General features: G+C 48.9%; 46 protein-coding genes (1 of these 46 running past the window's edge). 21 read left to right on the top strand and 25 right to left on the bottom strand.

Features of this window, described 5'->3' with window-relative positions; genetic code table 11:
* Together QZT80_RS06940 and QZT80_RS06935 are read right to left on the bottom strand one after the other, a co-directional pair.
* Positions 1-714, bottom strand: the 5' portion of a protein-coding gene (locus QZT80_RS06940) for a metallophosphoesterase (RefSeq protein WP_295119647.1). Its footprint begins 357 nt before the window's first position; only the first 714 of its 1,071 coding nucleotides appear in the window; its start codon is at positions 712-714; its stop codon lies beyond the left edge, outside the window.
* Between the two features lie 106 nt (positions 715-820).
* Complete coding sequence (locus tag QZT80_RS06935) at positions 821-1,513, bottom strand: DUF6348 family protein (RefSeq protein ID WP_295119644.1); 693 nt, start codon at positions 1,511-1,513, stop codon at positions 821-823.
* A gap of 183 nt (positions 1,514-1,696) precedes the next feature.
* On the opposite strand from QZT80_RS06935, the gene nudK reads away from it, so the two are divergent.
* Positions 1,697-2,281 carry a GDP-mannose pyrophosphatase NudK gene (nudK, locus tag QZT80_RS06930; protein ID WP_295119641.1) on the top strand — a complete coding sequence of 195 codons (585 nt, stop codon included), beginning with the start codon at positions 1,697-1,699 and terminating at the stop codon, positions 2,279-2,281.
* Between the two features lie 3 nt (positions 2,282-2,284).
* Here the strand turns inward: nudK and QZT80_RS06925 are convergent, their stop codons facing one another.
* The gene (locus tag QZT80_RS06925; protein WP_295119638.1) at positions 2,285-2,695 is read right to left on the bottom strand and encodes a DUF6157 family protein; all 411 of its coding nucleotides are present in this window, start codon (positions 2,693-2,695) and stop codon (positions 2,285-2,287) included.
* Positions 2,696-2,790: 95 nt separating this feature from the next.
* On the opposite strand from QZT80_RS06925, the gene QZT80_RS06920 reads away from it, so the two are divergent.
* The 3 genes from QZT80_RS06920 to QZT80_RS06910 all read left to right on the top strand — a co-directional run bounded on the left by QZT80_RS06920 (position 2,791) and on the right by QZT80_RS06910 (position 9,089).
* Entirely contained in the window at positions 2,791-7,062 is a 4,272-nt protein-coding gene (locus QZT80_RS06920) for an AAA domain-containing protein (protein ID WP_295119635.1), read from the top strand.
* Positions 7,063-7,150: 88 nt separating this feature from the next.
* On the top strand, positions 7,151-8,446 hold the full coding sequence (locus tag QZT80_RS06915) for an NADPH cytochrome P450 oxidoreductase family protein (protein ID WP_295119633.1): 1,296 nt from the start codon (positions 7,151-7,153) through the stop codon (positions 8,444-8,446).
* A gap of 85 nt (positions 8,447-8,531) precedes the next feature.
* The gene (locus tag QZT80_RS06910) at positions 8,532-9,089 is read left to right on the top strand and encodes an HD domain-containing protein (protein WP_295119630.1); all 558 of its coding nucleotides are present in this window, start codon (positions 8,532-8,534) and stop codon (positions 9,087-9,089) included.
* A gap of 78 nt (positions 9,090-9,167) precedes the next feature.
* Here QZT80_RS06910 and QZT80_RS06905 read toward each other — a convergent pair whose 3' ends face one another.
* Together QZT80_RS06905 and QZT80_RS06900 are read right to left on the bottom strand one after the other, a co-directional pair.
* Complete coding sequence (locus tag QZT80_RS06905; protein WP_295119627.1) at positions 9,168-11,843, bottom strand: PQQ-dependent sugar dehydrogenase; 2,676 nt, start codon at positions 11,841-11,843, stop codon at positions 9,168-9,170.
* 308 nt (positions 11,844-12,151) lie between these two features.
* Positions 12,152-13,426 carry a Na+/H+ antiporter gene (locus tag QZT80_RS06900; RefSeq protein ID WP_295119624.1) on the bottom strand — a complete coding sequence of 425 codons (1,275 nt, stop codon included), beginning with the start codon at positions 13,424-13,426 and terminating at the stop codon, positions 12,152-12,154.
* Between the two features lie 165 nt (positions 13,427-13,591).
* On the opposite strand from QZT80_RS06900, the gene QZT80_RS06895 reads away from it, so the two are divergent.
* Positions 13,592-14,788 carry a metallophosphoesterase gene (locus QZT80_RS06895; protein WP_295119621.1) on the top strand — a complete coding sequence of 399 codons (1,197 nt, stop codon included), beginning with the start codon at positions 13,592-13,594 and terminating at the stop codon, positions 14,786-14,788.
* A 60-nt stretch (positions 14,789-14,848) separates the two neighbouring features.
* Here QZT80_RS06895 and QZT80_RS06890 read toward each other — a convergent pair whose 3' ends face one another.
* The 5 genes from QZT80_RS06890 to QZT80_RS06870 form a co-directional block, all read right to left on the bottom strand.
* The gene (locus tag QZT80_RS06890; RefSeq protein WP_295119618.1) at positions 14,849-15,172 is read right to left on the bottom strand and encodes a TfoX/Sxy family protein; all 324 of its coding nucleotides are present in this window, start codon (positions 15,170-15,172) and stop codon (positions 14,849-14,851) included.
* A gap of 78 nt (positions 15,173-15,250) precedes the next feature.
* The gene (locus QZT80_RS06885) at positions 15,251-16,054 is read right to left on the bottom strand and encodes an AraC family transcriptional regulator (RefSeq protein WP_295119616.1); all 804 of its coding nucleotides are present in this window, start codon (positions 16,052-16,054) and stop codon (positions 15,251-15,253) included.
* Between the two features lie 27 nt (positions 16,055-16,081).
* Positions 16,082-17,053 (bottom strand): aldo/keto reductase, encoded by a 972-nt coding sequence (locus QZT80_RS06880; protein ID WP_295119613.1) that lies wholly within the window; start codon positions 17,051-17,053, stop codon positions 16,082-16,084.
* 139 nt (positions 17,054-17,192) lie between these two features.
* Entirely contained in the window at positions 17,193-18,083 is an 891-nt protein-coding gene (locus QZT80_RS06875; protein ID WP_295119610.1) for a pentapeptide repeat-containing protein, read from the bottom strand.
* Positions 18,084-18,287: 204 nt separating this feature from the next.
* Positions 18,288-18,602, bottom strand: coding sequence for a helix-turn-helix domain-containing protein (locus tag QZT80_RS06870; RefSeq protein WP_295119607.1), 315 nt, complete (start codon positions 18,600-18,602; stop codon positions 18,288-18,290).
* Positions 18,603-18,799: 197 nt separating this feature from the next.
* Here QZT80_RS06870 and QZT80_RS06865 point away from each other — a divergent pair, with 197 nt between their 5' ends.
* Together QZT80_RS06865 and QZT80_RS06860 are read left to right on the top strand one after the other, a co-directional pair.
* The gene (locus tag QZT80_RS06865; RefSeq protein WP_295119604.1) at positions 18,800-19,717 is read left to right on the top strand and encodes a DsbA family protein; all 918 of its coding nucleotides are present in this window, start codon (positions 18,800-18,802) and stop codon (positions 19,715-19,717) included.
* A gap of 256 nt (positions 19,718-19,973) precedes the next feature.
* A complete protein-coding gene (locus QZT80_RS06860) occupies positions 19,974-20,423 on the top strand; it encodes an SRPBCC family protein (protein WP_295119601.1) in 450 nt (149 codons plus the stop codon).
* 47 nt (positions 20,424-20,470) lie between these two features.
* Here the strand turns inward: QZT80_RS06860 and QZT80_RS06855 are convergent, their stop codons facing one another.
* A complete protein-coding gene (locus QZT80_RS06855; protein ID WP_295119598.1) occupies positions 20,471-20,683 on the bottom strand; it encodes a hypothetical protein in 213 nt (70 codons plus the stop codon).
* A 205-nt stretch (positions 20,684-20,888) separates the two neighbouring features.
* Between QZT80_RS06855 and QZT80_RS06850 the strand changes: the two genes are divergently transcribed.
* A complete protein-coding gene (locus tag QZT80_RS06850) occupies positions 20,889-22,844 on the top strand; it encodes an ATP-binding protein (protein ID WP_295119595.1) in 1,956 nt (651 codons plus the stop codon).
* Positions 22,841-23,455: a response regulator transcription factor gene (locus QZT80_RS06845; RefSeq protein WP_295119592.1), complete on the top strand. Its 615-nt coding sequence runs from the start codon at positions 22,841-22,843 to the stop codon at positions 23,453-23,455. The genes QZT80_RS06850 and QZT80_RS06845 overlap by 4 nt, the downstream gene beginning before the upstream one ends.
* Before the next feature lie 68 nt (positions 23,456-23,523).
* On the opposite strand, the gene QZT80_RS06840 is transcribed toward QZT80_RS06845, so the two are convergent.
* Both QZT80_RS06840 and QZT80_RS06835 read right to left on the bottom strand, forming a co-directional pair.
* Positions 23,524-24,279: a LytTR family DNA-binding domain-containing protein gene (locus QZT80_RS06840; RefSeq protein ID WP_295119590.1), complete on the bottom strand. Its 756-nt coding sequence runs from the start codon at positions 24,277-24,279 to the stop codon at positions 23,524-23,526.
* Positions 24,242-26,053 (bottom strand): histidine kinase, encoded by a 1,812-nt coding sequence (locus QZT80_RS06835; RefSeq protein WP_295119587.1) that lies wholly within the window; start codon positions 26,051-26,053, stop codon positions 24,242-24,244. The genes QZT80_RS06840 and QZT80_RS06835 overlap by 38 nt, the downstream gene beginning before the upstream one ends.
* A gap of 174 nt (positions 26,054-26,227) precedes the next feature.
* Between QZT80_RS06835 and QZT80_RS06830 the strand changes: the two genes are divergently transcribed.
* Together QZT80_RS06830 and QZT80_RS06825 are read left to right on the top strand one after the other, a co-directional pair.
* Positions 26,228-27,442 (top strand): vWA domain-containing protein, encoded by a 1,215-nt coding sequence (locus tag QZT80_RS06830; RefSeq protein WP_295119584.1) that lies wholly within the window; start codon positions 26,228-26,230, stop codon positions 27,440-27,442.
* Positions 27,443-27,507: 65 nt separating this feature from the next.
* On the top strand, positions 27,508-27,666 hold the full coding sequence (locus QZT80_RS06825; protein WP_295119581.1) for a hypothetical protein: 159 nt from the start codon (positions 27,508-27,510) through the stop codon (positions 27,664-27,666).
* 45 nt (positions 27,667-27,711) lie between these two features.
* Here QZT80_RS06825 and QZT80_RS06820 read toward each other — a convergent pair whose 3' ends face one another.
* On the bottom strand, positions 27,712-29,880 hold the full coding sequence (locus QZT80_RS06820) for a TonB-dependent receptor (RefSeq protein ID WP_295119577.1): 2,169 nt from the start codon (positions 29,878-29,880) through the stop codon (positions 27,712-27,714).
* A 47-nt stretch (positions 29,881-29,927) separates the two neighbouring features.
* Complete coding sequence (locus QZT80_RS06815; protein WP_295119575.1) at positions 29,928-30,254, bottom strand: hypothetical protein; 327 nt, start codon at positions 30,252-30,254, stop codon at positions 29,928-29,930.
* A gap of 214 nt (positions 30,255-30,468) precedes the next feature.
* Here QZT80_RS06815 and QZT80_RS06810 point away from each other — a divergent pair, with 214 nt between their 5' ends.
* The 5 genes from QZT80_RS06810 to QZT80_RS06790 all read left to right on the top strand — a co-directional run bounded on the left by QZT80_RS06810 (position 30,469) and on the right by QZT80_RS06790 (position 38,627).
* A complete protein-coding gene (locus tag QZT80_RS06810; RefSeq protein WP_295119572.1) occupies positions 30,469-36,315 on the top strand; it encodes a PKD domain-containing protein in 5,847 nt (1,948 codons plus the stop codon).
* 10 nt (positions 36,316-36,325) lie between these two features.
* Positions 36,326-37,381, top strand: a complete 1,056-nt coding sequence (locus tag QZT80_RS06805; RefSeq protein WP_295119569.1) for a PorP/SprF family type IX secretion system membrane protein — start codon at positions 36,326-36,328, stop codon at positions 37,379-37,381.
* An 86-nt stretch (positions 37,382-37,467) separates the two neighbouring features.
* A complete protein-coding gene (locus QZT80_RS06800) occupies positions 37,468-38,019 on the top strand; it encodes a DUF2975 domain-containing protein (RefSeq protein ID WP_295119566.1) in 552 nt (183 codons plus the stop codon).
* A gap of 3 nt (positions 38,020-38,022) precedes the next feature.
* Positions 38,023-38,226 carry a helix-turn-helix transcriptional regulator gene (locus QZT80_RS06795; protein ID WP_295119565.1) on the top strand — a complete coding sequence of 68 codons (204 nt, stop codon included), beginning with the start codon at positions 38,023-38,025 and terminating at the stop codon, positions 38,224-38,226.
* Between the two features lie 11 nt (positions 38,227-38,237).
* The gene (locus tag QZT80_RS06790; RefSeq protein ID WP_295119563.1) at positions 38,238-38,627 is read left to right on the top strand and encodes a putative quinol monooxygenase; all 390 of its coding nucleotides are present in this window, start codon (positions 38,238-38,240) and stop codon (positions 38,625-38,627) included.
* A 2-nt stretch (positions 38,628-38,629) separates the two neighbouring features.
* Here the strand turns inward: QZT80_RS06790 and QZT80_RS06785 are convergent, their stop codons facing one another.
* A complete protein-coding gene (locus tag QZT80_RS06785) occupies positions 38,630-38,992 on the bottom strand; it encodes a DUF4260 domain-containing protein (protein WP_295119561.1) in 363 nt (120 codons plus the stop codon).
* An 81-nt stretch (positions 38,993-39,073) separates the two neighbouring features.
* On the bottom strand, positions 39,074-39,667 hold the full coding sequence (locus QZT80_RS06780) for a Crp/Fnr family transcriptional regulator (RefSeq protein WP_295119558.1): 594 nt from the start codon (positions 39,665-39,667) through the stop codon (positions 39,074-39,076).
* 136 nt (positions 39,668-39,803) lie between these two features.
* Between QZT80_RS06780 and QZT80_RS06775 the strand changes: the two genes are divergently transcribed.
* Positions 39,804-40,307, top strand: coding sequence for a hypothetical protein (locus tag QZT80_RS06775; RefSeq protein ID WP_295119556.1), 504 nt, complete (start codon positions 39,804-39,806; stop codon positions 40,305-40,307).
* A 4-nt stretch (positions 40,308-40,311) separates the two neighbouring features.
* On the opposite strand, the gene QZT80_RS06770 is transcribed toward QZT80_RS06775, so the two are convergent.
* From QZT80_RS06770 to QZT80_RS06760, 3 genes are all read right to left on the bottom strand, one after another.
* Positions 40,312-41,127 (bottom strand): class I SAM-dependent methyltransferase, encoded by an 816-nt coding sequence (locus tag QZT80_RS06770; RefSeq protein ID WP_295119553.1) that lies wholly within the window; start codon positions 41,125-41,127, stop codon positions 40,312-40,314.
* 346 nt (positions 41,128-41,473) lie between these two features.
* A complete protein-coding gene (locus QZT80_RS06765; protein WP_295119550.1) occupies positions 41,474-41,722 on the bottom strand; it encodes a hypothetical protein in 249 nt (82 codons plus the stop codon).
* Positions 41,723-42,106 (bottom strand): helix-turn-helix domain-containing protein, encoded by a 384-nt coding sequence (locus tag QZT80_RS06760; protein WP_295119548.1) that lies wholly within the window; start codon positions 42,104-42,106, stop codon positions 41,723-41,725.
* Between the two features lie 129 nt (positions 42,107-42,235).
* Here QZT80_RS06760 and QZT80_RS06755 point away from each other — a divergent pair, with 129 nt between their 5' ends.
* Positions 42,236-42,838: an NAD(P)H-dependent oxidoreductase gene (locus tag QZT80_RS06755; protein WP_295119545.1), complete on the top strand. Its 603-nt coding sequence runs from the start codon at positions 42,236-42,238 to the stop codon at positions 42,836-42,838.
* 355 nt (positions 42,839-43,193) lie between these two features.
* Here QZT80_RS06755 and QZT80_RS06750 read toward each other — a convergent pair whose 3' ends face one another.
* The 3 genes from QZT80_RS06750 to QZT80_RS06740 form a co-directional block, all read right to left on the bottom strand.
* Positions 43,194-46,454: a S41 family peptidase gene (locus QZT80_RS06750; RefSeq protein ID WP_295119542.1), complete on the bottom strand. Its 3,261-nt coding sequence runs from the start codon at positions 46,452-46,454 to the stop codon at positions 43,194-43,196.
* 201 nt (positions 46,455-46,655) lie between these two features.
* Positions 46,656-47,213, bottom strand: coding sequence for an AraC family transcriptional regulator (locus QZT80_RS06745; protein ID WP_295119540.1), 558 nt, complete (start codon positions 47,211-47,213; stop codon positions 46,656-46,658).
* Positions 47,214-47,244: 31 nt separating this feature from the next.
* Positions 47,245-47,565 (bottom strand): carboxymuconolactone decarboxylase family protein, encoded by a 321-nt coding sequence (locus tag QZT80_RS06740; RefSeq protein WP_295119537.1) that lies wholly within the window; start codon positions 47,563-47,565, stop codon positions 47,245-47,247.
* A 390-nt stretch (positions 47,566-47,955) separates the two neighbouring features.
* Here QZT80_RS06740 and QZT80_RS06735 point away from each other — a divergent pair, with 390 nt between their 5' ends.
* The 3 genes from QZT80_RS06735 to QZT80_RS06725 are packed head-to-tail and all read left to right on the top strand — an operon-like array spanning position 47,956 to position 54,700.
* Entirely contained in the window at positions 47,956-49,206 is a 1,251-nt protein-coding gene (locus QZT80_RS06735; RefSeq protein WP_295119534.1) for a CHASE2 domain-containing protein, read from the top strand.
* 17 nt (positions 49,207-49,223) lie between these two features.
* Entirely contained in the window at positions 49,224-50,057 is an 834-nt protein-coding gene (locus QZT80_RS06730) for a hypothetical protein (RefSeq protein WP_295119531.1), read from the top strand.
* A gap of 11 nt (positions 50,058-50,068) precedes the next feature.
* On the top strand, positions 50,069-54,700 hold the full coding sequence (locus tag QZT80_RS06725) for a caspase family protein (protein WP_295119528.1): 4,632 nt from the start codon (positions 50,069-50,071) through the stop codon (positions 54,698-54,700).
* 213 nt (positions 54,701-54,913) lie between these two features.
* Here QZT80_RS06725 and QZT80_RS06720 read toward each other — a convergent pair whose 3' ends face one another.
* Both QZT80_RS06720 and QZT80_RS06715 read right to left on the bottom strand, forming a co-directional pair.
* Entirely contained in the window at positions 54,914-56,716 is a 1,803-nt protein-coding gene (locus QZT80_RS06720; RefSeq protein ID WP_295119525.1) for a glycoside hydrolase family 2 protein, read from the bottom strand.
* A gap of 233 nt (positions 56,717-56,949) precedes the next feature.
* Positions 56,950-57,671 (bottom strand): glycoside hydrolase family 97 catalytic domain-containing protein (locus tag QZT80_RS06715; protein WP_295119522.1); only part of this gene is annotated, 722 nt, incomplete at its 5' end.

The raw sequence follows: 57,671 nt of genomic DNA, 5'->3' as shown, positions 1-57,671 counted from the left end.
TTTTACGCCGTAACCTTCTTTAACAATATGCTCATTGGCGGCGCTCAGGTAAGAATGAGTAAGCATGATCACCGTATGCTGTTTATACTTTTCCATGTCTACTACTCTTTTTGCCCAGGCCAGTACTGTGTCCCTGGGGGCGAACTCCAGGTTCAACACCAGAAATTTGCGGCCTTTGGCAGATTTGATCTCGAACGCAGCGTTTTCCAGGGTAGGAATGCCGCCTTCGTTGGTGGTTACTTCGCGAAGCGCCTGCTGGTTCAGGGGATTTTTATCGACCGGGAACCAGGTGTTGAAGTTAGACATCCTGTTTTCAGCCTTCACATAGCCATAATCGTGGTTGCCCGCAGCCGTAACGTAGGGCACCCTGTTATTGAGTCTGTTAAAAGCGCCTGACACGGCAGCCCACTGGGCTTTGCTGGGCTGATTACTGGCCGCGCCGTCAGGATTTATCAGTTCGTTTTGTTCTACGAGGTCGCCGGTGCAAACCACCAGTTTGATATTTAGTTTCTCTATGTTCTCGCTGATCCAGGCGGTCATGAGTTCGAACAACGGCTGATTGCGCGCGTACTTCACGTATGTCTGCGGATCGGGCAGCATGATCATGGTCCAGGAGGTAGAATCGCTGAGCGCGGGGGCGGTATACCTGCCCTGGGCTTGCGACTGCTGGTGGAGGAAAAGCGTAACGAATAGAATAAAAACGACCTGTTTCATGCATGTTTTTTTATTAAGACAAATTCCGGACGGTGTTTAACCATCGGCAGGGTACAATATTACATAGAAAGATACGCGACATTACCACCGGGCAGTTACGAAATTATCAATTCTGCGGCCCCTGTTTGTTATCAAACTGATCGCAACGGCGGAAGGCCATGAACTGTTTTTGGCCGAGGAAAGTGCCCTGCTGCGGCCATGACGCTGCATACTGGCGTACTAAGTGTGTTCCTTCTGCCCAAACCTCGTTGTTGAGCAGGCATTCGGCAATGATCGCATTATCCTGGTACCTGGCCACGTATACTTTCAGCCAGTTTATTTTCCTTTCGGGGATATTGTTGGCCAGTTGTTCTTTAAGCAGTTCGAATATGGGTTCACCGGCAGGCTCCACCTCCCATTGCCCCTGTAACGAAAGTGCACCGGGGCGGGGATGCCATAGTACGCCCTCGAAATCGTTAAAATCGATCTCCGGATCGTGCCCGTCGAGGAAACTGTCGGCAATAGCAGGGAACGTTGTGGCGAGATAGTTATCCAATACTGTTTCCACTTTTTCGTCCAGCGTAGTGCCCACGCCTACGATGTTTTCGAAGATGCCTTCCGGGAAGTAGTCCTTATTTTTCGTGATGACCAGCAGGTGAATGAGGTTGGGATGATAATCGGGCGATTCGATAATGGAGGTCGCGATATCCAGCGCGCCGGACACTGTGAGCTCGTTGGCGGTAGCAGAAATGTTGATCATATATCCCTGTGCCATCAGGCGTTTGGCGAGGACTTGCAGGAGGTATTGGTCTGGGTGCATACGTAGTTGCTTTGTGGGGGCAAAGATAGGGAATGTAGGAGGTTGTTGGTTATTCGCTTTGTGGGGCGGCGTTGCCTGGGTAACACTTACATAATGAATAGTTTTTCCGCCACGAAAAGATCCAGCCATCGTACTTTTTTTGTTGGTAATACCCGCTACCTTTGCTGGTTCATACACTCTCTCATGATATCAGACGTAAAAATATTAGATGTAACCCTGCTCTCCGACAATTGGTTTAAGTTAAGAAAGTTCACTTACGAAGGCACCCAAAAAGATGGCAGTAAGATCGTTCATACGCGCGAGGCGTACGACCGGGGTAATGGCGCTGTGATACTGCTATACAACAAAGATGCGCAAACCGTGGTGCTTACCCGCCAGTTCAGGCTTCCTACGTTTGTTAACGGTAACGCTGATGGTATGTTGATAGAAGCCTGTGCCGGCCTGCTGGACCAGGACAATGCGGAGGATTGTATCAGGCGGGAAACAGAAGAAGAAACGGGGTATCGGATCACCAATATAAAGAAAGTGTTTGAGGCGTATATGTCGCCGGGCTCTGTTACGGAAATACTCTATTTCTTTATCGCGGAGTACAGCCCTGAAATGGAAATACACGAGGGTGGTGGAATAGCCGAAGAAGAGGAAAATATAGAGCGGCTGGAACTGGACTTTCAGGAAAGCTTAGCCATGATGGACGACGGGCGGATAAAAGACGGGAAAACCATTATGTTGCTGCAACACCTGGCCTTAAAGGGACTGATGAACAAATAGTTTTTACTTCGACGACCGTATCGCCTTTATCACTTTCAGCTGTTTGTCGTTCGCGAACTGATCATATTCCTTTGTTTCGCAGGCGTACATGGCCACTTTCCCGTTCCCGTCGTGATGGGTACCCCAGCCGTACCTTTTGCTTAAGGGCGACGTGCGCAGGCAGGGCTGACCTTTTGAGAAGAATTGTTCCCGGGCCTCTTTCAGATCGCTTTTAGCAATATTGTTTTTCATCGCATAACTATGAAACACAATATCGTCGGAGGTGTATTTGTACGGGTTTTCGCAGATCATATCAAACTGTATGTTCGCGATCGTTTTATCATTTTTTACCGGGGGCACCTCACCCTGCGTTGCCTTGCAGTCGTCGGCAACCAGGATAAACACAGACTGGTAATTGGTGGTATGCACTTTCATCGGTACAATATTAGGAAAATACCGGAGAACTGTGGCAGCCGGAGTTTTTGAATTTCGCTATATTTGGCGGTTCACGGGCCACCTAACCAATAAAAATGAATGTAAACGGCGTAGAGTTCTTCGGAGATCTGTTGGAAATCCACCAGGAACAAAACCACTTAGCAGAGAAATACGTCAAGTTCCGGTCACTACTTGAGCGGGCCTGTAAGGACCTGACAGCGCATGAAAGCATCCAGTTCTCCAACCTGTTTTCCCGGCTCAATTACATTTGCGATAAGTATAACCTGAACGGGTATCAAAAATACTGGATCAACGCTTTCCGTATTAATGCCAACCAGGTTTTACAGGGAGGATTACGGCCTGTGGGCGATTGTCCCTATGCGTCGGACCTGCGCGCCTTATGTGATTTTGGCAGGATATGTTTTGAACTTGATATACCGGCAGAACTGCTGGCAGCGGCAAGCCGGTACAAGGACTGCAGAACACAGGTGCCCCGTAGCCGGAAAAGTGAGAAAACAGAGCGGATACGGGTGGAAGTATCATCTGCCGATGAACATTTCATTTATGCTTTCGACGAAGAACATCCCACAGAGGAGCCCATCAGGATAAAACATCATGTACCCGGCATCAACGAGGAATTTAATGACACCGTGGCGCAACTCTGGAAAGGATGCCAGCTGAACCTGGTGGATGTTATTATCGACGAAGAGGGCATTTACATCCCCGACCTGATCATACTGGAACCCGATTACCTGCTGGACATCAGTTCACTGGCGGAGTGTATGAAAGAATATGGCAAACACCCTTTAAACTTTATCCAAAGCAGGTTTGAACCTGCTAAAAACACCAAACACATGTTGCTCGGAAACATAGCCAATATGTTTCTCGACGAATTTGTGAACGAAAAGCAGCAGTCGCCTGTGGTATACGCAAACACCATCAGGAAGGCATTTAAATCGGCCCCGTTTGAATTTGCGACCTGCGAGGGTATTGATCATACCTTTTTCCAGGACACGCAGGTGCAGTTCCAGAACATTAAAAATATCGTCAACAATACTTTCCCCGAAAAACATATTGACCGGGAGAACGCTATACTGGAGCCGAGCTTTATCTGCGAACACCTGGGCGTACAGGGGCGGCTCGATTACCTGCAACTCCAGTCCAGTGGCAGTAAGAAGTTTGTGATTGAATTAAAATCGGGGAAAGCACCTTTTCCTGACACTAACATAGAACTGATAGGGCTGAACCACCGGAGCCAGGCATTCATTTACCAGATCATGATCCAGAAAGTACTGGGCGTTCAGTTCAAAGACCTCAGCACTTTCATCCTGTACTCGAGGTACACCGATCCCACTGCCAACCTTCGTTTAACGGCCCCGTTCATGGCCGCCATTAAAGAGATCATGAACATCCGTAACCTGATCGTGGCAAATGAAAGCTGCATTGCCAGGGATGCCACCGAAACGCAGACCCGCCGTATTGTCGGCACCTTTACGCCCGAAACGCTGATTACGAACGGGCATGTTAAACAGAGCTTCCTCGAAAATTACATCATTCCGCAGATCGAACAGTTCAGCGCTGCTTTCAAAACGGGTAAGGCCATTGAGCTGGCGTATTTCCACAGCTTTTATGCCTTCGTAGCGAAAGAACACTACATCTCCAAAGCGGGCGATACCGAATATACCAGTTCCAAAGGCATTTCTTCGCTGTGGTTGTCGGCCCTGGCAGATAAGATAGAGGCAGGCGAAATACTCACCGATTTAACCATTAAAGATAATCTTACGGAAACCGACTCGCCGGCTATTACGCTTAGTATACCGGGTTATGAGCATAACTTTCTACCCAATTTCCGGCAGGGCGATATTGTGATTTTGTACGAACGAAATACAGAGAAGGATAACGTGACCAACAAGCAGGTATTCAAAGGGGCGGTCCAGTGCATCACCCCAACAGAAATTACTATCCGCGTACGGTACAAACAACGCAACCAGCACGTACTGCCTGTTGCCAGCAAATATGCCGTGGAGCATGACTTCCTGGATTCATCGTACAATGCGATGTACCGTGGCCTGTACGCATTTTTACATGCGAACCAGGACAGGAAGGACCTGTTGTTACACCAACGGCTCCCCGTTCAGGACACCAGCCGGCGGTTGAACAACCACTATATTTCACCGGAAGTAAATGAGATCATCTTAAAAGCCAAACAGGCAAATGACCTGTTCCTGCTGGTGGGACCACCGGGAACAGGCAAAACTTCCATTGCGCTGAAGTCGATGGTGGAAGAGTTTTACAGCGAGCCGGGTTGCAACATACTGCTACTCTCCTACACTAACCGCGCCGTTGATGAAATTTGCGAAGCGCTGGATACGGTGCAGGGCCAACCGCCTTACGTACGTATTGGCAGTGAATTATCCTGCGACCCCAAACACAAAACACGGTTGCTCGACAAGCTGATCAGGGATTGCGATACGAGGGAAAAGGTGAAGGCGGCTATTGAGCGATACCGGATTTATGTGGGAACGGTGGCCTCCCTCTCGGGCAAAAACGAGTTATTTAAACTGAAGCATTTCCAGGTAGCCATTATCGACGAGGCTTCGCAGATACTGGAGCCGGGGCTGCTCGGCATCCTATCTGCGAAAAACGTAAACGGGGGAAATGCGATCGAGAAGTTCATACTGGTAGGCGATCAGAAGCAGTTGCCGGCGGTGGTGCTGCAAAGGGAAGAACAGTCAAGGGTAAACGATCCGCTGTTACAACAGGCGGGCCTGATCAACAGGAACAAATCCATTTTCGAGCGGCTTTACCATCTTCATAAGTCAGATAAAAACTCGCCGGTTTGGGGCATGTTGCACAAGCAGGGCCGCATGCACCCTGACATTGCGCTGTTCCCGAACTATTCCTTTTATAACAGTCAGCTCGATGTAGTGCCTACCCCTCATCAAACGGCGGCACTGGAATACAGTTATTCAGATATAAACAATCCGTTTCATCAGCTCATCACCCGTAAAAGACTGGCCTTTATACCTTCGGAGAAACATAGCGGGGATAAATCGGCCAAGACCAATACTTACGAAGCGCAAATAGTGACCGCGCTGGTAAAACAGATCTACGACCTTTACCAGCAAAGCTTTTCAGCAGAAAAAACGGTCGGGATCATTACCCCTTACAGGAGTCAGATAGCGCTGATCCGCCGCGTGATCCATGAGCTGGGCATTCCTGCGCTGGATGCTATTTCCATTGATACTGTGGAACGTTTCCAGGGTTCACAGCGGGATATCATCATCTATTCCTTTTGCATTAACCAGTTTCACCAGCTGGATTTTTTAGCCAATAATATTGAAGATGAGGGGCAGATTATTGACAGGAAACTGAACGTAGCCATTACGCGGGCGAAGAAGCAACTCTTCGTAATCGGGAATCCTACGATCCTTTCCAATAACCTTACCTACTACCGGTTTATTGAGTTTATCCGTTCCAAGTATGGGTACATACCCGCACAGCCGGATGATTTCCTGGCAGGGCGCTTTAACGTTCCAGCGGCGGGGATGGATATAGAAACAGGGAATAAGGTTTACGAACTGCCGGCAGATTTTGTGCGGGTGTTTAAAGAAGCTGTTGCCGGAGGTACATTGCACCGCGATGCTGACTACATCAGGCTAAACGTGCTGTCGTACGGCAGGGCCAATTTTGACCAGGGTACACTGGAAATTAGTGCTGAGGATAAGGTGGACCTGTATTGCCACTACGAAATGCGCAGGCATTACTGTAGTGCGCTGGCCGTCTTTTCCAGTTTTAATGATTATTTCAGCACGGCATTCAGTCATACCGGCCGGCGCGTCACCTTTATCGATATTGGTTGTGGCCCGCTCACGTCCGGACTCGCTTTCCAGGAAAGCTTTGCAAAACTGCCATTCGACTATATAGGCGTTGATATTTCCAATGCGATGTTAAATAAAGCCCGAACGTTTTCGAAGTCAGGCCTGTTTAGCAGGGATACCAAATTCCTGTTTATCAATTCATTAAACGAAGTAACGGATGATTACTGGAATAGTACGTCCACCCTCTCCGGTACCGTGATACTGAATTTTGCTTACCTGTTTCCCAGTATCTCTAAAGAAGAGACCGAGCGCCTGTCTGTACAAACAAACACCTTACTGGACAAGTACCCATTGAACAAATTCATCGTCATCTGCCAAAACCCCGCCATAGAGAAGCGAAACCGGAATTACAGCATTTTTAAGAAATTAGTGCCTCGCCTCTCTCCCATTGCATCACCGAAAACCCAAACGGTGGGATACCTGGACGCACTAACGGAGGCCTTTGACCGGTCGGAAACCGTTTATTACGAACTGCTGAGCAGCTAATCACTTTACAGAAATTTTCCCGATACGACTTGGCAATCTTTTTACAGAAAGTTACCTTGCGGCCTAAATCGAAGAATAAGAAAAACCAATGACAATTTCTTTATGGATGTACGCCCTGGCTGCAGTGGTTGCCGCGCTTGGCATTTACCTTATCGCCCGGAAAAAGGGTAACGGCAATAAGCAGAAAAACAAATTCAACGCCAGTAACAGCCGCTTCATTATCCTGGCGGGCTCGGAAAACGGCACTACCATGCGACTGGCCACTTCCGTATACGAACACCTGCTGGCTGGCGGACAAAGCGCGTTCCTTACCTCGCTTAATAATTACCAGGCATTTCCGGAGGCGGAGCATCTGCTGGTGCTTACTTCTACTTATGGTTCCGGTGAAGCGCCTATGTCGGCCAAACGGTTCCTGGAATTGCTGCCTACTATCCCGCAAACGCAGAAAATCAAGTTTTCGGTGATGGCCTTCGGTTCTCACAACTACCCCGACTTCTGCCGTTATGGCTTCGATGTACACCTGGCCCTGAGTAAACAGGAATGGGCCGTACCTTTTGTGGAGATACATACCATCGATGACAAGTCGCCCGAACAATCAGACCTCTTTATATCTACCTGGTTCCAACAGACCGGTTTGCCCAAAATGGCCTTACCCGAATACCTGACAAGAGCGCCGCTTGGGCTGAAACCCATGACCGTAATTGCGCGGAGTGAGGCTACCGGAACAGACGGTGCATTCAGCGTACGTTTGAAAACAAAGGCCAGTTTCACTTCAGGCGACCTGTTAGCCATTTACCCTGCGAACGACTACCGCGAACGGCAGTACTCCATCGGTAAAATTGATAATGAGATACAACTGAGCATAAAGCTGCATCCGGACGGCTTTGGCTCCGGTTACATGCACCGCCTGCAGCCAGGCGATGTAATACAGGCCAGGATCGTAGGCAACTACGACTTCTATTTCCCCACCTTTGTACCGAAAGTGATCATGATCGCCAATGGCACCGGCATTTCGCCCTTCCTGGGCATGATTGCCCAGAACAAAGGAAAAATAGAAACACACCTTTACTGCGGTTTCCGCGGGGCCGATTCCTTTTCCCTATACGAAAGCCAGGTGAACCAATTTAAGGAAAACGGCATCCTGAGCGGCCTGCATGTTGCCTATTCAAGAGAAGGCAATAAACAGTACGTTAAAGACTTACTGGAGCGCGATGCTGCATTTATTGCCGACAGCCTGGCCAACGAGGCCGTGCTGATGCTCTGCGGATCGCTGGCAATGCAAAAGGACGTTATGGAATTCCTGGATGCGCTGTGTAAAGAAAAACATGGCAAAAGTATCAGCCATTACGAGTCGCACGGGCAGGTATTGCTGGATTGCTACTAATATTTGAAGAGCTTCACTTTCGGGTGAAGCTTTTTTTTGAGTAGATGCGGGGTACTTTTGGCACAAACTTTTCGGCTACTATACTATGACCACACTAGACACCGTCCTTGCTTTCGCCCGCCAGGCACATGCCGGTCAGATGCGGAAATTTGCGGACGAGCCATACATTCAGCATCCGATCCGTGTAATGGAAGAATGCCGGTCGCGCAACGGTAAGCTGCCGGTACTTTGCGCCGCGTTGCTGCACGATGTATTGGAAGACACTGCCGTTACCCCGGCCGAACTGGAAAGCTTCCTGAAAAACAATATGCCCGGGCCGGAAGCCCTGCACACGTTTGAACTCGTAACAGACCTCACTGATGTATATGTGAAACAGGCCTTTCCGAAAATGAACCGGCGTACGCGGAAGTCGAATGAAAAAGAGCGTATGACAAATATTCATGCAGATGCGCAGACGGTGAAATATGCTGACATTATCGACAACTGCCGGAATATGGCCACGGAGGAGCCGGACTTTGCGCCTGTATTTTTAAGAGAGTGTAAAGGCCTGCTGACATTAATGGATAAGGGCGATACGGTATTGAGGGATAAGGCCATGCACATCGTTAATACAGAACTGGAAAAGTTGAAAGACAGAAGGTGATTGTTTTGCCGCTAATTTTGACAAAAAAAGACCGGCGGAAAGTACACTCCCGCCGGTCGATATTTATAAAAAACCTGACTATTTATTATTCACTGTAATACCGCTGATGCGTGCACCTACGGCATCGAATACCAGGTAAACATCCTGTTTCCCGGCTGTTTCGTCCAGCGGTGCCGTTAACGGGGTTGAAGGTGTTACCTGTGCTTCGGAGTGGCCTATCACTTTACCGTCCACAGCTCCCACTCTCACTTCGAACGCGCCCGGCCCTACACTATTGCTGCCAGTTACCGTTACACTTTTGATGTCCTTCAGATCTGCCTGTTTCAATAATATCCAGGCCTTACCTTCTTTAACAGAAGCTATTGATTTGTCTTTGTTGAATTGGATACCATGCGTACTATCGGCGCTGGCTACCGGCACGTGCGGGTGACGGAGTACCACGATACTTTCCCCGAACTGCGCGGGTGCCAGTTTCGCACCTCTGTCTTTATACGCTGCACGGAAAATATAAGAGCCTTTATTAGTCTGACCCGGTTTTTCCGTAGTGGTATAACTACCGGTAACCGGCAGGTTTTTCTGCACTGGCTTCTTATCACTCAGGCTCAGGATATATTTTACGATAGACCCTACCTGCTCGTTGCTCATGGCGGAGTGTGCGGGCATCATGGCATCGCCCCACACGCCGGAACCGCCGGTGATCACCTTCTTCGTGAGTCGGGCCTGTGCTGTTTTATCGGCTTTATATTTCTCTGCGATCTTTGTAAGAGAAGGCCCGAGTGATGTGGTATTGAGTGCGTGGCAGGCGGCGCAATCGCTCTTTTTGATGAGCGCCTTCGCACCGGCATGCTCTGCCGAAGCATCGAAACGGTTTTGATTTTGTGCGATGACCGTCATATCGTAACCTTCCGACAGGTAATTGATAGAGACAGATACCTGTGCCGGTAGTATGCGCTTAGTGGCCAGGCTACCATCTTCTTTGTCAGATACGGTTACCGCGTACTTAATAATGTTACCGGGAAAAAAGAAGCTGGAGTTACCCTGGGTGAAACCGAATTTTACTTCAGGAATGGCGTTACCAGCTGCAATGTCTACCGACTTACTGTTTTTTGCACCGGCGGTATCGGTTACCGTTAAGGTGGCCCTGTATACACCCGGCGTGGTGAGTACGATTTGCGGACCGGCCGTTTTATAAGACTGTACCAATGCGCCGTTACGGGTTATTTTCCAGTCATATTTCAGTTCGTCGCCATCCGCATCTGTAGTACCTGCCGAGCTTAACTGCACTTTCAGCGGTAACGCACCTGCTGTAATATCGGCCGATACCTGTACGGCCGGTTTACGGTTGCCGCCGTTGTATTCTATTTTAATGAGTTCCGCTTCCGGGTTGTCTTTGAAGTAACCGTTACCATATTCCAGGATATACAATGCGCCATCGGGGCCGAACTTCATGTCGATCGGGCCGCGCAGCGTCAGGTTAGGCATGAAACGTTCCATGGATACAAACCTGCCGTCCTGGTCAAGTGTTACGGCATTAATCCAGCCGCGCACCCAGTCGGTGATCAGCCATTTGCCTTCGTAGTATGCAGGGAACAGGCTTTTCGCTGCTTTGCCAAAGTCCGAGCGATAAAAGATAGGGCCGCCTACTGCGCTTCGCCCGCCGCTGCCTGTTTCCGGGAATTCTTCACTGGCTGCGTACGGGTACCAGATCAGCGGATGTTCTACAGGAGGTAATACCGTGAGGCCGGTATTGTTTGGAGAATTATTTACGGGCTGCTGCGCATCCCACAAAGGGCCCGACTCTTTGGTAGCAAAGTTGTAATAACGGTACGCTTCCCTGCCGTTGAAATAAGGCCAGCCGAAGTTACCTGCCTTCTTCGCCATATTGAACTCGTCATATGAGCGCGGGCCTCTTAATTCAGAGGGATTAGAGCCATCGGGCCCCACTTCACCCCAGAACAACCATCCCGTTTTACTATCGATCGTGAGCCTCCAGGGATTCCTGTTACCCATGGTGTATATCTCGGGACGTGTTTTTTCCGTGCCTTCAGGGAACAGGTTACCCATCGGAATGGTATAACGTCCATTTGCTTCCGGATGGATACGAAGGATTTTGCCGCGCAGGTCGTTGGTGTTACCAGACGACTTCTGTGCATCCCTTGGACTTTCGCCTGGGCGTTCATCGATCGGTGTAAATCCGTCTGACGAACGGGAGAAGGTATTATCGCCCGTGCTCAGGTACAGGTTGGCATCTTTGTCGAACACCATTCCTCCACCCACATGGCAGCACTCTTCGCGCTGTACGGGTACCTCCAGCACCGTTTTTTCTGTAGCCATATTGAGCGCACCACCCAGCCAGGTAAACCTCGAAAGCCGGTTTACAGGCTTTGATTTGGGAGAGTAATACACATATATCCAGTGATTTTTAGCATAGTTGGGATCGAGGATTACGCCCTGCAGCCCGTCTTCCCCTTCTGAATGTTCCCCTTTTTTACTCACGTATTCGCGGCTTACATTAAACGTGGCGATCACCTGCATTTTGCCCGTAGCCGGATTATAGACCTTCATTTTACCTTTACGCTCAGCGTACAACACCCTGCCGCCTTCCAGTACCTGGAACTGCATAGGTTCTTCCAGCTTTTGCTGTAATACTACTTTTGTAAAACGATTTTCATCTGGCTTTGCCGCCTCTTGCCCTTTAACAACGTGGATAGACGCCATCAGCAATACCGGCGCCAGGTACTTAAAATTTCTCATGTAAAATAAATATTTACGCTTCGTTCCAGCTTATACAATGTTCCGTATTATCAAACAGACAAGTGAAAGGCAGTTGGCGCCATCCGGCGTTTTTTTTAATAATGCGAACTTATAAAAATAGTACCTGGGGTTGACTAATGCAATATGTAAGGAAAAGCTTGTTGACGCAGGACCAGATTTTGATAAAAAAGTATTACCCCTTCTGTATGTGCTGCAGTCTGTTACAGCAGGGGCAGACAACACTCAACTTCTCCGGGCAACTCTTTCAATCGAACTCCTGTTGCGGCATGAATTGTCATCTTCCATCACTATTCATTTATGCCTGATGCCGCCCGCTCACTCTTCCTTGCCAACACCGGCAATATCAATCCCTGTCCTACGATCGTAATCAACACTACCACCGTTGTAATGTAAATGATCACATTTTTCATGGGCGCACCGCCTTTACCGGTTACATGGGGCAGTCCCATGGCGATGGCGAGGGATATGATACCGCGCATACCCGACCAACTGATGATCACACTATCCTGAATACTAAGCAGTATACTTTCAGGAATGGCCCTTGGCGTGCCTTTTAGTTTAGGATGATGGAAGGCCCGCTCGAGGCGCTTGCGGTTAAGCAACACGTTCCAGGTGCGGATAATGAGGGCGGCCAGTGTGAGCAGGAAAGCGTAACCAGCATATAACAACAGCTGTTTGCCCGACAGTTCATCTACGATTACCGGTAGTTCCAGCCCTATCAGGATAAAAATCAGACCATTAAGCATAAACGTGATCATCTCCCAAATGGTAGCCGATTGGTGCTTTACCGCTTCGGGAAACTTAAAGGCACTTAAGCGCGACATGCTAAAACCCAGTGTTACTACCGCAATAACGCCGGAGGTATGGAAACGTTCTGCTACCAGGTAGGTAACAAACGGGGCCAGCACCAGCAAACTCAGGATAGTTACCGTATTGTTCCGGAACATGCGCAACAGTCCCCCTAATAATTTACCGATCAGGAAACCGACAACAAAACCACCTGCCAGCAGTATGACGAACGTTAGCGCGGCATTCCACCATATAAAAGCAGTGCCTGTAACGGCCGCAATCGCAAAGCGGTAGGCTACCAGTGCCGATGCATCGTTGATAAGACTCTCGCCTTCGAGTACCGTGGTACTGAGGGATGACATTTTTAGTCCCTTTGTAATACTTAATGCGGCTACTGCATCGGTCGGGGCAAGGATAGCTCCGAGTACAAAAGCCAGTGGCCAAGTCATACCCGGCACCAGGTAATAGGCGATGGCGGCCAGCCCTGCCGTAGTCACAAATACCAATGTGATAGCGAGCGACGAGATAGTGCCCAGGTTGGCCTTAAATTCTCCCAAAGGAATGTTAAAAGATGCATCGTACAGCAGGGGTGGCAGAAACAGCAGGAAGATGATTTCGGAGTTTATTTCCATGGCGGGCATCCGGGGCGTAAAGCCAATCGCTATTCCCGCCAAAATAAGCACGATAGGGACAGATATCTTCATATTCTCGGCTACGGTACTGATCACGATCATCAGCCCCAGCAACACCAGGATAATAGTGTAATTCTCCATAAGACGAACACAGTGTTTTAGAAAATCCGGCCATTCACTGCCGGCTTTGCCTTGTTTAAACAATGTTAAAACTCGGAAAATTTTCAGACACTTGACAGGATTAATCTCCCTGCTTAAAATATTCCGGCATGGCGTTCGTCTACCTATATAGAAGATAAACATTTTATGGCGAAAAGATTATTATTGATATTGATGCTCTTCCTGGTGGGCGATATTTATTTTTACCAGGCTTTTACTACGCTTACCCAGAACCCGGCACTTCACCTGGCTTACTGGCTGATAGATGTGCTGCTGATCGCGGGAATGACAGGCATTGTTATGTTGCTCAGGGCTGGCAAAAACGTACAACCTTATGTGGCAGGACTCATGACAGCCATCCTGCTGCTGTTCGTACCCAAGTTATTCACTACGCCGGTGTTGATGGCAGAAGATATTCTCCGCCTGTTCCAGGGCTTTCCGCCCAGAAGTGTGTATGTGGCAGAAGCGGCTGTAGTAATGGCCGGCTTACTGTTCCTGGCCATCCTATTTGGCATCACACGCGGTAAACACTTTTACAAGGTGAAACGGGAAACCCTTTATTTCCCTGATCTGCCGGAGGCATTCGACGGGTTTACGATCACACAGCTATCAGATATACATTCAGGTAGTTTCAGCGATACGAAAGGCGTACAAAAGGGCCTGGACCTCGCCGCTGCACAAAATAGCGACCTGTTGTTATTTACCGGCGACCTCGTGAACAATATGGCGTCGGAAATGGACCCATGGATATCCAGGTTTTCCAAACTGGAAGCGCCGTACGGTAAGTATTCCGTATTAGGCAACCACGACTACGGCGACTACATGCGCTGGGAAAGTAAAGATGCCAAAGCCGCCAATCTTGACCGTTTAAAAGAGGTGCATGAGGAAATTGGTTTTAACCTGTTGCTGAATGACGCTGTTACCATCAAAAAACAAGGAGAAAGCATTTCCCTGATCGGTGTGGAGAACTGGGGGAAGGGCGGCTTTCACCAATATGGCGACCTGATAAAAGCGATGGAGGATGTTCCGGGTAATGCCTTTAAGATACTGATGTCGCACGACCCTTCGCACTGGGATGAAGTAACCGTAGATCACCATCAGCATGTACACCTTACGCTGGCGGGCCATACACATGGCATGCAGTTCGGTATCGAGTTATTTGGATTGAAATGGAGTCCGATAAAGTACTTTTATAAACAATGGGCAGGCCTTTACAGTCGCGGCGGCAAATACCTGTATGTGAACAGGGGTTTCGGTTTCCACGGGTTAAAAGGGAGGATTGGTATGTGGCCGGAAATAACCGTGCTTACGTTGAAGCGCAGCGTCACTGCTCAGCGGGCATGACAGATGTTTGTCCGATAAACGAAGCCAGGTATATCTGCTGATGTACCTGGCTTCGTTATTTTATTTCTTCACCGTTCGTGTAAACGCAATGGACAAGTTCACCCAGCGTTCGAGCGTTTTTTTAGTCGGCATTACTGCTTCATCAACATAAATATACCCCTTTACCGGTTTGCTGCGCATCAGCATTTCCGAACAGCCTTCTTCCTGCAGATAGGCAGCGTGCATGGCCGGATCGATGCGGCACATCAATTTACCGCCGCCTGCTGTGATGCAAAGTTTACCATCGAGTTTGAACGCTGTACGGCCAAACATCTTCTTTTCTTCAATACCGGGAATACCTGCCAGCAATTGGCGCAGTCGATCGGTAAGTGATAAGGAGGACATATTGCAGATGATTTGGGGCTAAAATACAGCTTCTGTAAATAAAAGCAGCCAGGCAATTTACCCGGCTGCTTTTATTCTTCAGCCCGTAGGCGCGTGTCCGAATTTCTTCTTAAAAGAATGCGAAAAATGAGAAAGACTTTCGAAACCTAAATCGAGGTAAATGGCCGACGACTTCCGGTGCTTTTGCTCTATCAGATGCCGCGCTTCCGCCAATCTCCTTTCCAGCAGCCATTGCCGGGGAGGCTGGCCGAATATCTTCTGAAAATCGCGTTTAAATCCCGCCAAACTTCTTCCTGTAAGCCGCGCGAACTTCTCCACGGGAATATTATAATGAAAGTTGCTCTGCATAAATTTCTCCAGGTCTATCTTATGCGGTTCAGAAAAATCGAACAACAACCCTTTTAGCGATGGCATTGTATTCAGCAGCAGGTAGATCGCCTCTCTTACTTTCAGCATGCCTACGGCGTGGGTCACCGGCTCTTCGGGATGATGAATGTATGGTAACAACGACTGGAAAAAGGCATGTAGAAAGTCATTGCCAGGAATAAGCACATTGGAAGGGCCGGTATACTTTTGTTCCATCTCTATCTTTTCTTCCAGCGCAATTTGCCGCAGCAGGTCTTCTTTCAGGCTGATAACGATCGTCTGGTAGTCGGCGTCCTGCAACGGTGTTTTGATAATTTCCCCCAACTGGTTCTTTTGTATCAGCAACATCTGCCCCTGCCCCATTGAAACCGTCTGGCTGGCCGTTGTGAGCGTGAAAAGACCCGACACCTGCATCACCAGTGTGTTATTTTCCATAAACGCCACCTTTTCCTTTCTTTGTGCAGAATAGTAAGAGTAAAAGATAACCCCCGGGATGATCTCAGTTGGATTGGTCATGATGTAAAGATATGAAAGAGGTGTGGCTTAACGTTGAAGGTAGGTTCCGCCCAATATGGCACCGGGCGCAAAATGCGTGTTCAGGGCGTTCATCTCTTCTCTAGTAAAGCTGATATCCATGGCCTTTATGTTCTCCGGCAAACGCGATCTGCGGCTCATACTTACCAGTGGCATCATATGTTCGCCCTGAGTGTTTACCCAGGCAATGGCGATTTGCGTAGGGGTGCATCCTTTATCCTTCGCTATTTGTTTTAACACCTCTACCTTCTCCAGGTTTTTTACAAAGTTGTTGCCCTGGAAGCGGGAAAAATGAAGATGGTAATCATTGGCCGGAAGCGGGGCTTTCATTTCGCCGGTAAGTAAACCTTCTGCTGTATTGGCAAAGGCCACTACGCCGATACCGAGTTCTTTGGCGACGGGCAGCAGGTCACTTTCTATCTGGCGGTCGGCCAGCGAATAGCCTATTTCCAATGCGGTTACCGGGTGAATGCTGTTAGCTTTGCGCAATTGATCGGCTGTTATTTCAGATACGCCGAGGTAACGCACCTTTCCTTCTTTGATCAGGTCGGCCACGGTGCCGATCACATCCTCCATGGGCACGCTGTTATCGAGGCGGCAGGGTTGATAGAGGTCAATCGTATCTACCCCCAAACGTACCAACGAGTAATTAATAAAGTTTTTGATGGCGATGGGGCGAAGGTCTAAACCCAACATCTGGCTGCCGTAAAATATAGCACCGAATTTAACGCTGATAAACGCATCATCCCTTCTTCCTTTAATGGCTTTGCCCACCAATAGTTCGTTGTGACCAGCGCCGTAAAAGTCGCCTGTATTCAGGAAATTAATGCCATTGTCCAGCGCCTCCTGTATCGTAGCGATACTTTCATTCTCATCATTCGTTGGGCCGCCCCAAACAGGCGACATGCGCATACAGCCTAATCCGAGTTTAGATACGAGCGGTCCGTTTTTACCCAGGGCTATCTTTGTAATATTTGTCATGGTTGTTATTTAATTGATTAACAACACAAAGATCAGCCATTGAGGGGGATGGGCACTTTCGTCCATAGCTCAATTTAGTTGCCTGTGTGGCTCAGCAAAAAACCGGCGGCACCGGATTTCGGCGCCGCTATTTCATATCTTATTCTTCCGGGTTTAATACAGTAAGTCCGTCCAGGTTCGCTTTCCCGTTCTTCAGGAATTCATACGTCATCCTGTCTGCATGGCAATCCACGAAATGGAGGTGTTTCAATGTCCTGCCTTTAAAGAAAGTATTCAACAGTGTTGCCCGTTCAAACGTAACCCGCGCGAAGCTGCAATTTTCAAAGTAGCAGTCGGTCAGTTCCCCATTAATAACCACATCTGAAATCTGTGTAGCGATAAAAGACGTCCGGACCCAGGTCGCGTTAACCACCGTATTTTTAGTAAAGTCTGAGGTTGTAAACTTCGCCCCGGTAAAATCGGCGCCGGTAAAATCACAGTTTTTAACATGACTGCCGGATAGCTCAGCTTCGACCATCACGGCATCATTAAAGCGCCCCTTTACCACGTAAGATTCCTGGATGCGGCTGCCACGGAGGTCGGCGCCACGGAAATCGCAGCTATCGATGTGATTGCCTTTCAGCAGCAGCTCAGGCATTACAGCGCCAATAAACTTGCAGCGCTGCATATTAGAACCGCTGAATTTCTCATGCAGGTTTTTCAACCCCGAGAAGTCAGCATCCACCCAGTTACCGCCCGACATATCCCAACTGCGCTGGTTTCCCTGCTTTTCAACAGGCGCTTTTGGCAATGCATCAACAGTTACCGTTTCTGCGTTTACAGAGGGGAAACTGTCTGAAAAATAGTTAAGATCTACACCCAATATCGTTGCCAGCCGGTTAAAAGTAACCAGGTCGGGCACCGATTCTCCCCGCTCCCATTTACCCACCGCCTGGGGACTGATAAACAACTTTTCCGCCAGTTGCGCCTGGGAGATATTTATTTCTTTTCGTGCTTTGGCAATTTTGCTGCCGATGATTTTTGTTTCCATCACTATCTGTTTTTGATGCAACAAAGGTACCCTTGTGCATTACCACCATCACTAAAAACGCCGCTACCCTTAGTTGTAACACCTTTACTTTCAGTTGTTTTATGACAACCTGCAGTTGTTTCAGCCCATTTTAAGGATTCTAAAAGGAAAGCCCACACCATTGTGCGGGCTCCGATAATATATGATGACTAAAAGACTTCTATACTATCCCGCCAATCCTTCCAACTGCTCGAACACAGGCACCAATGCCTTTCCCTTATCCGTAAACGTATATTCCACGTGCAGCGGTTTGGGGTTAATCACCACTCTGCTCAGCAAACCCGATTCTTCCAGCTCCTTCAGGGCCACGGCCAGCGATTGTTTATTAGCGCCTTCTATATCGCGCAGCAGGCTGTTAAAGCGCAACGGACCCGATACGGCGAGGCGGAATATTTCAGGTTTCCATTTGCCCGACAACATCTTTAGCAGTCCCTGCGCGGGACAGGTTTCTGCTTGTGCGCCTGTTTTATTGGTAGTCATGTTTTTTTGACTTATTGTAAAATGTATTAATACAGCTGACCTTTGGCTAAAGATATAAACGTTTCGGTAACATGAAAGCTTATCATACCACGCTGCTTGGCAAAGTTTACGAAAATAAGCGAACAAAAGCGCTAATAGCTGTCATGTCCTTATTAATAGCAGGCAGTTTTGGCTGTCAGGCACAAAATGTAAAAAAGATGGAATCAAAAACCAACCCATTAATGTGTGATCCTGAAACAGGGATGTGTGAGATACCTACAGGAACCAATGAAGCCGGTAATCAAATAGTGACCGCCAAAAACAAACCAGTGAAGCTCATCTACTTCACCGATCCTATCTGCTCCTCCTGCTGGGGCATAGAGCCACAGTTAAGAAAGTTAAAACTCGAATACGGCAGCGATATCGAGGTGGAGTACCACATGGGCGGTCTGTTACCCGACTGGAGCTATAACAGTGGCGGCATCAGCAAACCCTCCGACGTTGCCCATCACTGGGATGAGGTAAGCAAGCACTACCAGATGCCTATAGACGGCGATGTATGGCTGGAAGACCCGCTGGAGTCCTCTTACCCGCCATCCATCGCGTTTAAAGCCGCACAACTGCAAAACCAGGAAAAGACTATCACCTTCCTGCGCATCATGCGCGAAATGGTATTCATGCAAAAAAAGAACATCGCTAAATGGCCGGTTATGGCAGAAGCTGCATTAAAAGCAGGCCTGGACACCACGCAACTCCATATCGACTACACCGGTAAAGCCGACCAGTTGTTCCGCAACGACCTTCAACTCGCAAGAAAAATGGGCGTCAGAGGATTCCCAAGCGTGTTTGTGACTAACGCTGCCGGTAATACGGAATTTGTATATGGGACCAAACCTTATTCGACCTACGAAACCGCTATTGCCAAAGTACTGCCTCCGGTAACTAAAACGCCTTATTCAAAAGACTGGACGGCATTGTTCGCACATTACCCTACACTTACCACCAGGGAGTTCGCTGAACTCAGCGGGATACAGCTGGGCGAAGCGGAAACCCAACTGGAAAAGTTAGTGGGCGATAATAAGTTACGCAAGTTATCGTCTAAGAACGGACCACTGTGGTTAAGCAAAACAATGTAGCCAGTAGTTTCTCTCCTCCGCCACTACTATTTTCCCGAAAAATGCCTTGATGCATACTCCTATGAAAAACAATAACACCCGGCGCCAATATGGCGCCGGTATTTTCATTCCCAGTCGCAAACACCCCTTTTATTGTCCTTTTCAGCCCCTGTCCCGATAAAAATTTCAAAGCATCTTTGTTGTAACAAGTGGAGCAGCAACCACCACAAACGGGCGACACCGAAAAGCCATATGAGTAGGAATAAAATTTACTTTTATGTCAGGCAATACAGTTACACTGCACAGGATGCTGAAAACAACACCCGAAAAAGTATACCGTGCATTTACAGAGGCTGCGGCTATCGCATCCTGGTTACCTCCTTACGGATTTGTTTGCACGGTCCAGGAACTGAACGCCACGCAGGGCGGATCTTTCAGGATGACTTTCCAGAACTTCTCTACCGGTAATGGTCACTCATTTGGCGGAGAATACCTCGAACTTAAACCGAATGAGCTGTTGAAATACTCGGACAAGTTCGATGATCCTAACCTGCCAGGAGAAATGATCACTACCATATGGTTGCAGAAAACAATTGCAGGTACAGATATAAAAATAAAACAGGAAGGTATTCCAGCCGCTATTCCGGCAGAGATGTGTTATCTGGGCTGGCAGGAGTCACTGGAGAAGCTGGCGAAACTGGTAGAGCCTGAGATTCCGGATGCGTGATCAGGTAAAAGATAAAATAAGGGAACATCTTAAAGGAAGATGTTCCCTTATGTTAAGCCACGATCAAGCGTTATGACTAGTAAATGCGCGGCGGCCTCACAATAATATCTTCTACCCTTAGCCTCCTTCATCATCGCCAGCATTTCCTTTTGGGTGGGGGCCTTTTCCTGTTCTGTGGTGGCTTTCTGCTTCTTTACCTGTGCCAGGGCGGGTAATAGAAAGAGGCATATGCCTGCTGCTAAAAACGTAATACGTTTCATAAGAATAAATAGTTTGAGGTGTGTGCTGTGGTGTAAAGGTGGCGTACCTCCATGGGGGTTTCCTCCCCTGAAAACAGGATTTTTATAAAGAACCAATATTCAGGGTATATTTACAAGTGTGAGAAAATCCTGTAAACGGGGGAGATTGGCCTAACACTAAATCCCATTTATTTGTACCATGAACGTTACGCGACACTTATCATGCATGGCCATTGGCTGTTTGCTCCTCATTTTATGCTGCCTGCCCGGACAGGCGCAGACCAAACAGCTCGATAGCATGCTGGCGGTAATCGATCAATATACTCAAAATGACACTGTAAAAGTACAGCTGATATTAAAATACGTGAAGGTAGCGGTGAATGAAAACACCACCCGGCTGGAACCCTACCTGCTGCAGATGATCGCTATCAGTAAAGCTGAAAAGTACAGGAAGGGCCTAAGGGCCGGTTATGGCACCGCGCATCTTTTCTATACGGACAGGGGCGATCTTGCTAAGGGTATGCGGTACGCAGATTCTTCTTTTATGTTGATGGAAGGCGATACCTCTTCGGAAAACCTGATACAAAAGGCTTACCTGCATCATAATGTGGCCAGCGACTATAATAAGATGGGCGACTATGAGCAGGCCCTCGCGCATTATAGCCAGGCGGGTGAACTCCTGAAAAAATACCAGCCGCAGTCGGTGGCCTATGTATATTCCGGCCTTGCCGAAGTATATGAAAAACTCATGCTTCCCGAAAAAGTAGATGAATACGATCAAAAGGCCATCGAAGAGGCTGAAAAATCGGGCGACTCGGCCTCGATTGCACAAAGACATCTAAACCACATTTCGCGGCTTATTAACGGGAAAGATATTGCCAAAGCCGAACAAAACCTGGATAAAATTGCTCCGTTAGTGCTGAAACTGAACAAGAACATAATACTATTCAGCTATTATCAGAATAAAGGCGCTGTAGATTTTGAACAGGAGCGATTTGCCGAAGCGGCCAGGCATTACAAAACAGCGTACGACAAGGCCGTGGAAGCCGACGATGCCAACCAACAGGTGATGGTGCTTTATCCCCTGGCATTAAGCGCTATGAAGACCAACCAAACGCAGGAAGCTAAGTTATACCTGGATACCCTGCTTAAAAAATCGCTGGACTCCAAAATGATGTTCGGTGAGCAAAACGCCTATAACGGGCTGGCCAAATGGTACGAAGAAAAGGGCGACTACCAAAGCGCCAACAAATACCTCCGCGAGCTGACCGAACTTACCGACAGCATCGCCTCCCAGGAATTGCGTGATAAAGTAGCCATGACGGAAGTACGTTTTAAAGTGCAGGGTAAAGACAATGAGATTAAAATGCTACAGGATGAGCGGGAAATACAACGCCTCTCCATCCGCCAGAAAAATACCCTCAATTACATACTGATCGGAGGCGCGGTCGCACTGCTGATTATCCTCCTGCTGGGATACCGCAACTACACCAACCGTCAGCAACTGCAACAGCAACGTATTTCCGAACTGGAAACAGAGAAACAACTCACCGCCACGGAAGCCGTACTAAAGGGCGAAGCGCAGGAACGCACCCGCCTGGCCAAAGACCTGCACGATGGTCTGGGAGGTATGCTGAGTGGCATTAAATACTCCTTCCAACATATGAAAGGTAATATGATCATGACCCCCGAAAACCACCAGGCATTTGAGCGCAGTATGGATATGCTGGACAGCTCCATCCAGGAGATGCGCCGCGTTGCCCATAACATGATGCCTGAAGCATTGGTGAAATTTGGCCTCGGCGCAGCGCTAAAAGATTTCTGCAACGACATTCACCGGTCGGGCGCCCTACAGGTGAACCACCAGTTTATCGGACTGGAAAAAGACAGCGTCAGCGACACTGTAGCCATCACTGTTTTCCGCATTGTGCAGGAACTGCTGAACAATGTATTGAAACACGCAAGCGCTACGAACGTAATGGTGCAGGTGGCGAAAAACGATACCACCTTATCTGTAACTGTGGAAGACGACGGCAAAGGTTTTAACACAAGCACACTGGATAACAGCCGTGGCATCGGCTGGAGTAATATCCGTAACCGTGTGGAATTCCTGAAAGGCAACATCGATATCAAATCGGTTCCCAACGCCGGCACTTCCGTTTTAATTGAAATACCTGTATGAGCATCAGCGTTTTCATAGTAGATGATCATTACATGATCATAGAGGGCATCCGCTCCCTGTTGCAGAATGAGCAGGAGATCGAATGGATAGGTCATGCCACCAACGCCGCCTCCTGCCTCGCCTTCCTGCAGAACCGCCAATCGGATGTGCTGCTGATGGACATTAACCTGCCTGACAAAAGCGGTATTGATCTTTGTAAGGAAGTAAAAGACCAATACCCGTCTGTACTGGTTATCGGCCTCAGCACCTTCAATCAACAAACCTATATTGAAAAGATGATCAGCAACGGCGCGTCGGGTTATGTATTAAAAAACGCCACGCAGCCGGAGCTGATGGAAGCCATTAAAACCGTAGTAAGCGGCAAAGATTACCTGAGCCTCGAAGCGGCGCAGGTTTTAAGGAAAAATAATACTAACGCGGTCATGCTCACCCGCCGCGAAAAGGAAGTACTGGAACTAATTGCGGACGGACTGACGAACCCGGAGATTTCGCAGAAGTTGTTTGTGAGCCTTTCGACCATTGAAACACATCGCAAGAACTTACTGGCTAAGTTTGGGGTGAATAATACGGCGAGTTTGGTTATGGTGGCGGTGAAGAGTGGCTTGATATAGGGTTATCAGAGAAATACAACTTATAGCCAACCGGATCTTCAATTTTATCACTTATAATATCAGATCATCTACTTAAACGCCCTCAACAAACTATCCTTATAAGCCGCCGACACCTCCACCTCCGACCCGTCATTTAGATTCACATATCCACCAGCACCTTTGTGATACGACTGCACATAATGAATGTTGATGATGTGCGATTTATGTACGCGTACAAAGGGATGTGCCAGCATTTCTGCAAAATGTTTTAAAAAGCGGCATACCATCTTTTTACTACCGTCAGCCAGGTAAACGTCGGTGAAGTTACCGTTGCCTTTTAATCTTACGATCTCGTTCATTTTTACCACATCGAAACCATCCAGTGTGGGCAGGATGACCTGCTGCTGGCCGGGGTTATTTTCCCGGGCATTTTCCATGATGATGCGATTACGGTTCAGCCAGTGTTTTTGCTGGAGTTGTTGCTGTACTTTATTTACCGCCAGTATCAGTTCTTCGATGCTTACGGGCTTGAGCAGGTAATAGGCGGCGCTCTGGTTCAGGGCCCTTAGCGAATATTCGGAGAAAGCAGTTACAAAGATCGTTTCGAATTGCAGGTCCTGGCAACCTTCGAGTACATCAAAAGCATTGCCGAAGGGCATTTCTACATCGAGGAACACGAGTTGCGGCTGTAACTCGTGTAATAGCGTAACAGCATCTTTACTGTTATGGGCGGTGCCAGTTACCTCTACCTGCGGGCAGTATTTGCCCAGGTAATTCTGTAACGCTACAACGGCCGCCGCTTCATCCTCAACGATTACTGAGGTGATTTTTCCTGTTACCATCATGTTTGTGCATTAAGGGAAGCTGCAGTACCACGCGTGTTCCGGTTGCGCCGTCCTTTGTTATTTCCTCCATCTCCAGCCGGATGCTGAGATGGTAAATATCATTCAGTAAATTGATCCGTTCGTGGGTGTTGGTGATACCCCTGGACTGGTGCGCCTTTTGATGGACCGTTTTAAGTTCCCGGCTTTTTGCCAGGCCGATACCGTCATCTTCTATCTCTACCCTTATAAACCGCCCTTGCTTCCGAAAACTTACGCGCAGCAGGCCTTTGGTATCTTTGTAACGGAGTCCGTGCCACACGGCATTTTCCAGGTGAGGCTGTATGAGCATGTTGGGAATCATCACCGAATCCGGATCTAACGTTTCGTCAATATCGAGGATGTACACAAATTTATCGCTGAAGCGCAGTTGCTCGAGGTCGAGGTATCTTCTTAACTGTTCGGCTTCTACCGTTAAGGGCACAAAGTCTTTGTTCGAATGTTCCATCACATTTCGCATCAGTCCGGAATAAGAAGTAAGGTACTTGTTGGCCTCCACCTCCTTATTTTCTGCAATGTATTGGTTCACGCTATTGAGACTATTGAAGATGAAATGCGGGTTCATTTCGCGGCGCAGCGATTGCAGCGCGATCTTTTTATTCTTGATCTTAATAGCGCGCAGGGAACGGATGATGAAAAAGAGCAGCAGCACCATGGCCAAAACAAACACGATCAGAAAGTAATTGAGTTTGTTCTGATTGTTGATCAGGGCCAGTTGCAGGGCTTTTTCTTTCTCGAGATCTTTGATCTTTCCTTCCGTAATATCGAACAGGTTGGCATCTACCAGGGAGCTATCGCTTCGTATAAGCGAATCGAGGTTAAAAAGGAAGTTATCGTACTGCTGGAGGGCTGCTGCTTCCTTACGTTGTTGTTTGTAGTAACTGGTAAGGGCGAGCAGGCAGTCTTTGGCGCGGGATGTATTGCCGCTTTTAAAAGCGAGCCTGTAAGCTTCTTCCAACAGTTTACCAGTTCTGTCGTATTGCCGGTTGGCGGTATATAGCTGCGCCAGGTCCTGAATCTGGCTAATCTGCAAGTCCGTATTATGCTCCTGCTTTGCCTTTTCCAATATCGCTTCGCTGCTGCGGATCGCTTCGGCTACTTTATTATCTGCCACGTATGCCCTGGATATTTCTTTACTGATAGCGGCTATATCGCCTGCGTTCTCACTTTTTTCGAGGGCCTTTTCATAACTGGCCACGGCGGCGTCATTTTTATTTTGCAGCATCAGGCTGTTACCGAGTTGGCGATAGGCATCCGCCGCCTCCTTTTTCTTTCCTTCCTTCTCAAAAATATTAATGTTGGATTTTGTATAATCTATTTGCCGGCCAGGGTTCCGGTCATTCAGCAACCGCTGGGCATCATTAAAATTCACCAGCTCCAGGCTTTTGTCCTGCGACAGGCTACGAGCCGAATTGTAATTATTGATGGCCGGTGCTATTTTATTCTGCGCTTCCTGCACTTTAGCCAGCGCACGACTAACCGATGCGGCACTCTCATGATTTAAACTGGTAAAGATCACCAGTGCTTTCTGCAGATAGTCTTCCGCCTTGGCATATTCGTTTTTCTCCGCCAGTTCTTTTGCCAGTGTTTCATAATCGAGGGCCGTTTGCAGTTCATTATCGTTGGCAGACAGGGATACTTTCAGGTTTCTGGCCGCTTTCGATTTAGGGCTGATCTTACCCCTCTTACCCAGGGAGTCCTGCGCAATGGCGGCTACATTTGTACATAACAGCCCCAAAAGAATAAGTATACAAAACCTGTAGTGTACCATGATCATTGATTCTGATGCAAAATAAGGTTTTTCGTCACAGATAGCTGGCAATTCACCCAGTGAACCCCGTGTTTCACCAAGTGGTGCATTCCCGGTGATGAAGACCCTTTATTTTCATGGCATAATCTTAACTCAGGTATTATGAAAGCAACACTATTCGCCGCCATCATATTGGCATCGGGCCTTGTGGCCTGGAAATACAAGCCCACTTATTCCCTACCTGGAAAAGCGGCCACCCGTACCGCAGCAGTACCGGTTACTCCGCCTCCCGCCACAGCACCGCTACCGGTTACGCCCCCTCGCCCGGCCAGGGACAACACCCGTATACAGGTAGCCTTATTGCTCGATACTTCCAATAGCATGGACGGACTCATCGACCAGGCAAAATCGAGGTTATGGAATATCATCAACACCCTTACCACCCTGAAATTCAATGGCAAAACGCCGGACATTGAAATTGCCCTGTATGAATATGGCAACCAGGGACTTAGCCCTTCTAATGGCTACATAAGGCAGGTTACACCGCTTAGCACCGACCTCGACCTGATCTCCGAAAAGCTGTTCGCCCTCCGCACCAATGGTGGCGACGAGTACTGCGGTGCGGTCATTCGCAATGCGGTAAATTCACTGAAATGGGGAAGCGATGAATCGGACCTGAAACTGATCTACATTGCAGGTAATGAACCGTTTAACCAGGGGGAGGTCAAATACGCCACCGCCGCCGGCGAAGCACTCGGTAAAAACATCTATATCAATACCATCTTTTGCGGCGATTACACCGAAGGCATCTCCACCAACTGGAAAGATGGAGCTGATAAAGGAAAGGGCAAATATTTCAATATCGACTCCGACCGGAAAGTGAGGTTTATAGAAACGCCCTACGACAGCCTTATTGCCTCTTGTAACGATCGTATGAATCAGACCTACATTGGCTACGGCGCTCACGGCGAATCAAAGAAAAGCAGTCAGCTTTCGCAGGACGCGAATGCTCAATCCGTTTCCAAGATGAATTTCACTGAACGGACCGTCAGCAAATCGAAGTCTGTATACAGAAACGATAGCTGGGACCTGGTAGAACGCAGTCAGAAAGATAAAACATTCATTCAAAACATGACTAAAAGCGAGCTGCCTAAAGAACTACGCGACAAATCGGTGCCGGAAATACAAAAGATAGTAGCAGCCAAAAGCCGGGAAAGAGACAGTGTGCAGAAAGTGATCGGCGAGCTTGGCAAAAAAAGACAACAATTCATTGATGAAGCAGCCAAAAAATCCGGCACGCCGGACGACCTGGGAACAGCCATCAATCGGTCTATTATACAACTGGCGGCAACCAAAGGGTATAAAGCAGAATTGTAACATCCCCGTTTGTTTATCCAGGCAGGCTGGTATTGGCCTGGAATGTAGTAAATGATAAAACATCGATGACGAAATATATCAGTGACGAGGCCGGAGAGGTAACGATACCAGTTACATTGAAAGGCCGATGGATGTTCAGCACAGTGCATGTGGTACCCTATACCAATCCCGAAGAGGCCGACTGGCAAAGCTATTGGGGAAGTTATACTTTCGGATATTATTAGCATAAAAAGTCCCGGTATTGCACCGGGACTTTTTTTTGAGGATTATCAGAGTTTCAGTTTCAGTCCGCCGTTCACTACAAATCCGTCCAGCGGCGCATAGATATCGCGGAACACCGGGTTGGTAACGGTACCTGTATAAATTGTATCGAAGCGTGTTTGGCGCGTATCCAGGAAGTTCTCGAAGTTGACGAACAACGAAAAGTGTTCCCAGATTTTTTCCGCCATAAAACCGCAGATCCAGTACTGTTTGCCCGTTGAATTGCCGGTGAGGCGTTGTTTGCTGTAATAGTAAGCTTCCAGTCCCAGCTTCCACTTCTCTTCCACCTCGTACATTAACACGTTGTTCAGGCGGTGTTTGGCGGTTAACAGGTTCTCCGTTTTGTTACCGTTTACGTTCAGCCAGGCATCCGTAAAAGTATATCCCACGAAGAGTTTAAAATCGCCGTAACTCAGTTTCAGGTTCGTTTCCCAGCCTTTCGTATCCATGTAACCATCCTGGTTTACCAGGCTGTAGGTGTTACCTAAAGAGGGCTGTAATAGCAACGGATCGTTAATTCGGGTATAGAAGAACAACTGGTTGATGCTTAATCCCAGTTTATCATCAGCGAAAGAAGTGCGGTAGTTTACATCGAAATTGGCGCCGTACGAGCGTTCCAGTTTGTTATCCTGGTCGTTTACCGGCATTACAGACCGGTATTGAAGGCGTTCTGTTTCTTCTGTAAAGATCGTAGGCGCCTTGTAACCGAGGCCGCCGCCTATGCGCGAAGTGAAAGCCGGAGAGAACTTCAGCAACACCGATGCACGTGGCAACAGGGAAAATCCATATTCGTTCACATAGTCGCCGCGCAGACCTGTTTCCACCTGCACCATCTCCGATGCGCGCCAGGTATTCTGGAGGAAAGCACCAATTGTATTCTGGTCGTAGTTGCGCAGCGGAACGTTAGCCGTAGGCTGCTCGCTGAAGTTATCGGTATACAGGTTGGCACCGGCCACCCATTCCAGTTTTTCAGAGCGAAGTGTATAGGCAGCTTCTGTGTACGACGAACGCTGTGTACCATCAAATACATAATCCGGCACAGTGATCTGCCGTTTAAAGTGATTCAGCGAATTCTTAAATGTAAAACTGCTGTTCTCACTGATCTCATGATCGAGGGCCAGTTGTGTGGATATGCGCCGTGTATCGTTATCCTCAAAGTAGCTATGCGTAACGTCGCCTTTGCCTTCGATGTATTTGATATCGCCGCCGATGCGGTTTTCTGTGATAAGGTTTACACCCACGTTTAATTTGGTACGCGGTGAAAAATAAAGGAACAATTTAGGGTTGACGACGTAACGTTCGAACTTGGGGATGGCCGTAAAACCGGTGTTCGATGGATCGTAGGCTTTGCTGCTGTTCCGGGAGGCGAACAGGGTAACGCCTGCTTTACCGAAACGCTGGCCATAATAACCGCTGAGGTCAAGGCCGGCAGCCGATGTACCGTTTACCAGGAACCGGAGGTCGCGATCTTCTTCAGGCGTCCTGGAAATGAGGTTTACGAGTCCGGCGATGGCACCGCCGCCATACAATGTGGAGGCCGAGCCTTTGATCACCTCCACCTGTTTCAGGTCGAGCGGAGGTGTTTGTAATAGTCCGAGGCCGCCGGAAAAGCCCGCGTATAATGGAAACCCATCTTTCAACAACTGCGTATAACGCCCGTCCAGCCCTTGTATGCGGATGCTGGAATTGGCAGAAGTGGCCGATACCTGTTGCGTTTGAATACCCGTGCTTTCGTTCAGCATCATCCGAATATCACCAGGTTTCATATTGCCTTTCTCCTCCAGTTCTTCGCCCGCAATAAACTCTACGCGGGTAGGAATGTCGCTGATACTACGGTTAGAGCGGGTAGAAGTAATGACCACTTCCTCCATTTCCTCGCCTTTAGGTTCCATCGCAATGCGCAGCGTGTCAGGCAATGGCAATAGCAATGTGTCTGCATGATCTTCATAACCAATGAACCGGCATAGCACTACCAGCTGCCCTTCGGGCAGATGACCGATAACCGCCCGGCCCTGCGCGTCGGATGTAACACCGGTTGCAGTGCCTTTCAATTGTATGGTGGCACCCGACAGTGCTTCTTTTGTATGAGCGTCGAAAACCGAAATGTTCAATGTATGCTGCGCCGATGCCGACTGCCATGCAAAAAGCAGCAGCAGGGATAAAAAATATCTACCCATTATCTATTTAAAATAAAATGAAAAAAGCCCCACCGGGAGGAAGTACGTTATGCTACAAACAATAACGGGCGTGGTGGCTGCCATATGGGCGGATTATACCCGGCCAGGAACCTGGTGATGTAAAAAGAACCGGCATCAAACCTGGCGATCTGTTTAGGCGCGGGCAGATATTCGTAGTCCGGAGTCAATACCACATGAAAAGTGTTACAGGAAAAGAAGGGGCTACAAGGCAACTCCGGCCGTTCCTGTTCGTGTTCGGCAGCGTGGTTATCTACCAGCTCCAGCCCATCGGTACAGCAATCATCATCTCCGCCGCAGGGAACTGCGGAAAGCGTGAGTACGTATAACGAAAACAGGACGAAGAACCACTTCATGGCGTTAAATATACGAAACAAGCTGCATTTTGGGTGAATCGTATATTATAGACCGGGAACGTCAAAAATACCCGGTTGAAAGGCCCCGGACGGCCGTTGTTCGTATCCCGTTCAGTATCCTCCTGCCCCTTCACTGCCCACCCATTGGGATAATTATCGTATAATTGTACCTCGTCTCAACTCCAGACTGTTAGACTCCCTAACCGAATATAATATGCCGTCTTTGCAAAAAAGCATTCACCGGTGGATCCATGGAAGTGTGGTAGCGATTGTAGTGTGTATGTTCCTGTTCCCCGCCCCTTGTTTTAGTCAGGCCCCTGCCATCAGTTCTTTTTCCCCGACAACCGTGTGTCAGGGAAGAAACGTAACCATTTCAGGCAGCGATTTCACTAACGTTACCAGGGTAGCGATCAACGGGCAAACTGTCGCCTTTTCTGTAAGTAATGCCGGAGAAATTATTGCTACTGTAGGCGTTAACGACGCATCCGGAGTAATAAGGGTAGAAACAGCCCAGGGCAATGTTACCAGTGCTACTGCATTAACGGTAATTCCCAGTCCAAGACCCGATTTAGATGACCAGAGCGGGCAGGGTTTTTCCAATTGTAACAGTGTAGCCAGCTATACGCTGAACGTATCCAATTCATCACAAGTAAGCGGCTCAGGCAACCAGTACACTATTGACTGGGGAGATGGCAGCGGTAACTTTACTGCTACCGACTGGCCTAACGGCGCATTGCAATCGCATACATACAATGCACAGGGATACTTTAATATTACCGTGACCATTACTCCTGCCAATGGTTGTACTGTTACAAGGAACATCCAGTTCTACAATGGATCTAACCCATTGGCTAGTTTTACCACTACCTCCTCTACAACAGGACTTTGTGCGCCAGCGCCAGTGCAGTTCAGGATAGGCAACTGGTTTACCAACTCGCCTGGCACCCGTTACGAAATAGACTTCGGAGATGGTACACCAAGGGTTGTGCTTCCCCATCCTTTAAACGCGACAAACACAGATTACCTTTTATCGCATACATACAGTACCTCTTCCTGTCCTGCTACCGACTTTACCGCTACTTTACGCGCGATCAATGGTTGTTTTACCACCACCTATACACTCAACCAGATTCTCATTCGAAGGAAGCCAGCGGCGAACTTTACGTTTACGCCAACACAGCCCTGTATAACCGGACAGGTTTGCTTCAACAACACCACCGTGGCCGGTTACACCGGTAACAACTGTAATACAGCTACTACTTATACCTGGGATTTAGGCGACGGTACTACATATAATGGTATAACTCCACCCTGCCACACATATGCCACCGCCGCTACTTACAATGTTACATTAACCGCCGGCAATACAGGTTGCGGCACCGATGTTATTACCAGGCAGATCGTAGTGCAACCGCAATCGCCGCCACCTGCAGTTACCCCTGTAGCTTATTGTCTGAATGCAACAGCCGCACAGCTAACCGCCACCGGCACTGCCCTACGCTGGTATACTTCGGCCACCGGCGGTGCAGGCAGCCCAACAGCTCCGACTCCTAGTACAAATACACCAGGCGTTGTAAATTATTACGTAACACAAACTTTACCAGGCCAGTGTGAAAGTGTGCGAACACCTTTGCCCGTCACCACTCACCCGGCAACACCTGCACCTGGAGTTACCAGTCCGGTGATGCTTTGTTTAAACCAGGCTGCAACACCGCTTACCGCTACAGGCAGCGGATTACTATGGTATACGACAGCTACCGGCGGCACCGGTGATGCTACCGCGCCTACACCATCAACCGCAGCAACGGGTAACACAGATTATTACGTAAGTCAGACCGTTAACGGTTGCGAGGGACCGAGAGCATTGATAAGGGTAACCGTGAGTCCCCTGCCCGTAGCGCCTGTAGTGGTAACTCCCATTAATTATTGCCAGTTTGCTACAGCTATTCCTTTAACTGCACCCGGTACCGGGCTGTTATGGTACACTGCCGCCATAGGTGGCAGTGGTTCCCCTACTGCGCCCGTACCACCTACCGGCACACCGGGTACAACCACTTGGTATGTGAGCCAGGCAACGGGGTGTGGTGAAAGTCCCCGTTCGCCCATTGAAGTGATTGTGACGGCTGCGCCTAACGCCAACATTAGTTATGCGCCTAACCTGCTTTGTAATATCGCGACAACACCCGTTGTACCGGTAACGCTTAGCGGCACTACCGGTGGAACATTTAGTATCAGTCCCGGCGGTATGACCATTGCCACAGACGGCACAATCGCCCCTGCCGGCGCAACTGCCGGTGTATACACCATCAACTATCGTATTCCCGCTGCGGGTGGTTGTGCTTTATACAATACTTCCGCTACCGTTACCGTAAATGGCACACCAACGGCGACCATCAGTTACCCGGATTTGTGTACTTCAGGCAATCCAACACCGGTTATCCGTACGGGATCGGCCGGGGGTACTTACAGCGCTCCTGCCGGTTTAACCATCGATGCGGTCAGCGGGGTGATTACGCCGGGCAGCAGTACACCAGGTACCTATATCGTCACTTACACGATTGCCGCCGCACCACCTTGTCCGGGTTTTTCGACTACTGCTACTTTAACCATTACAGCAGCTCCTACTGCGACGATCAGTTATCCATTAAGCGTGTTGTGTAACGCATCCGATATACCGGCACATCCCAACCCGCCAGTTGTCGTTACGCAAACAGGTACTACGGGCGGGCAGTATACCGTGCAACCAGCAACCGGCTTGCAGGTAGATGCCACTACGGGATTGATTACGCCCGCAGGCGCTACGCCCGGTGTATACACCATCAGTTATACAGCGCCCGGAAGCGCGCCTTGTGCTAATTATGTTACATCCTTTAATGTTACCGTGAACGGTGCGCCTGTAGCTGCGATCAGCTACCCGGCCATTTGTTCAAATGATGGAGTGACGTCCGTATCGCGTACAGGCAGTTCCGGCGGTGTATATAGCTCCACACCCGGCCTTACCATCAATTCGGCCACAGGCGCCATTACGCCCGGCAGCAGTACACCTGGCACCTACACCGTTACTTACGACATCGCAGCGGCAGGACCTTGTCCCGGGTTTAATACAACAGCCTCTGTAACGATAACGCCTGCGCCCACCGCGACCATCAGTTACACGCCTTCTATACTTTGTAATGTAGCCAATGCTCCTGTTGCAGTAGTACTTACCGGCACTCCTGGCGGCACCTTCACCGTAACGCCCGTTGGCTTGTCAGTAAACCCTGGCACCGGCGAAATAACACCTGCAGGCGCAACGCCCGGCACATACACCATCCGGTATACAGCACCAGGCACCGGTCCGTGCGCCAATTACGTAGCGTCTGCAAATGTTACCGTAAATGGTGCGCCGACAGCAACGATCAGCTATCCTGCCATTTGCTCCAATGATGCGATCACACCTGTGACGCTTAGTGGCAGCAGTGGCGGTGTATACAGCGCTACGACCGGCCTCACTATCAACCCGTCTACCGGTGCAATTACGCCAGGCAGCAGCACGCCCGGCACTTATACGGTTAACTATGATATTGCTGCTGCAGGGCCTTGTCCTGGTTTTAACACTTCAACATCTGTAACGATTACAGCGGCACCAACCGCCACGATCAGTTATACACCTGCTATACTTTGCAATGTAGCTAACACCGCGACTACGCCCAATGCACCTGTGCCGGTTGTATTAACCGGCACTACCGGCGGCACCTTCGCTGTAACGCCTGCAGGATTACCCATTAATACAACAACAGGTGACATAGCACCCGCGGGTGCTACGCCCGGTGTATACACCATCCGGTATACGGCACCAGGTACGGGCGGTTGTGCGAACTATGTGGCCAGTACTACCGTAACCGTTACAGCAGCGCCAACGGCTACTATCAATTACCCCGGTTCGCCTTATTGTGGCGCCATTAATACACCGCAGGCAGTTACACTTACCGGATCTGCCGGCGGCGTTTTCTCAGCCGCACCAGGGTTATCCATCAATGCTACTACCGGTGCTATTAATCCTGCCGCCAGTACGCCCGGCATTTATACGGTGACATACAACATAGCAGCCAGCACACCCTGCCCCAGCTTCACGACTGCGGCTACCGTACAGATCGTGGAAAGTCCTGTCATCAGTTTTGCACAGCCCAACCAGGCCATTTGTTCCGGAGGCAGCGCTACTTACGTTGCCGCTTCTACCGTGCCCGGAACTACATATACATGGTCGTTGACCGCGCCGTTACCTCCGGGGGTTAACGGCAGTATTTCGGCGCCAGGCGGCACTTCTTCTGCTACTTTATCTTTTACCAATACTACCGTCACCAATCAAACCGTATCGGTACGGGTAACGCCGGTGAACCCCACGCCCATCAGTTGCGCGGGAGCCCCTGTTACCATTACACTACTGGTACGCCCTGTGGTACCTGCACCCGTAACCAGCACGGCTAACTTTTGTATGGATGTGCCACCGCAAACATTACAGGTAACACCACTCCCTGGCATGACGATACGCTGGTTCGATCAAAATCAACAACCCTTAGCCGCAGCGCCGGTAGTTAATACCGCCATTTCGGGAACGTATACCTACTATGTAAGCCATGTAACAGCCGACAATTGCGAGAGTATAAGAAGCAGGATCAGTGCCATCGTACATCCTACTTTAAAAATCATTGGTTCGGCTTATCAAAACCCTACCACCTGCGGTGTGCCCTCGGGCAGTATTACGCTGAACGTAACAGACCTCAGTAACAACTTTGTACCGCAGCTTCCTGTAACTGTACATTACCAAAAGTTCGGCCTGCCGTATACGTTCAGTGGTACCACCACTGCAGCCGGACAAATAATCCTGCCGCTCACCGCAGGCACCTACAGTAACTTTGCCGTAGAAACCAGTGGTGGATGTATTTCGCAGGTGTTACCGGATGTATTTATTTTACGCGACCCCTCGCCTCCCGCTGCACCTACGGCGGGTTATAACCCACCGGTATGCACGGGTAATCCATTACGGTTAACCGCGCTTACTGCAACCAGCGAACAGGCAGGCCCCATTGATTATGTATGGGCTGGCCCGGCATTCGGCCCGTATGCGGATACAGTACGTAATACCGTGGTTAATTTCCCGACAGCGTCGATGTCGCACACCGGCACTTACGTAGTGTACGCGATGCAGAACAATTGCATCTCCCTGCCCGCCAGCTTCCAACTTACTGTTATACAGGGGCCAACGAAACCCAGCATTGTTACCCGTTCGCCGCTTTGCGTGGGAGAAGCACTTACTTTACAGGCTTTCAGCTCCATCGGCGGTAATAATTCACTTACTTATGAATGGAGAGGCCCGGCAGCCGGTTTCCCTGTACGCGCGGCCAATGCGGTCATCAACCCGGTAAGCTTACGTGATGCGGGTATATACACCATCACCGTTACCTCGCCACAAACAGGCTGCAGCATGTCTACCGATACCACCATAAGAATTGGCGACTACCCGGTTGTGAGATTCGCGCAGGATACTATAACAGTAGCTACAGGTGTACGCATCCCACTCGCACCGCAGATCATGAATAGCTCCGCCCCTGGCGTACTGCCCATCGAACGGTATACATGGACGCCTATGAAAGACCTGGAATGCAACGATGCCATCTGCGCTACACCCATCGCTACGGCGAAAAATAACATCTGTTACAATGTTCAGGTAACAAACGTATTTGGTTGCAGTGCCAGCGATGATATCTGCATCCGGGTATTCTGTAACAACACCCAGGTATTTATTCCGAATGCCTTTGCACCTAATGGCAATGTGCCGGAAAACAGGATATTGATGGTACGGGCATCGGGCATCAATGCTATCAAATCATTCCGCGTATTTAACCGCTGGGGACAACTGATGTACGAGCGAACGAACTTCCCGCCAAATAGTCCGCAGTTCGGTTGGGACGGTATGATAAAAGGACGAAAAGCGGATGTGGGTGTATATGTGTATACGGTAGAAGTGGTTTGTGAAAACGGCGTACCGTATTCGTACAAAGGGAATGTTACACTTTTTTAAACAAGACATTATGCAACGCGTATATAAAATCCTGCTCATTATCACCTGCTGCCTCCGGGCAGTACCCTGCCTTTCGCAGGACGTAGGTTTTTCGCAGTTCTATGATCAGCCATTACTCAGAAATCCTGCGCTGGCCGGTATATTCGAAGGCGACCTGCGGTTCACGGCTTCGTATCGTAACCAGTGGCAAAGTGTAACCGTACCTTACCGCACCTTCGCCCTCAGCTCAGAAGTAAAGCTCCCGGGGAACATCACTACGGACGACAACTTTACTTTCGGCCTTCAGGTCATGCGCGATATGGCGGGCACTTCGGAGTTCAGCACCACACAGGTACTGCCTGCCATCAATTACAGCCTACCCCTCAGCAGCGAAAAAAACTCTTATATCTCCCTGGCCTTCATGGGTGGCTTAATGCAGCAACGGTTCGACCCTACCAAACTACAATTCAACGACCAGTTCGTGGCCGGCAGCAATGGTACGTTCAGCATCGCCCCCGCATCGCAACAAGTGTTTAACAATACGAGCGTTAATTACTTTGATTTATCCACCGGCCTCACATACAACGGCGCCATCAGCGAAGGCACAGATTACTTTGTAGGCGCTGCCCTGTTCCATATCCGTCGCCCGAAAGTGGGCTTTTTCGATGGCAACGTGATTACCCTCAACCGCAAGTTCGCATTTAACGCCGGCCTCTCCACCCCGCTCAGCGAATACGACCGCTTCGTGTTTTACGGCGATTACTTCCAGCAATTAGGCGATCGCTTCAAACCGGTGGGCATCCATGCCATACAGGCCGGTGCGTTGTTAAGCCGCGACTTCTTTGCCGATGGCTCCTTCGTATTAACAGGCGGTGTGCTTTACCGCATGAACGATGCGATCATACCCGTGGTGCAGTGGGAAGTAGGACAGTTTGTGGTAGGCGTGAGTTATGATGTAAATATCAATAAACTTTCAGTAGCGTCGCAGTACCGCGGCGGGTTAGAGTTTACATTATCGTGGCGCGGCTTTTTGAATTTGCGGCAGAGTGAGCGGAGACAGGTGGTTTGTCCGAGGTTTAGGCGATAGCCCCCAAATTTATCAACCAACAACTTTTATTTATTGTTTATCAATAAATATTTATTACTTTTGCATTATCCTCAAAATGCATAATTATGAAATTCGAACTCTCCGTCCGGCAATTATTAAACGTATTACTCGTCCTGGCATGGATCATATTCATAGGTTTGTCTATCGATGCCGGTGCTTTTATCGTGAACGCTATTTTCACTATTGTCAATCCGGATGTTGTTAAACATCTGTGGCAGCAGGCTGATTTATCGCAGCTCTTTGCATACGACCGCGGATATTATTTTGTAGTGAACTTGATTATCGGCATCGTGCTGTGTACGAAGGCCTGGTTATTCTACCTGGTTATTAATACCCTGCATAGTAAAGACCTGGACATTGCCCAGCCTTTTAGTATAAAAATCAGGCAGTTGATTCTCCTCCTGTCTTATGCGGCATTACTGATTGGGCTATTCTCATCGTCTGGCGTTAAGTATGCAGCCTGGTTAGCGGGTAAGGGAATTAGTATGCCAGATGCACATTCCATGCGATTGGACGGTGCGGATGTATGGCTATTGATGGCCGTTATCCTGTTTATTATCGCACAGATATTTAAAAGAGGAATCGAAATTCAGACTGAAAACGATTTAACTATATAGTACATGCCGATTATTGTGAATCTTGATGTTATGATGGCGAAACGAAAAATATCGTTAAACGAACTTTCGGAGAAGGTGGGTCTGACATTGTCCAACCTGTCGATTTTGAAAACCGGCAAAGCGAAAGCGATACGTTTTAGTACACTCGAAGCAATATGCAAAGTGCTGGAGTGCCAGCCTGCGGATATTTTAGAATATAAAGAATAATAATCATGATAATGAAAATCTTATTTTTCCTGCTCATCGCATACTTCTTTCCCCTACTGGCATTCGCCCAGCAACCCGGCATGATGGTCAGGATTGCGGAAATAGAGATAGATGCAACTCAATCGGAAGCCTACATAACCTTGCTGAAAGAAGAAGCCGCAGCATCGGTAAAACTGGAACCGGGTGTGATCGCGATTGTACCGATGACGCAGAAAGAACATCCTAACCAGGTGAGAATTCTGGAGATTTATGCGGACAGGCAGGCTTACGAGTCACATCTGAAAACGCCCCATTTTCTTAAGTATAAAAATGGCACAGCGAAGATGGTGAAGGCATTGAAACTGGTGGATATGTCGACGATGGATGCAGAGGCGATGAGGCAGGTGTTTAGGAAGATGTAGCGTTACGCCTTCTTCCCTACCACACCCAAATGCGTAAAACTAAAACCTTCCGGCAGTTTCAAACCAATTCCCATTACCCTGTCCAGGCTACTATGCCCTAACAACACCAACCCGGTAAATTCAACATAAGGTTGATGCAATAACAATCCCACTACCCAAATCACCACGGCAACCAACTGATGGTGAAACACGTTATACACCACCGCTCCTGCCTTGTTGCCGAACAGGTAGCCCAGCATGCTTAAGTCGGGTGCCAGGAATATCAATATCCACGCCCACCAGGCAAAATGAAGGGGCATTATATTGAGTAATACTACAGATAAGATAAAAGGCGCTATTGCTTCGGCCCGTAACAAATGTTTCATGGTAATCATTTTTTGATACCACAAAGATCGAACATGGCACACCCGGAAAACGTTTACAAAAGATAAGAAAACCGGAAAGGGTTATTTTTCCAGCAGGCGTTTGCGGATACGGCTCAGGCTTACCGGCGTGATGCCTAGATAGTTGGCAATATAGTGCTGGGGAATTCTCTCGATGATTTTATGCTTATTACCCTGTAATAATTCCAGGTAACGCTCTTCAGCGCTTGTCGTTAGCAAACCTGCCATCCGCTCTTCCAGTCCTATAGCGAGATACTCTGCCAGCAGGCGACCGAACCGCTCCCATTTTGGGACTTTGTCATACATCGATTTTAGATGCGCATACGTGAAAACAAGCAGCCGGCTGTCGGTCAGCGCCTCCACTGTAAGCAGGGATGGCTTACCGGTAATGGCGCTTACATAAGAGCTTACCAGGTGATTTTCAAAATAAAAATAAGTGGTCTTTTCTTCTCCGTCACGGGTATAGTAGTGGCGCATATCGCCCGAAAGTACAATGCCGACGTGCAGCTCTTTCTGCCCCTCACTAATCCAGTCTTCTCCTTTGCCCAGGCGACGGTATTCAAGGGCGGGTAACATCAGCTCCCACTCTTCGTCCGTTAGGGAAACGAAGCGCTGAACAGCGGCTTTTAAAACGTCGAGGTCTTTCGGGTCGATCATGGACGGAAGTTAGGCATTATTATACTTGTTTTCCAACCTAAAGAGCTGATGAACACCTCACACTTCGTGACTGAAATTAAAAGGGAGGGGAAATTGTAGTACCCCTCCCTTTTTTTTAATTCGTTACATTTACGGGATGACAACTGATTGCACCGACTTTAACACTGCCGTAGATTTTATCCGTTCGGTGGGTATTCCTATCACATTCACCACTCTGCCCGAAGGCACGTTCCTGCCTGGCGCTCTTATCCAGAACGGGGAACTCATCATAGATGCTGCAAAATTGTTATACCCTGGCGATGTACTGCATGAAGCCGGCCACATTGCGGTGGTTCCGGCCGCAGAGCGTGCAAACCTGCACAACGATAATATCCCCCAACGACTACAGCGCGAGGCGGAGGAGATGATGGCCATTGCATGGTCCTACGCCGCCTGCATGTATCTCAACATCGATCCCTGTTTCGTGTTCCATGAGAACGGCTACAGGGGTGGCGGTCAGGAATTGGCGGACAACTTCAACGAAGGACGGTACTTTGGCGTACCCATGTTACAAGTAGCCGGCATGAGCGCAGAGCCGCACCTTTCCGCACGACTGCAGTTACCGGCGTTTCCCAACATGGCAAAGTGGTTACGTGATTAGATGCCTATCTGCGCGTTACTGTCACCTTCAAAAAGGTCGCGGGAATCAGCGTTTTATCATCGCTGCCGCTTTTATTCTGACTATTAAACAGAACATCCAGCTCCTGCTGCAGTTCCGCAGCCTTACCATTTTTTTCAGCCGCATCGAATGCGTTCATGGTAGGACCATAGTAATTTCTGAACCTGTCTAAAAAGGCAGACGGGGACTCCGCTACTTCAAAGTTGAAGGTGTCTCTTTCAAAAGAAATATCCTCTTTTGCCACACCCGCATTGCCGAAACGCTCGATCACCTGCTCTTCTACGCCCCACAACATCGGGCTTACAAAACCCTCCGGAGGCGGCGGTGTATGTGCCGCGCTGGTTTTCAATATCTGTGCTACCAATGTAGGGTCGCCGGGAATCCAGTTGCCCATCACTATTTTGCCACCAGGGCGCGTAACACGTACCAGTTCCTTCGCCACATCCACTGGTTTGGGTGCGAACATAGCGCCAAAGATGCTCACCACGAGGTCGAAACTCTCATCTTGCAGTTCATGCAGATCGGTAGCATCCCCTTCCTGGAACTTAATGTTAGTAAGACCTTCTGCCGCTACCCGCTTGTTGCCGGCTTCTACGAGGTTACTGGCAATATCGACGCCTAACACCGCTGCACCAAGTTTAGCGGATGGAATAGCGGTGGTGCCATCACCACAACCGAGATCGAGTACTTTCATGCCTTCTTTAACGCCCAACCGGGACACAAGTGCAGCGCCGCTTCCGCGCATAGTTTCGGCTAGTTTGGTGAAATCACCTTTCTCCCACAATGCTTTGTTTGGATTCATTTCCTTTCATTTTTACGTGGATACTGCCCATACCTGAGGTTTAATTTTGGGATTAACCTGCGGGCAATATCTTAAGGGGTTATAAAATATTTATCGGGGCAAATGTAAAAGCGAATCTGAAAATACCAATGTCAACCACTAGTTTTAGGAAATCTTTAACCATTGGGAAAATATAATTGAATTTTCAAACATACATCCGCTTGTAAGTGTTCATTTTATTTTTTCGGCGAATACTCCGTATACCGTACCCATCTTGCAACCGCAATAACAGTTACGACATTCAATTACTGAAGGTGATGTTCTTACAGTGCTGGTGAAATTATAAATACCCCGCACATTGGACAGCTCATTTAACTGGCAGATAAATGCCCCAAACCATGTTAGAAAATTCTCCTGCTGCAAAAAGAACAGTTATTACCCCATCTGTTATTTCATAGATACTCATAGTATGATCCTGCAAATAAATAGGGTCTTTAACATGAATATAAGCACGCAGATCTTTCCATTTGTAAGCCCAGATGTTCAACCCGTTTAAGATTAGCTCCTCGCCATCAATTACAGAACGATGAAATTCCCATTGAAGATTCTTTGTCATCTATATCGTTGCCTGCTGCCGTAAACTTTGTTTCACTTTATCGCGGTGTAAGCCACCCCAGGCACTGAGTTCCCGAAGCACGCTTTTTAAGGTTTCACTGTATTCTGTAGCTTCATAGATGATGGTTACGGGCGTGGTGGCGTGCACATTTCGTTTAATAAATTCATTTAACTCCAGGTCTTTTAACTCATTGGCCAACACCTTCGGTGATATACCGGTTACCTCACTTTGTATTTCAGAAAAGCGTTTGGGAGACTGCACCAGGTTGAGGATGATAGCAAGTTTCCACTTGCCACTGAGTACATACAGCGCATCAAGCACATTGGCAAGCGAACTCGCGCATGCTGCTTTTTCTGGAATTGAATGTCGGATATCCGTTTGCATACTTAAAGGTACGCACTTTCCTGGAGGTAAGGACTTTCCTTCAGGTAAGTACGAAGTTTCTGACAGGGTGCTGGTCTACTTTTGCTGTCAACAATAACTGCAGCAGCAGGTAATATAAAATCTAAAAACATGAAACATATTCTTCATTTAATTTCCAGCATCCAGGGTAATGAATCTTATAGCATCAAACTTGGCAAAGCCATCGTTGAAAAAGCGGTGAAAAAGTATCCTGGCAGTACCGTAGAGGAAGTGGACCTGAACGAATTATCCATTCCGCATTTGAACCCAGCCATCCTACAGTCGATGTTTATACCAGCAGATCAATTGACGGACGATGGCAGAGAGTCGGTACGATACTCAAACGATGCGGTAAAGCAGTTAATGGCAGCAGACATTATCGTCATAGGCGCCCCGCTTATCAACTTCACCGTTCCTTCCACCCTTAAATCCTGGATCGACCATATTACACGGCCGGGAATTACCTTTGGTTACGGCGAAAACGGACCGACCGGGCTGGTTACCGGCAAAAAGGTATATGTGGCCATGTCGTCTGGTGGCATCTATTCGGAAGGTCCAGGCAAAAACAACGACTTTGTAGCACCTTATCTGAAATCCTTCCTTGGTTTTTTAGGCATGACCGACCTGACCGTGTTTCGGGCGGAAGGGGTGAAAGTTGAAGGGTTTAAAGAACAGGCTTTATCGAAAGGGATGGAAAGCATTTACATCGATTAAGCTGGGGCGAGCCCTCTAACTCACGGGGCACTTGAATTTATGAAGGGTGTACCGAACTTCGATACACCCTTCATTCATTATGACATTAGCGGTTATTGCTTTACAAATGAATAACTGCCTCAACTTGTTTTTACGAAATATACAACCCGGTGCCCAGTTCGAAAGATAGATACGGGTAACAGCGGAAGTTTACTGCATATTTGTCATCAATTTACCGGAAACATCATACACACATATGCGTTGCCCCGCCATTGAAGCATCTTTCAGTGTAAGGTTGATATAGCTGGCGCTGGTACGAGAGCGACCTGTAAAATTACCGGCCGGGCCAGCTACACAGTGCCTGCGAAACCAATCTTTACTTCGATTTATCCGGAAATGCCGGGATCTTTGGCACTCCGTTTTTTCCGCCTTGTGCCAGTTTCTCCAGCAACACTTTTATGCCCCGGGTAAGCTGATCATCAACACCTTTGTATTCGCTATATGGGTCGTTAACCACTTCAATATCAGGATGAACACCCTCGCCTTCGATGATGAAAGAAGATCCATCTGCGGCAAAATGTGCAAACTCGGGTTTCCGCAGATCACCGCCATCGATAAACGGAAGCGAACCGCTGATTCCAACCACGCCGCCCCAGGTACGTTGACCGATCAGGGGGCCTATACCATGGTATTTAAACTGCCAGGGGAACAGATCGCCATCGGAAGCGGAGTACTGATCGATCAGGCAGACCTTGGGGCCTACATGCGCATCTGGTTTGATGGAAGCCGTTTTATTGTTTCGCAACATTGTACCCAGCCCCGGCTGCCGTAACAAACGCTCAATGATCATCGGCGACACATTTCCACCGCCATTGCCACGATCATCAATAATGAGCGCTTCTTTATCCAGTTGAGGATAGAAATAACGCGCAAATTGATTGAGTCCTTCCACGCCCATGTCCGGAATGTGTACATAGCCAATCCTGCCGCCACTGGCCGCCGTTACTTTCGCTATATTTTGCTGTACCCATTCATGATAGTAAAGGGAAGATTCGTCGGCTATGGGCTTCACCAATAACTTCCTAACACTGGCTGCCGATGGAGAGCTGGCTACTTCGATCTCTACGAACTGACCTGCTTTACCAGCCAATAGTTCATAAAGATTATTGACCGACTTCATAGATGTGCCATTGATGGAAATGATGTAGTCGCCTGCCTTCACCTTTAATCCGGGTGCGCGCAACGGCGATACCAATGTCTTATTCCAGCTTTCGCCCGACAGGATACTGTCGATACGGTAATACCCACTTTTATCGCGACTGAACCTTGCTCCCAGCAAACCCATTTGAATGCGGTTGATGGAAGGCCTGTCTCCGCTGTTAACATAAGCATGTCCCACACTCAGTTCCCCGATCATTTCGCCGATCAGGTAAGTAAGATCATCACGATGATTAACATAAGTCAGCAGCGGCGCATATTTGTCGTGCATAGCCTTCCAGTTTACACCGTGCATATTCGGATCGTAGAAATAATCCCGCATCTGCCGCCAGCTTTCATCATAGATCTGTTTCCATTCTGCACGGAGATCAACCCTCATCTTCAACCCGCCCAGGTCAATTTTATTGGTGGGCGTGATCTTTGATTTACTGAGATTTTCGATAAAGAAATCATCTCCGGTGCGGAACAGTATTTTTTTTGCATCCGGCGTAACGCTATACCCGCCGAAGCTGCCGATCTCTGTTTCCTTCTGATCGGTGAGGCTGAAGAATTTGAACCCTCGCCCGCTTCGTCCGCCCATTGAATAATAAACACCATCTTCCACGGGTACAAGCCCTCCGTAAGATCCGGGTGATACGGGCAAACTTTCAATACGATCGGCCAGGCCATCTTCATCGACCACCACTATTACTCCTTTTCCTGTAGCCGCAGGCTTCTCTGTATTTCCTGACTTTTTACTGCTGGTGTCTGTGTCTGATTTCACCCCCACCTCGTCGTTCTTATCAGCCAATGGCGATTTATCACCTGCGCTGAGACGGGCGAAATAAGGGCGCGCCATTTCCGTATAAACATGATTCCATTCCGTATTGCTGTAAGTTGGATTAAAGTCGCGCTGCGATACGAAATACAACAATTTCCCATCAGGGCTGAACTGCGGGCCGCCGCTGTTATACCAGGTATCTGTAACAGCGATAGTTTTCTTTGTATCGATATTATAGAGTTTGATAACACTGAACTCACGCGCTTTCCCCGGAACAGTAAAAGCGATCCATTTGCTGTCTGGCGCAAATGCGTACGACCCGAGTGTACCGGCATCAGAATGCGCGACCAGTGTTTTGTTTCCCGAAACAACATCAACAATAAACAGGTCCTGCTCCCGGTTACCGAACATCAGGTATTTGCTATCCCGGCTCCATACAGGATTAAATTTATAGGAACCGCCACCTTTCGTAAGCTGCCTGCCCGGCTGAGCCCCTCCCTGTTCCTGGATATACAATTCATCCTCCCCTGAACGGTCGGAGATATAGCTGATCCATTTTCCATCAGGGCTCCAGCCAACATTGCGGTCGTGCGCGCTGCTGGATTGAGTGAGGTTACGTGTAACGCCCGATTTGGCCGGAATGGTAAACACATCGCCGCGGGCGCTGACAACAGCGCGTTTGCCATCGGGCGAGATATCTGTACTATACACAAAATCTGCCGCATCTACCTGTTTAGAACGGCCCGAGGCAAGATCCTCCGCTATGGTGATATTCAATTTCCTGGTTTGCCCGTTAGTCAGATCAAGCAAATAAATGTATCCCCCATTCTCAAAAACGATTGACTGGTCACCTAACGATGGAAATTTAACATCAAACTCCTTGAAGGTGGTTACTTTCTGCGTCTGTTTCGTTTTGGTATCATAAACAAAAATGTTCGCTATCCTGTCCCTTTCACTAACGAAGTAGATCTTGTCGCCGTAATACATCGGGAAAATGTCCTGCGCGGGGTTGTTAGTGATGTTTTCCGCTTTACCTGATGAAGGATTTACAAGCCAGATATCATCCGCCATGCCGCCGCGATAATTCTTCCAGGTGCGAAACTCCCGAAATACGCGGTTCATCGCCATACTGGAGCCATCCGCATTATAAGAAGCCCAGGAAGCAACAGTGAACGGCAACTCCTGGCTGAGGTCTCCGTTGAGTGGCGCCAGGTAGAGTTTTCCTTTAAATGGATTAAATGATGTACCACGTCCGCGGTAGATCACGTGTTTGTCGTCCGGCGTCCAGCCCATCACGATATTGTTAGGTCCCATGCGGTCTGCCACATCATCGCGGCCAAGGGTGGGCGTGTAGGTGATCCGTTTAGGCTCCCCGCCGGTGGCGGGTATAACGAAAACCTCCGTATTACCATCATACTGACCAGTAAAGGCAATTGATTTACCATCATGGCTGAAACGCGCAAACATCTCGTACCCGGGATGGCTCGTAATGCGTCGTGCTACACCGCCTGTTGCGGGTACAGTATATAGGTCTCCTGCATAAGTAAAGGTAACCTGGTTACCATGAACAGCCGGAAACCGCAGCAGCCGGGCGTCCTGTTGTGCTTTCAGGGTTAGGGTTGATCCGCAAAGGATGAAAAATGTAAGGAGTTTCTTCATTAGTGATGTTGCTTTTGTGAATGCGATTTTTGGATAAAAGTGAAAATACAATATTTATTGGGAAACAGATAGCGTTGTCCATTGCCCATCGCATTCACGGCGATCACATCGCAGACGTTGACAGCGAAGCGGTAATATGCCCTGGTTAATTCGGTCCGCAGTGAGGACCGTATCTTTCCGAAATAGGCCAATGATCCCGAACTAGTTAATATTCCTGAACTCGTTCGGCGTTTTACCCACCCGTTGTTTGAAAAACCGGGAGAAATGCTGGGGATATTTAAATCCAATTTCGTACGCCACTTCATTCACCGTCTTATTATTTCCAGTAATGCGTTGCTTGGCGACATCAATGATCTTAGCCTGTATATATTCCTGCGCCGACTTCCCGGTTTCCTTTTTTACCAGGTCGCCGAAGTAGTTAGACGACAGGTGCAGTGCGGCCGCACACCAGGTCACGGTGGGCACCCCCAACAGCTGCGGCTTGTCTGATTCGAAATATTCATTAAGCAATGATTCAAAATTCTCCAGCGCGCCCTTATGTGCATTATCCCTGGTAATAAACTGGCGGTCATAAAAGCGGGTGCAGTAGTTGAGGAACAATTCAATATTTGCTGCAATTAACTTTTTACTGTGCTTATCTATGCTCTGCTGCAGCTCGTATTCTACCTTATTGAAACAATCAATAATGATCTTCCTTTCCTTCTCTGAAAGGTGTAACGCCTCATTTGTATTGTAGGAGAAGAAAGTATGGTCTGCCATATGTTCCTGGGGCCGTCCTGCGGCTGACCAATTAATTCGCCCAGCACAGCTTTTCCGCGTTCGTACTTAGTGCCGGTATCCCTGATCGGGAAGCTGCTCTACCCCAATTATCTTTTATGCCTTTGGCCTTTCGTTCGTCTAGTACAGCCATCATCGTTTGCAGGCCTCTAAGGCTGCGGGGAAATCCGCAGTAAGCGTAAAGATGTACCATGGCCTCTTTAATTTCGTTAACAGTCACTCCCGAATCAAGCGCCGTTCGCAAATATGGCTTTAACGCCAGCAAGTCGTCCTTAGCGGTTAACGACGACACGATGGCCAATGATTTCTGCTTATAATTAAGGTCCTTTTGCATGTTAATTTTATCCTGGGCGCTTGCACCGGAAAACAAAAACGTGCCCATTAGTAACATTGATACGATCGGTCGTTTACCAAGTAAATACATATGCTTTGTTTGTTTTGGTTCTCAGCCAGGTATTAGTTTCACACATGGCTGCCGTGCAATAGTGCAAATGTCCGACCAGTTAAGGGACGAATAGTATAGCTATTACTGAAATTGCTACCATTTTTACTGATCGCGGGGATGATCAGCCTGGCATTACAATAAATAGTAATTGCTACAAAAACAGGTGTTGACATGAACAGCATATCCTCATGATGTATTATTATCCTGATGTTATCTCTCCCCATTTCTCCAATCCCCCATTTTTTTTTCTTATTTTAGGATGATAAATCTCCCTATAGTATGTCCCTGGCCCCCGTTCGCAGAATATTTACCGCATTGTCAGTTTCGCTGATCCATGGTGTTTTCATGTTGTTCCTGTCTACGCTCTGGCTGGGTATCGGTTTTTCTATAGGCCTGGAAGAACAGTTGTTTAAAGTAAGCGCCACGCTAAAACGTGTGTTTACCAACGATGCCGGGGCGCGTAAAAAGTTGGCAGATAAATATTGTTTCGTGGATGTGAGCGGCAACATTATCACCCGCGACCGTGGTGATGGAACGGGCAATGATGTGGTGACCGACCGGCAAACACTCAGCGCCTTCCTGGAAGTATTAGCCCGTCATCATGGGGAATTTAAATTTTTACTCTGTGATGTGTTGCTCAACGAACCCGGGGCGGGCGATAGTGCGTTGGCATCCCAGTTTTACATGATGACGGATTATGTTACCCCTTACTACCTCGAAAATGGCACACCACGGCTGCCCGGGCTCAACATCCCTGCGGAAAATATGGGCTTTGCCGGGTACGACGTATCTCACGGACTGGAAGCCTCCGACAAACTGCTGAAGTATCAACTATATTACAACGGTTTGCTCAAAAGCATGCCACAAGCGGTATATGAGGCACTCTCGCCAAACGGGGCCGAGGTGGAACGCCGCTACGGGCTGCTCTGGATCAACGGCCGCCCGCATTTTAATACCATCATTTTTGACCTGTTGATGCGTCCCGCCGAACCACAACGGGGCCGCGACGGGGTAGTGATATCGTCGTTGAATTATATTAGCACCCTGTTAAAGGTAAACGAGCAACTGTTTTTCGACAGCACCTTTAAAGATAAGATCATCGTACTTGGCAATTACAAAACAGACCTGCACGAAACCGTATATGGGCAGCTGCCCGGGCCATTGATCCTCGCCAATATTTACGAGGACATCAGCCAGGACAAACACCGCATCACCACCTGGTGGATTGTGACGATGATAATTGCCTTCAGCGGACTCTCCTATCTGGTATTTTACTTTTCCGCCCACCGCCGCCTGAAACACGCTATCATTCGCAATTCCTGGGGGCGGAAAATGTTGCGCTTCCTCAGTATCAGCATGGCAATATGGGGCATTTCTCTGTTCTCGTTCTTTATTTTTGATGTACATGCAGATATTATCGTGATGATCATTTATATGAGCCTCGTTCGCCTGATCATCCGCAAGTGGCCCTCCATTGAGGCTTATCTGAAACTGCCGCCCACCATCGTTAACAACACCAACAATGCCTAACCAGAAAACGTATTGCCATGAAGATATTATTGCTATTTCTCTACACACTGCTGCCCACACAGGCCGATTACTATTACGTGGTAAACATTCAATGCCCGGTTAAACAGCAGGGAAGCAACCATCTGCTGGTAGTGGGCGACAGTGTGGACATCAACGCGGCTTTCGTGTTCCGCTCCCCGCGCGATAAATTCAACGTGTATCATCCTAAAAAGGGAAGTTATGAAGTAGCGCCGAAGAAGCGTCAGCCCACATCGCGCCCGAATGAAATATTAGCGTTGCTGAAAGACAACCTGCTGCCCACCACCGAAACCATCATACTAAGTACGCGCTCTGGTATGATGAATAGTCCTGAAGACCTTGGCAATTATTTCCAGCACTACACCAAACGCCTGGTAATCGGCACCGAACTATTGCCGTTGAATTCGCAAGGATTTCCGCAGCGAAAGGACCGGTATTGCTTTGTAAGGTACCAGTATAAGGGCGCAATCGTAAACCAGCCACTTGAATTTGTAACCGGCAAAAATGATTCGCTTTACCTGCGGTTGGACCAACACATATTCAGGAAGGGCGGCAACATTGTGAAAACCGACGAGGCTACAGACATGCAGCTGATGTACTACGACGACCTTACCGAAGTAGCCGTGCCATTGGCCAAACTACAATTCGTGGTGGTGTCCGAAAAACAAATCGTGACTGAAATGGACCTCGTGCGCCGCTTGTCCACCCAACACCACGCGGGCCAGGCCGATGCGGCCGATCAGGTTTTTACCGATGTATACAGGCACCTCGCCAACAACTACGGACATCCCGATATTATTGTATTCCGTGCGATGTACGATCGCATGCGTTAAAACATTTCCCCATGAAACGTATACTTCCGCTGGCTGTGCTGCTGCTGGTGATATGCCGCCCCGCGCAGGCACAGGGCCTGGTACTTAGCACCGGCCACCAGGGCCCCATTAATGACATCGCATTTTCTGCCAACGGACGATATATGGTGACCGCTTCCGTTGATCAGATGGCCGTGTTGTGGGATGTAACGGCGGGACTGGAACTTCGCGAGTTCCGGGTAAAAAACGCCGATATGCGCCAGGCAGCTTTCGTACCTGGCCGGCAACAAATCCTAACGCTGCATACTACCGAGTATCCCAATGCCACCGTACTTTCCCTCTGGGATATGGTGACGGGTAAGAAAATATCGGAGAAGCCCGCCGACCAGGGCGGTCATCTTCTGCTCGCGCCTGACGGCAGCACCGTATACAGTGGCGGCAAGTGGTACAGCATCGAAGATGGTGCGCCAGTAACAAAGCAGGTCGCCGGGGACGATGATCGCCTGTGGGGTTACCACGACGGTATAATACAAAGAAAATTCAGCGACAATCACAAAAACTACCAGCTCAACGCTATCGATGTTAAAAACGGGACAGTAAATGGTACTGTAAAAGGGAAACTGGACGATGAATACTGGTCGCTGGGCACGACTGGCATTTCGCCCGACCAGTCGCTGATGGCCGTTGCCGTTAAAAGCTTTCGCAAGCCAAAAATCGAACTGTGGAAACTGAAAGAAGGCCGATTGCTGCGCACGATTTTCGGTTATTGTTCCGATGAAGATTTAATCATGATATCGCCCGATAATAAAATCGTATTCGTATACGGTCGTGGCACACTCACGGCGGTAGACATCGCCGGCGGCGATACCCTGTACCAGGTAAAAGACAAAGACAAGGTGTACGAGCCTACCTTTACACCCGATGGAAAGCTGCTCGCCAGCTACAACGGCGATTACCGCAAAGTTAATTTCCGCGATCCCAAAACCGGCAAGGTAGTACGTGAAATCGCCGGTCATTCTTCGCCGGTGAGCGATATCAGTTTTTCGGAAGATGGCAAATTCATCGTCACCCGACATGCTTTCGGCAATAATAAAGGCTGGGAAATCAAAACTGGCAAGTTTATCCCAAACCTGCCCGATTATGTGGATGTAGGTCGAGACAGTCATAACGAACATCCCGCGCTGAATACGCAGGCTTCGGTGAGGGGATATTACGAACGGATTTATAAGATATATGAAAACTTTGGCGTGGTGTACAATAGCACTAACAAACGCGGGCTTGGCCTGTTTGCCATAGACAGCACCGACTGGATGGTAAACGATGGCAACGGGCACCTCGACGGCTCCCCCGGCGCGTTGAAACAGTTGTACGAAGTACAGGGTTTAACCATCATCCGGGATGTGAAAGATACGCTGGCGAAGTACCTTAGCCCCGGCCTCTTCAGGCAGATCATATCGCCGGATGCGGCGGGTGTGCGTGAGCGGAAGCAGACCAGGATCATCATATCACCTATCGCCGCCAACAGTGCGGCACCGGAACTCCGCGCCAAAGTAGTGAAAGGCGGGATGGTAATGCCTTTGATACAGATATTTCTGAACGGGCGTTTGATCATTAAAGATGCACGAAATGAATTCGGCTTCAACACTGCGGATAAAATGTTCAACGAAGACACCATGTTCATCGTGGTGCCATTTAAAAAATATAAAGATCAGCCGTTTGCTTTATGGGGAAAAAGAAACGTGTTCGAAATTAAGGCACACGACGACCGGGAAAATACATCAGCCCAAGCGGAAATTGAATTTACGCCCCGCTATCATGTAGAACCAAAGATGGTCCTGCCACTGGGGCACATCGGCGTACTCAGTGCGATGGCGGTTTCACCGACCGGCAGACAAGTGGCTACAGCACGCTCCGAAGTGAAGTTGTGGGACATGGCCACCGGCCGCGAAACACATACCTTTTACACGAAAGGTGGTTTTGTGCGCAACCTCCAGTATTCTGGCGATGGCAAGTACCTGATCGCGACTTATGAAGATAGCGAGAACGGGATGTTGCAGGTCATGCAGGACCAATATGGGGCAACGATGTGGAATGTCTTAACCGGCACTGAAGAAACATGGCCATTCCCGGATAATACGTTCGCTTATTTTTCAGAAAACGGCCGCTACCTGCTCGACCTGTTGCAGGCGCGGGCAAAAGACCTCGCCACCGGCCAGGAGTACCTTCTGCCCCAACAACAGGACGCCCGGCTGCAATACGTTTCGGTAAGCGCCGATGGTAAAACAGCGGCCGCCGTACTGTACAGAGACGGGCGGCAACAAGGATCGAAGGTGGCCTACACGATGGTGTACTGGGACATGATAGCCGGTAAAGAACTGTACCGCTGGGACCTTGATTTAAACGGCTACGACCGCGTTTACTTATCGCCCGCCGCCAACTGGATCGTGCTGCGTGAGGGCGGCGCGGCTATGTCTGTCTGGAAACCGGGAAATAAAAAGCAGCTGAAAATGTATGGCGACCCAGATGGTGACGAAATCAAAGACTTCACCTTTAACCAGGCAGAAGATAGTATTTACACCGTAAACCGGGACGGCCGCACACTGGCATGGAACATTGCGAACGGCGGTAAACGCGAGATGATACCTGCAGGACTACGTGACGCCTTTTACCGTTTTTCGCGCGTGGGCAACTCACTCATGGCGGGTGTGGCCAGTGCCGGTGAGTTGAGGAGTTTGCCAGACGGCCAGCTGCGCCAACGTTTTAAGGGAGCGGTAGCACCATCGGACCACTTCGCCATGTCGGGCGCATCCAACTCGTTTATGTTTGCGAGCAGGTATGATAAATGGGTAAAACATTTTGCTTTTCAGCCAGGAGAACCATTGACAGTATTCCAACATCAACGTACGATCGATGATGTGATTTATACTGCCGATGGTAAATATATGCTGACCCTGGAAAATGAAGGAAACGGTTATGTGTGGAGCCCGGAAGACGGCCACCTGATACGGGTACTGTCAGACAGCGGGTATCACATTAAAGACCTGAGCGTGCTGAAAGACGGTCGAAGGGCATTGATGATTACCAGCCACCTGGTGGGCAGTAAATACACCACTAAAACCGTAGATCTGGAAACAGGACAAAACCTGGGGCGGCCGCCGGACAATGATTGGTACGGCCGGCAACTCGGCAGTTATACCAACAAGATATACTCGGTGGGTGGTAACGGCAACGGCGTTATCGGCTTTGGCAGTGTAGCTTACGGTACGCGCTCCCTGGCCACCTTTGTGCCACTCGACAGCTGCGATTGGATAATGTATGCGAGCGACGGATATTATATGGCTTCGCGAAAAGGTGCGGAGAACATCTATTTTGATATCAATAGCCGCCAATACTTTTTCGACCAGTTCGACCTGCGGTATAACCGGCCCGATAAGATACTGGAACGCACGGGCGCTCCCCGCGAAACCGTAGAAGCTTACCGTGCTGCCTACCTGAAACGTATTGAGAAAATGGGCTTCGATACGGCGATGTTCGAAAAGGACTGGGTATATAACGTGCCACAGGTAAAGGTTGTGCCGGGCAGCATCGGCCAGCGCGACAGCCTGTATACCTTTACACTCACGGCTACGGATACCCTTTACAACCTCGACCGGGTATTGCTGACCGTAAATGGTGTGCCGGTATATGGCGGCGGCCTGTCCGTAAAAGCCCACAAAAGTGGCAAACTGCAACAGCCACTGCAACTGGTACTCTCGGCCGGGCACAACGACATCCGCGTTTCGGTGCTGAATGAGCAGGGCGTAGAAAGTTTGACGGAAACACTGGAAGCCCAGTATGCTGCGCCTCCACGTAAGCCTGATCTGTACATCCTGGCCATTGGCGCCGGCACGTACAGCGATGGTACCAAAAACCTGCGTTATGCGGCCAAAGATGCAGAAGAAGTGGTAAACTTGTTCGCCGGCGAGGCCGGGAAGTATGGGCGGGTTATTCCACTATTGCTGAAAGATTCGGAAGTAACGGTCACAAACATACTCCGTAAGGCGCAGGAACTGCTGCAATCGAAAGTGGATGATAAGGTGATCGTGTTTTATGCTGGCCATGGCATGTTCGATTCGAAAAAAGATTATTACCTCGGATGTTACCCGACCGCGTTTAAGCAGCCTGCTACAGGCAGTTTACCGTACGACTCCCTGGAATCGCTGATGGCACGCATTCCCAGCCGTAAAAAGGTGATGCTGCTGGACGCCTGCTACTCCGGCGAAATCGATAAGGCCAATACCAACATTTTTGCCCGGGCCGATGCGCAAAAGGGTAAGGTAAAAATGGAGGGCCGCGGCGAAGGCGCCGTGACATCGAAAAATTTCAACGCTTTCGACCTGATGAAAAATACCTTCCGCGATTTGCGAAAGGGCGCAGGCGCCACGGTGTTGGCTGCAGCTGGCGGACTGGAACGTGCAGGAGAATACGATCACCTGAAAAATGGAGCGTTTACCTATTGCCTGAAGAAAGGCCTGGGAGAGCAGGCGGCCGACCGCAATAAGGACGGGAAAGTACTATTGTCGGAGTTGTTGCTGTACCTGCAGACCGAAGTGCCGAAGCTTACGAACGGCATGCAGCGGCCGGTTTCGAGGATAGAGAATATGTACCAGGACATTGCATTGTGATGGCTGGTTAGCAGCGAAAAAAAGCTGAAGGGAGTGACACAACGGTGGCCGGGCAGCGGTTTTCAGCTGGGAACCTAATTGGCAATATGGATGACCGTTTGTTACATGAAGTTGGATGACTGGCCATCTTTTAAAAACCGGACCGCCATTGTTTTCAGACTTCCGATATTTTATAAACCATCCTCCGGCAACGCCGAAGGATGGTCAACACATCTACTTATTCATCTTTTTACCAGCATTGATCACTGCCTGGTTTACCTCTTTGATCTTTTCCACGTCCATTTTCTCCACTGCACGGTCATACGTTAGTACGCCGTTTACTTCATGCTCAACGTCGGTGGTTTGTGTATACACGGCTACGCTTAGTCCCCGGTACCTCATCAACTGTTCTACCTGGTCCATCAGGAGTACATAGCGGTCGCTGAGGGCGGCTTTCGTGGGTTCAAAACCGTAAGCATTGTTTTCTACCGGCCACATATGGCCTCTTACGAATAAGCCCAGTCCGCCGAATTCTCCTAAAGACGCAGCGCGTTTATCATCCGGCACGGAGGCATCATTGGGGCCTATGTAAATATGCGTATCTACAAAATCACCGTTGCCCGGATCGCCGTACGCTTTCTGGTAACCGGGGTTGTTATTAAAGCCGGAGTTACCGTTCACCAGCCTGGAGGGATCATACTGTTTCACCCAGTCGGTGATCTCCTTCACATCAAATGCGCCCCAGTTTTCGTTAAACGGCACCCAGGTGATAATGGAAGGCGAATTGTACAGATCGTCCATCATTGCCTTCAGTTCCTTACGGAAAGTAGTGCGGGCATTGGCTGTATCTTCATGCTGGAACCAGATGGCCGGCATATCCTGCCATACGAGTACACCGAGTTTATCAGCCCAATAATAGAACCGTTTAGGCTCGGTTTTCATGTGTTTCCGGATCAGGTTGAAGCCGGCCTTCTTCGTAAATTCCACATCGTATTTCAATGCTTCTTCTGTGGGAGCAGTTAAAATGCCGTCGGGCCAATAGCCCTGGTCCAGCAGCCCTACCTGCATTACGAATTGATCATTGAGCAGTGGTCTCACTACCCCATCTACCTTACCCAGTTTCACATCGCGCATACCAAAGTAGCTCGTCACCTCGTCGGTAATATTGCCTTTTTTATCATGCAGGCTGAGTTTCAGATCATACAGGAAAGGCGCATCGGGTGACCATAATTTTGGATTTTTTAGCGGGATATAAAAGGCGGTTCCTGCGGTTCCCTTTACTTCCGCCACCGTGCTTTTACCGTCCAGCGCTAATGCAGATACCTGCGCAGCATCGGCATCCACCAGCACCTTCAGGCGACTGTTCGCTACATCGGGCAGTAAACGGATGCTTTTAATGTAAACGGCGCTCACTGGCTCCAGCCATACCGACTGCCAGATACCGGAAGTAAAAGTATAATCACCACGCGGGCCATTTTTACCAGACGGTGTACGACCATCATTCGCATCAAACGCGGCGACCACCAGCGTGTTGGCTCCTGCTTCTAAAAAAGGCGTGATGTTTACGGTAAACGCATCATATCCACCAGCATGTGCGCCCGCTTTCCGGCCATTTACAAATACAGTGGCATCATGGTCTACGGCTTCAAAATGAAGTAACACCTGTTTACCTTTCCAGGAAGCAGGTACTTCGAACGTACGGTGGTACCACAAGTTGGTTTCCAGGTTGCGTTCTATGCCGGATAAAACAGATTCGGGGCAATAAGGCACCAGTATCTGTTCTGTTTTCCCTTCAAAAGAAATTGGTTTAGAAGGGTTTAGCGCAGTGGCCACCTGTTTGCCACCGAGGTAATCCCACTTACCGTTCAGGCAAAGCCAGTCGGCCCGCTGTAATTGCGGACGGGGATATTCGTTCAATGGGACCTTGGCTTCCATGGCCGGTTTAGTCCATTTAGTCGGGAGTTTAGGCACCTGCGCCAGGGAATCCGGGACGGCGCAGGTCAATAACAATAGCAGATAATAAATAGTCTTTTTCATGGTTGTTTTGAAATGTGGTAAGAACTTCGAACTAAATACAGAATATTTGCCGGAAATGGTAATATAAATGATGGGGGGGCAGGCAAGTTAACCCTGGGGCAGATGGCAAAGAAGTATCCTGGTAAATTGATCTCAGGGAAAGATTTATTTCCCCTGAGATCTGATGCGTTCTATAAAAAAAACTAAAATGACGATTACATTGTTAAGACTGCGCGATGAATTATCTCAACATCCTACTTCGAAGCATTGGTAATAATCACACCACCACCAGACCTCACCTCTATATCGATATTACCTTTCTTATCTGCTGCAGCGTTCTCCATCACCGGCTTCCTATCCTTATCATCACTGTATTTCACCAGGCTGTTATTTCCAAACATGCCCAGGTTCACTTTCAGTTTCAACGTTTCTGGCTGCGCGTTAATAGCTGCCAAATACCATTTGTCTTTATGACGACGGGCCAGCACTGCGTATTTGCCCGGGTATCCATCGATGAAGCGCGTTTCATCCCAGGTAGTAGGTACCTGTTTCATAAAGTCGATGACCAAAGCTGGGGCATCCTGCAGGTTGTTGGGAGCCAGTGAAAATACCTGCACAGGGTTCTGGAACAGTACTGCGGTAGCCAGCTGGAAGACGTCGGTGGTTTTGCGTATCGTGCCGCCGTTGTTTTCGCGGTTGTGCCGCTTATTCAGCAGCACAGGGCCGAATTCCATGGAACCGGTCGTGTTCCTGATAAAAGGATGCAGGGTAGCGTTGAAGGCTTCGTTATCATTGGCATGCTGGGTAAAGATCAGGTTTTCGGAAGCAAGAACAGCCTCGCTGCCTGCGTAGTTAGGATACATCCGCTCCCAGCCGCGTGGCATGGTAGCACCGTGGAAGATCACCAGCAGGCCGTAACGGTTAGCATCGGCCAGTATGTCTTCGTACAATTGCATGGTAGCCTGTTTGTCACCAG

This window comes from uncultured Chitinophaga sp., from assembly GCF_902168175.1.
Lineage (GTDB): Bacteria > Bacteroidota > Bacteroidia > Chitinophagales > Chitinophagaceae > Chitinophaga.
The sequence above is the reverse complement of the archived record's forward strand: the minus strand, read 5'-3'. Positions and strand labels throughout refer to the sequence as shown.

What these genes read in the sequence shown, in the direction of transcription:
- QZT80_RS06805 (WP_295119569.1), top strand. Translation starts at nt 36,326, where the DNA reads ATGCAACGCGTATATAAAATCCTGCTCATTATCACCTGCTGCCTCCGG.
- QZT80_RS06775 (WP_295119556.1), top strand. Translation starts at nt 39,804, where the DNA reads ATGACAACTGATTGCACCGACTTTAACACTGCCGTAGATTTTATCCGT.
- QZT80_RS06840 (WP_295119590.1), bottom strand. Translation starts at nt 24,279, where the DNA reads ATGATGGTAACAGGAAAAATCACCTCAGTAATCGTTGAGGATGAAGCG.
- QZT80_RS06875 (WP_295119610.1), bottom strand. Translation starts at nt 18,083, where the DNA reads ATGGAAACAAAAATCATCGGCAGCAAAATTGCCAAAGCACGAAAAGAA.
- QZT80_RS06740 (WP_295119537.1), bottom strand. Translation starts at nt 47,565, where the DNA reads ATGCAAAAGGACCTTAATTATAAGCAGAAATCATTGGCCATCGTGTCG.
- QZT80_RS06760 (WP_295119548.1), bottom strand. Translation starts at nt 42,106, where the DNA reads ATGCAAACGGATATCCGACATTCAATTCCAGAAAAAGCAGCATGCGCG.
- QZT80_RS06755 (WP_295119545.1), top strand. Translation starts at nt 42,236, where the DNA reads ATGAAACATATTCTTCATTTAATTTCCAGCATCCAGGGTAATGAATCT.
- QZT80_RS06780 (WP_295119558.1), bottom strand. Translation starts at nt 39,667, where the DNA reads ATGATCGACCCGAAAGACCTCGACGTTTTAAAAGCCGCTGTTCAGCGC.
- QZT80_RS06720 (WP_295119525.1), bottom strand. Translation starts at nt 56,716, where the DNA reads ATGAAAAAGACTATTTATTATCTGCTATTGTTATTGACCTGCGCCGTC.
- QZT80_RS06920 (WP_295119635.1), top strand. Translation starts at nt 2,791, where the DNA reads ATGAATGTAAACGGCGTAGAGTTCTTCGGAGATCTGTTGGAAATCCAC.
- QZT80_RS06860 (WP_295119601.1), top strand. Translation starts at nt 19,974, where the DNA reads ATGTCAGGCAATACAGTTACACTGCACAGGATGCTGAAAACAACACCC.
- QZT80_RS06900 (WP_295119624.1), bottom strand. Translation starts at nt 13,426, where the DNA reads ATGGAGAATTACACTATTATCCTGGTGTTGCTGGGGCTGATGATCGTG.
- QZT80_RS06810 (WP_295119572.1), top strand. Translation starts at nt 30,469, where the DNA reads ATGCCGTCTTTGCAAAAAAGCATTCACCGGTGGATCCATGGAAGTGTG.
- QZT80_RS06885 (WP_295119616.1), bottom strand. Translation starts at nt 16,054, where the DNA reads ATGACCAATCCAACTGAGATCATCCCGGGGGTTATCTTTTACTCTTAC.
- QZT80_RS06795 (WP_295119565.1), top strand. Translation starts at nt 38,023, where the DNA reads ATGCCGATTATTGTGAATCTTGATGTTATGATGGCGAAACGAAAAATA.
- QZT80_RS06890 (WP_295119618.1), bottom strand. Translation starts at nt 15,172, where the DNA reads ATGTCCTCCTTATCACTTACCGATCGACTGCGCCAATTGCTGGCAGGT.
- QZT80_RS06830 (WP_295119584.1), top strand. Translation starts at nt 26,228, where the DNA reads ATGAAAGCAACACTATTCGCCGCCATCATATTGGCATCGGGCCTTGTG.
- QZT80_RS06880 (WP_295119613.1), bottom strand. Translation starts at nt 17,053, where the DNA reads ATGACAAATATTACAAAGATAGCCCTGGGTAAAAACGGACCGCTCGTA.
- QZT80_RS06745 (WP_295119540.1), bottom strand. Translation starts at nt 47,213, where the DNA reads ATGGCAGACCATACTTTCTTCTCCTACAATACAAATGAGGCGTTACAC.
- QZT80_RS06915 (WP_295119633.1), top strand. Translation starts at nt 7,151, where the DNA reads ATGACAATTTCTTTATGGATGTACGCCCTGGCTGCAGTGGTTGCCGCG.
- QZT80_RS06895 (WP_295119621.1), top strand. Translation starts at nt 13,592, where the DNA reads ATGGCGAAAAGATTATTATTGATATTGATGCTCTTCCTGGTGGGCGAT.
- QZT80_RS06935 (WP_295119644.1), bottom strand. Translation starts at nt 1,513, where the DNA reads ATGCACCCAGACCAATACCTCCTGCAAGTCCTCGCCAAACGCCTGATG.
- QZT80_RS06845 (WP_295119592.1), top strand. Translation starts at nt 22,841, where the DNA reads ATGAGCATCAGCGTTTTCATAGTAGATGATCATTACATGATCATAGAG.
- QZT80_RS06735 (WP_295119534.1), top strand. Translation starts at nt 47,956, where the DNA reads ATGTCCCTGGCCCCCGTTCGCAGAATATTTACCGCATTGTCAGTTTCG.
- QZT80_RS06765 (WP_295119550.1), bottom strand. Translation starts at nt 41,722, where the DNA reads ATGACAAAGAATCTTCAATGGGAATTTCATCGTTCTGTAATTGATGGC.
- QZT80_RS06925 (WP_295119638.1), bottom strand. Translation starts at nt 2,695, where the DNA reads ATGAAAGTGCATACCACCAATTACCAGTCTGTGTTTATCCTGGTTGCC.
- QZT80_RS06905 (WP_295119627.1), bottom strand. Translation starts at nt 11,843, where the DNA reads ATGAGAAATTTTAAGTACCTGGCGCCGGTATTGCTGATGGCGTCTATC.
- QZT80_RS06750 (WP_295119542.1), bottom strand. Translation starts at nt 46,454, where the DNA reads ATGAAGAAACTCCTTACATTTTTCATCCTTTGCGGATCAACCCTAACC.
- QZT80_RS06910 (WP_295119630.1), top strand. Translation starts at nt 8,532, where the DNA reads ATGACCACACTAGACACCGTCCTTGCTTTCGCCCGCCAGGCACATGCC.
- QZT80_RS06825 (WP_295119581.1), top strand. Translation starts at nt 27,508, where the DNA reads ATGACGAAATATATCAGTGACGAGGCCGGAGAGGTAACGATACCAGTT.
- QZT80_RS06865 (WP_295119604.1), top strand. Translation starts at nt 18,800, where the DNA reads ATGGAATCAAAAACCAACCCATTAATGTGTGATCCTGAAACAGGGATG.
- QZT80_RS06855 (WP_295119598.1), bottom strand. Translation starts at nt 20,683, where the DNA reads ATGAAACGTATTACGTTTTTAGCAGCAGGCATATGCCTCTTTCTATTA.
- QZT80_RS06850 (WP_295119595.1), top strand. Translation starts at nt 20,889, where the DNA reads ATGGCCATTGGCTGTTTGCTCCTCATTTTATGCTGCCTGCCCGGACAG.
- QZT80_RS06790 (WP_295119563.1), top strand. Translation starts at nt 38,238, where the DNA reads ATGAAAATCTTATTTTTCCTGCTCATCGCATACTTCTTTCCCCTACTG.
- QZT80_RS06870 (WP_295119607.1), bottom strand. Translation starts at nt 18,602, where the DNA reads ATGACTACCAATAAAACAGGCGCACAAGCAGAAACCTGTCCCGCGCAG.
- nudK (WP_295119641.1), top strand. Translation starts at nt 1,697, where the DNA reads ATGATATCAGACGTAAAAATATTAGATGTAACCCTGCTCTCCGACAAT.
- QZT80_RS06800 (WP_295119566.1), top strand. Translation starts at nt 37,468, where the DNA reads ATGAAATTCGAACTCTCCGTCCGGCAATTATTAAACGTATTACTCGTC.
- QZT80_RS06770 (WP_295119553.1), bottom strand. Translation starts at nt 41,127, where the DNA reads ATGAATCCAAACAAAGCATTGTGGGAGAAAGGTGATTTCACCAAACTA.
- QZT80_RS06785 (WP_295119561.1), bottom strand. Translation starts at nt 38,992, where the DNA reads ATGAAACATTTGTTACGGGCCGAAGCAATAGCGCCTTTTATCTTATCT.
- QZT80_RS06820 (WP_295119577.1), bottom strand. Translation starts at nt 29,880, where the DNA reads ATGGGTAGATATTTTTTATCCCTGCTGCTGCTTTTTGCATGGCAGTCG.
- QZT80_RS06725 (WP_295119528.1), top strand. Translation starts at nt 50,069, where the DNA reads ATGAAACGTATACTTCCGCTGGCTGTGCTGCTGCTGGTGATATGCCGC.
- QZT80_RS06730 (WP_295119531.1), top strand. Translation starts at nt 49,224, where the DNA reads ATGAAGATATTATTGCTATTTCTCTACACACTGCTGCCCACACAGGCC.
- QZT80_RS06815 (WP_295119575.1), bottom strand. Translation starts at nt 30,254, where the DNA reads ATGAAGTGGTTCTTCGTCCTGTTTTCGTTATACGTACTCACGCTTTCC.